Origin of the sequence: Flavobacterium odoriferum, from assembly GCF_025499515.1 — a bacterium.
Classification (GTDB): domain Bacteria; phylum Bacteroidota; class Bacteroidia; order Flavobacteriales; family Flavobacteriaceae; genus Flavobacterium; species Flavobacterium odoriferum.
In genome coordinates this window covers 1-57,671 of record NZ_JAMKFA010000001.1, presented here as the reverse complement: position 1 = coordinate 57,671, position 57,671 = coordinate 1, and the positions used below count along the sequence as shown (strand labels likewise).

Here is a 57,671-nt window from a genome sequence, read left to right as displayed (position 1 = left end):
ATGGCGTCTTTCATTATCTCTATCGTGGTAAACGTAGGTATGTGGTTTGAGCGTTTCGTAATTATCGTAACTTCATTACATAGAGATTATTTACCATCTTCATGGACAATGTTCCAACCAACATTTGTTGACGCTGGTATTTATATTGGTACAATTGGATTCTTTTTTGTATTATTCTTATTGTATTCTAGAAGTTTCCCTGTGATAGCACAAGCGGAAGTAAAAACAATCTTGAAGGGTTCTGGAGATAACTACAAGAGAGAAAGAGAACAACACGGACATAATCATTCAGATAATCATTAATATCATGAGTAATAAAGTAATACACGCTATATATAATGATGATGATGTTTTAATGGATGCTGTTAAACAAACAAGAGCAGCTCATCATCATATTGAAGAAATTTATACACCTTTTCCAGTTCATGGTTTGGACAAAGCTATGGGATTGGCTCCTACAAGAATTGCAATTTGTGCTTTTTTGTATGGTTTAGTTGGACTTTCTGTTGCTACATGGATGATGAATTTTATCATGATTCAAGATTGGCCACAAGATATTGGTGGTAAACCAAGTTTTAATTATATTGACAACATGCCAGCATTCGTGCCAATTATGTTCGAATTAACAGTATTTTTTGCAGCGCATTTAATGGTAATCACTTTTTATATGAGAAGTAAATTATGGCCATTCAAACAAGCAGAAAATCCTGATGTTAGAACTACTGATGATCATTTCTTGATGGAAGTTGGTATTCATGGTAATGAAGAAGAATTAATTTCTTTCTTTACTAGCACTGGAGCAGTTGAAGTAAAAGTAGTAGATAAGCATTAATAGATAGTTATGAAAAGTTTATATAAAATAGTAGCAGTAGTAGGTTTGTCTTTCATGGCAACTTCATGTTTCGATAAAGCAAAACCTAACTATCAGTTCTTCCCAAATATGTATGAAGCAGTTTCTTATGAAACTTATTCAGAACATAATGTATTTAAAGGTGGAGTAGAAGCTCAAGTTCCTGCAAAAGGATCTATTAAAAGAGGTTTTGTTCCTTACGAAATTCCTAATACACCAGAAGGTTATGCTTTAGCAAAAGCCTCATTAAAATCTCCTTTAGATTCATTAAGTTTAAATCCTGATAAAGCAAAAGAGTTGTACACTGTTTATTGTGCAATTTGCCACGGAGATAAAGGTGATGGAAAAGGAAATTTAGTAGTTAAAGAAAAATTTCTTGGCGTACCAAGTTATAAAGATAGAGAAATTACAGACGGAAGTATTTTTCACGTAGTAACTTATGGATTAAATTCTATGGGTTCTCACGCAAACCAATTGTCTCAAGAAGAAAGATGGCAAGTTGCGGATTACGTTTTAAAATTAAAAGCTGGATTATAATAATAAAACCTTTTGAAAATAATAGATATGTACACGTTTTCAAGTAAATTAAAAACATTTTCATTCGTCCTAATGATTTTAGGTGCAATTGGTATTGGAGTTGGTTTTTGGCAAGCTCCTAAAACTATTGAAGATGTTGAAAAAATATTAGCAGATAGTCACCATGGTCATGAAGCTGCTCATGTAGAAAAAGTTGCTCATGATACAGAAGCACATGCAGAGCCTGCTCATAGCGAAGTTGCTGTTGTAGATTCTACAAAAGCTATCGTTACAGATTCAGTTCATGCTACACATGAAGCTGTTGATTCTACTGCTGTTGCAGTTGCTCCAGTTGCTGATAATCACGATGCTCACAAAAAAGAAACAGTTGCTCACGAAGCAGATCACGATAAAGAACATGCTGAACACGTTTTACACCAATTACAAAATAAGCCTTGGGCTGCTTTGTATGTTGCATGTATTTTCTTTATGTTAATATCAGTTGGGGTTTTAGCTTTTTATGCGATTCAATATGCTGCTCAAGCAGGTTGGTCTCCAATTTTGTTTAGAGTTATGGAAGGTATAACTGCGTATTTATTACCAGGTTCTATTATTTTCTTTATCTTATTAGTTGCTGCTGGAATGCACTGGAATCATTTATTTGTATGGATGGATCCAAATATTGTTGATCCAACACATGCTAAATTTGACAAACTTATTTTCCTTAAAAAAGGATGGTTAAGTGTTGGAAGATTTTTAGCTACTGCTGCAATTATTTTAGTGGTATGGAATTGGGTACGTTTCAAATTCAGACAAAACTCAATTGCACAGGATACAGCTACTGACAACGCACCATACAAGAAAAACTTCAAATTAGCAGCTTTCTTTTTAGTGTTTTTCATCGTTTCTGAGTCTATTATGTCTTGGGACTGGATTATGTCTGTTGATCCACACTGGTACAGTACTTTATTTGGATGGTATGTATTTGCAAGTTTCTTCGTAAGTGGAATTACTGTTATTGCAATGATTACTTTATACTTAAAATCTAAAGGATATTTAGAGCATGTTAATACAAGTCACATTCACGATTTAGCTAAATTTATGTTTGGTATGAGTATTTTCTGGGCATATTTATGGTATTCTCAATTTATGTTGATTTGGTATTCAAATATCCCAGAAGAGGTTACTTACTTTGTAACGCGTATCGAATACTATAAATTGCCTTTCTTTGGTATGTTAGCTTTTAACTTAATTTTTCCATTTTTAATCTTAATCAATACAGATTTCAAACGTTTAACTTGGATTGTAGTTATGGCAGGTATCGTAATTTTATTTGGACATTATATTGATTTCTTCAATATGATTATGCCTGCAACAGTTGGTGACCAATGGTTTATTGGTATTCCAGAAATTGGATCTTTATTCTTCTTCTTAGGATTATTTATATTTGTTGTATTCAGTGCTCTAACAAAAGCACCAATTGAACCTAAAGGAAATCCTTTCATTGAAGAAAGTAAACATTTTCATTATTAATAGTTAAAAAGAAATATAAAATGACAAGTTTCTTGGTATTTACAGTTTTAGTTTTAATCGGAATTGCAGTTTGGCAATTGACTAAAATCTTTGATTTAACACAAGTTGGTGGTGTTTCTGAAAACTCAGAAATTGCTAACGATAAAGATAATAGTGTTAATGGTTATTTAATGTTTGCATTTGTGGGTTTCATTTATGTTTTCACAATCTATTCATTATATGCATGGAGCGATTTAGTTTTAGGAACACCAGCTTCTGAACATGGAAAAGACGTTGATAATTTGATGGCTATTTCTATGGCTTTAATTTTCTTTGTTCAAACAATTACACAATTTTTATTACATTACTTTGCTTTCAAATACAGAGGTAAAGAAGGTAAAAAAGCATTATATTTTGCTGATAACAATAAATTAGAAGCTATCTGGACTATTATTCCTGTTATTGTTTTAGCAGGTTTGATTATGTACGGTTTATTTACTTGGAACAACATTATGTTTGTTGATGAAGAGGATAAACAAGATGCTATTGTAATTGAATTATATGCAAAACAATTTGGTTGGGAAGCTCGTTACGCAGGTGATGATAAAACATTAGGAAAAGCCAACGTAAGATTAATTGAAGGTGTTAATACTTTAGGAGTTGATTTAGCTGACCCAGCTGCTCAAGATGACAAAGTTGTTACAGAATTACACTTACCAGTTGGTAAAAAAGTAATTTTTAAAATGCGTTCTCAAGATGTTTTACACTCAGCTTATATGCCTCATTTTAGAGCGCAAATGAACTGCGTTCCAGGTATGATTACTCAATTTTCATTTACTCCTACGGTTACAACTGCAGATATGAGAAATGATGAAGCAATTATTGCTAAAGTGGATAAAATCAATAAAATCAGAATTAAAAACAGTAAGAAAATTGTTGCTGATGGAGGAACTGCTTTAGATCCTTATACATTTGATTATTTGTTATTGTGTAATAAAATTTGTGGAGCATCTCACTATAACATGCAAATGAAAATTGTTGTAGATACGCCAGCAGATTTTAAAGCATGGTTAAAAGATAAACCAACTTTAGCTCAACAATGGAAAGATGCAAATGCACCTAAGCCTGTTGAAACAGCAGAAGCAGTTGCGGTTGACTCTACAAAAGTAATCGCTCAAGTTATTAAATAAGTTATTTTATATTAAATATAATAGAATTAGTATGTCACACGATCACGGTCATCATAAAGAAACTTTCATAACTAAATATATTTTTAGTTTGGATCACAAAATGATAGCGAAGCAATACCTTATTTCAGGTTTATTGATGGGTATTGTTGGAGTTGTTTTATCTTTATTCTTCCGTATGCAAATTGCATGGCCAGAAGAATCTTTCGAAATTTTCAAAGTATTCTTAGGTGATAATTTCGCACCAGATGGAGTAATGCGTAACGATATTTACCTAGCATTGGTAACTATTCACGGAACAATCATGGTATTCTTTGTACTTACCGCTGGTTTGAGTGGTACATTTAGTAACTTATTAATTCCATTGCAAATTGGAGCTCGTGATATGGCTTCAGGATTTATGAATATGTTGTCTTTCTGGATGTTCTTTATCTCTTGTGTTATCATGATTTGTTCTTTATTTGTTGAATCAGGGCCTGCATCTGCAGGTTGGACAATTTATCCTCCTTTAAGTGCATTGCCACAAGCAATTCCAGGTTCAGGTTTAGGAATGACTTTATGGTTATCTTCTATGGCTATTTTCATCGCTTCTTCTTTAATGGGGTCATTGAACTATGTTGTAACGGTAATCAACTTGAGAACAAAAGGGATGACAATGACAAGAATGCCATTAACTGTATGGGCTTTCTTTGTAACAGCAATTATTGGTATCGTTTCTTTTCCAGTATTATTCTCTGCGGCTTTATTATTAATTTTCGATAGAAGTTTTGGAACATCATTCTTCTTATCAGATATTTTCATTCAAGGTGAAGTTTTACATTACCAAGGAGGTTCTCCAGTATTATTTGAGCACTTATTCTGGTTCTTAGGCCACCCTGAAGTTTACATCGTATTATTACCAGCTTTAGGTATTACTTCTGAAATTATTGCTACAAACTCAAGAAAACCAATTTTTGGTTATCGTGCAATGATTGCTTCTATCTTAGCAATTGCATTCTTATCAACTATTGTTTGGGGTCACCACATGTTCGTATCAGGTATGAATCCTTTCTTAGGTTCTGTATTTACCTTTACAACATTATTAATTGCAATTCCTTCTGCTGTAAAAGCCTTTAACTACATTACAACACTTTGGAAGGGTAACTTACAATTAAATCCTGCAATGTTATTCTCAATTGGATTAGTATCTACTTTCATCACTGGAGGTTTAACAGGTATTATTCTTGGAGATTCAACTTTAGATATTAACGTTCACGATACGTATTTCGTAGTAGCTCACTTCCACTTAGTAATGGGTATCTCTGCACTTTACGGATTCTTTGCTGGTGTTTACCACTGGTTCCCTAAAATGTTTGGTAGAATGATGAACAAAAACTTAGGTTACGTTCACTTCTGGGTAACTGCTGTTTGTGCTTACGGAGTTTTCTTCCCAATGCACTTTATCGGAATGGCTGGTTTACCAAGACGTTACTACACAAACTCAGCTTTCCCATTATTTGACGAGTTAGCTGATGTGAATGTTTTAATTACGATTTTTGCTATCGTTGGAGCTGCATTCCAAATTGTTTTCTTCTGGAACTTCTTCTATAGTATTTTCTATGGTAAGAAAGCAACTCAAAACCCATGGAGATCTAATACTTTAGAATGGACTACACCAGTGGAACATATTCACGGAAACTGGCCTGGAGAAATTCCTGAAGTACACAGATGGCCTTATGATTACAGTAAACCAGGTCACGACGAAGACTTCGTTACGCAAATCACACCAATGAAAGAAGGAGAAGAAGTTTTACATCACTAAGATTTTTTCCACAATCATACAAACCTCTCCAATCGGAGAGGTTTTTGTTTTATAACTTTACTTATCTTTGCTTTTATGAACGATAATTTGAATCCAAATAAAGAATCTTATTCTCCACAAGATATTGATATCGAAAAGGCTTTACGCCCGCTCAGTTTTGATGATTTTGCTGGGCAAGACCAAGTATTAGAAAACTTAATTGTTTTTGTACAAGCAGCTAATTTGCGAAAAGAAGCTTTAGATCATACTTTGTTTCACGGACCTCCTGGTTTGGGGAAAACAACGTTGGCAAACATCTTGGCAAACGAGTTAGGAGTTGGAATTAAAATTACTTCTGGACCTGTTTTGGATAAACCCGGCGATTTAGCGGGATTATTGACAAATTTGGAAGAAAGGGATGTTTTATTTATTGATGAAATTCACCGTTTAAGTCCAATTGTTGAAGAATATTTATATTCTGCAATGGAAGATTTCAAGATTGATATCATGATTGAATCGGGTCCAAATGCAAGAACAGTTCAAATCAATTTGAATCCGTTCACTTTAGTTGGGGCTACAACTCGTTCAGGATTATTAACTGCACCAATGCGTGCTCGTTTCGGAATTCAAAGTAGATTACAATATTATAACACTGAATTATTAACCACAATTGTTCAACGTAGTTCTTCTATTTTAAAAATGCCAATTACGATTGAAGCTGCAATAGAAATCGCTGGCAGAAGTAGAGGAACACCTCGTATTGCTAATGCTTTATTGCGTCGTGTTAGAGATTTTGCTCAAATCAAAGGTAACGGTAAAATCGATATCGAAATCGCAAAATTCGCATTAAAAGCATTAAATGTAGATGCTCACGGATTAGACGAAATGGATAATAAAATTCTATCCACAATTATCGAAAAATTCAAAGGCGGACCTGTTGGTTTATCAACTTTGGCAACCGCAGTTTCCGAAAGCGGTGAAACAATTGAAGAAGTATACGAACCTTTCTTAATTCAAGAAGGCTTTATCATGCGAACTCCTCGCGGAAGAGAAGTGACCGAAAAAGCCTACAAACATTTAGGGAAAATTAAAAATAATATTCAAGGAGGACTTTTTTAAGAGCTGGAAGATGGAAGCTTGAAGTTGGAAGTTTTATTTCGTTTTAAAAGATATTTTTATGAGTTTTAAGTTTGAAAAATTAATTATTTGGCAAAATGCAATGAGTTTTGGTGAAGACATTTTCAAAATTTCTCAAAACTTTCCTAAAAGCGAAATATATAATTTGACTTCCCAAATCAATCGTGCGGTTGATTCGATAGCGTTAAATATTTCTGAAGGTTCAATTGAGCAAAGTAATCCTGAGTTTAGAAGGTTTTTAGGATATGCAATTCGCTCTTTAGCAGAAGTTGTGACTTGTTTGCACAAAGCAAAAAGGAGAGCATATATTAGTGAAGTAGATTTTGATAAATTTTATCAGGATTCATATAATTTGATGAATATGATGATTGCTTTTAGAAATAAATTATCGTAATATGTCTTCCAACTTCCGGCTTCCATCTTCCAACTATTCAAAGATTATAAAATCCGAATCCAAAAGACTCGGCTTTTTGTCTTGTGGTATCTCCAAAGCTGGTTTTCTTGAAGAAGAAGCGCCTCGTTTAGAAAATTGGTTAAACAATCAAATGAACGGCCAAATGAGTTACATGGAAAACCATTTTGACAAACGTTTGAATCCAACTTTATTGGTAGATGATGCTAAAAGTGTCATTTCTTTGTTGTTGAATTATTATCCTTCCGAAATTCAAAACCAGGATTCTTATAAAATCTCCAAATACGCTTACGGACAAGATTATCATCATGTCATAAAAGAGAAGTTAAAGGAATTATTACATTTCATTCAAACCGAAATTGGCGAAGTTTCAGGAAGAGCTTTTGTGGATTCGGCACCGGTTTTAGATAAAGCTTGGGCGGCAAAAAGCGGCTTGGGTTGGGTTGGAAAAAATAGCAATCTCATCACGCAAAAAGTGGGTTCGTTCTATTTTATTGCCGAATTAATTATCGATTTAGAATTAGATTATGATACGCCAACAACCGACCATTGTGGAAGTTGTACGGCTTGTTTAGATGCTTGTCCTACAGAAGCTATTGTGGCGCCTTATGTTGTGGATGGAAGCAAATGTATTTCGTATTTTACTATCGAATTGAAAGATAATTTGCCACAAGAAATGAAGGGTAAATTTGACGATTGGATGTTTGGTTGTGATGTGTGCCAAGATGTTTGCCCGTGGAATCGATTTTCAAAACCACACAATGAACCTCTTTTTCAAACGAATTCGGATATTTTAAATTTCTCAAAATCGGATTGGGAAGAGATCACAGTGGATACGTTTCAAAAAGTGTTTAAAAATTCTGCTGTGAAACGAACCAAATATGAAGGCTTACTTCGTAATATCAATTTTTTGAAGAAATAAAACTGTATAAAGCTTTTCAGACAAAAAATGTTTCTCATCAAAAAACTTTAATGTAGTTTTGAGGGTTATTAAAAAGATAAAATAAATTTAAAATAGAAAATATATGGCATCTGGATTTTTCGCAATATTAGACGATATCGCAGCATTGATGGACGATGTTGCAATGACAAGTAAATTAGCAACCAAAAAAACAGCAGGAATTTTAGGAGACGATTTGGCAGTGAATGCCGAAAAAGCAACTGGTTTTTTAGCTTCAAGAGAAATTCCGGTGTTGTGGGCGATTACAAAAGGTTCTTTTATCAATAAATTGATTATTCTGCCAGTAGTTTTTGTTTTGAATTGGTTGTATCCGCCAGCCATTAAAGCCGCTTTAATTATTGGAGGAGTTTACTTAGCCTACGAAGGTGTGGAGAAAATTATCGAATATCTTTTTCATCGTGCTAAAAAAGGTGAAGAAGTTATCAAAGAAAGTAAGCTTGAGGAAGATAACGAAAATTCTGAAAAAGCAAAAGTAAGTTCAGCGATTAAAACCGATTTTATTCTTTCGCTTGAAATTGTCATCATCGCTTTAGGAACGGCAATGGAAAAAGAACATCCGCTAATTACCCAAATTTTGAGTGTAACTTTTGTCGCAATTATTGCCACTATTGGAGTTTATGGAATTGTAGCTTTAATTGTAAGAATGGACGATGCAGGATTTTATTTAATGAAAAAAGGCAACGATAGAGGATTTTTGTCTTCTTTAGGTGGTGTTTTAATTAAAGCATTGCCGCTCGTTATTAAATTTCTTGCCGTGGTTGGAACTATAGCACTTATCCTAGTTTCAGGAGGAATTTTTATCCATAATATTGACTATATTCATCATTTAGTGCCACAAAATATTCCTTCAATTGTAGCAGAATTTGGTGTGGGAATCGCATTCGGATTGGTAGCTGTTTTGTTGATGACGGGATTTAAGAAGGTGAAGGGCTTGGTAAAAAAATAGATAAAAAAACCGCCACAACTGTGGCGGTTTAAAATTTTACAAAGTTGCTTTATGAGCGGTGACAGCATCAATAAACAAATTTACTTCATCTAATTGCTTGTTGACTCTTTCTAAGTCTAATTCTTTTTCTAAAAGCGCTACGGCACCATAGCTTTCTTTTCTGTTCTCTAATAAGAATTTTTTATACTCCAAGCGTACTTTTCGTTTTTCTTCTGAATCTTTAGTAGGTCCGTTTGGTAAAACAGTAAGTATTGAATCCACTGCCGCAATTTCTGCAATTACACCTTGTAAAACGGCATCAATTTCTACCGATGTTGTACTGTAATTAGTTACTAAACGTTCTTCGGAAAGTTTTTTGAACGCTAAATCTGCTTTTTCTTTGTTTGCCATAGTTAACAACACATCGCAATCTGCAATAGTTGTAAGATTTGTTACTGAATACATAATAAAATATTTTTATAGTTAATAATTACATGTAACCAATATAAGTGCCATAAAATGCTTTTAATCAATATTTTAAAGCAACTTTAACTAAGTTAGTTAAACTTAAATTAAAAATGTAATAAGTGTATTTTTCCTACGTTTTCTTTGTTTTTATTTTTTAATTAGAATCTTTTTTTTAGGACTGTACTTAATGAGCGATTTGTTAATTTTCTGATTGTAATTTTTTTTGCAATAACTTCTCCTCAAATGCTAAAACTTCTTTTTTGATTTCAAGTTGTAGTAAAATAACAGCATTGTTTTGGGCTACCTTATTTTGTGTTTTTGTTTCTATGGTTTTTAAAACAATTATTTCGTTTTTTTTAATTTTGGGTGTTTCATTTAGCAAATAGCTAATCACTTTTTTTGCAGAATTAGTTGCGTTTTGTTTTTTTATGAGGGCGCTTATTTTATTATCAACAATGAGTTGTTGGTGTTTGTTTCTTTGCAATTGGTTTTTTAAAAACTGTATGTTTAAATTTGAATTCATATCTTTTGAGATAGTGTCTAAGGTTTTATTTTGTATAACAGATAACATTGTAGATAATTTTTCCAAAGCATCAACAGGTAAGCTTCGTTTACCAACTTCATACATTGCTATTTGACTTCTGCTTACTTGTAGAATTAGTGCCAAGTTTTCTTGGCTCATTCCTAATAGTGCACTTATATTTTGTTTCTTTTTCATTTTGTGACAAATTTTTCAGATATAATTTTTTATCACAAATAGTGTGACATTTTTTTTAGTTCAAATATTTTGCCACACTTATTGTAACAAATTATTTTTTTAGAAAATAATGTCACGTATTAATTTAAATTTTATTAAAATCTAAATTAATTTATTAATATTGTACAAAATCCCCTCATATAAATTAGTATTCACAAAAAAATAGAATCTTGAACATTTTAATCGCAGATGACCACCAATTAACAATTGATGCATATAAAACAATACTTCCGTTTTCACTTCAATTAGGGGATAACATAAATTTTATAGAAGCTAATTCATGTGAAGAAGCACATCTAAAAATAAACCAGTGTCTTGATAACAATCTGATGATTGATTTAGCAATACTTGATTATTCAATGCCAGTCTACTCTGAAAAAAACATCTTAAATGGAGCTGATGTTTGTATTTACCTTCAAAAACAAATGCCAAATTGCATAAACATGATTTTAACATCAATAATGGAAAACATTATTTTGTTTGAAATTATTTTAAATGTTAAACCACATGGTATTGTAACTAAATCTGACATTGATGGAAATAAGTTTATAGAAATTATAGAGATTTTGCTCTCAGGCAAAAAATATAGAAGTGATTTTGTTGCAAAACAAATTGAAGAGATATGGGAAAACAAAGCTTTTGTAAATGAGTTAAATAGAAAATTCTTCAATACTTAGCTAAAGGTTATAAACTAAAAGAAATTGCTCAAGAATTAGATGTTTCTGAAATAACCATAAAAAAACGTATTTCAAAAATAAGAGAATCCTTAAATCTTAATGAGGATGATAATATTTTAAAAGAAGCCAAATCTCGGGGCTACCTTTAACATTTAACATAAGGTATACCTGAGGTATACCTTATGTTAAATGTTAAAATTTGTTTTGTAAATAGTTTGATTTATAAGAATTTCGCTAAGTATTTTAATCGATTAATTCTATTTTTTATGAAACTAATTTCATTGAGTTCTTTTATTTTATTGATATCATTAAACTCTTTTGCTCAAGATAAAATAATATTTGAATATGATTCTGCAGGTAATCAAATCGTAAGAAGGTATTGTCCTACTTGTTCAGAATCTAAAAATTCTCAAAATAACATTGAAGATGAGTTATTAAAATTCTTTCCCGAAGATATTATTTCCTATTATCCTAATCCTGTTAGAGATGAACTATTTTTAAAATGGGACTTAATTAATAATAATTATGTTAATGAGATTCAAATGTTTGATATTAATGCTAAATTAATTTCAACAATCTCTGATTTAAAAAATACTGATAGAACGACTATTCAATTTTCTTCTTTACCTAAAAACCTCTATTTGATAATATTAGTGTTTAATAATGGTGAATCAAAATCAATCAAAATTACTAAAGAATAATTTTTATGAAAAATATATTTATTTTTTTTGCACTTTTTGTTTTTAAGTTAGTTTTTTCTCAGAGTTATCATGATACTCAAGGTAAATTAGATATTACAAATTCTGGACAAGCAGTTTATACTGTTCCAATTGCCTTGCCTCCAAGTTTGCAAAATATTGGGCCAACAATAAATTTAGTTTATGCAAGTGGTCAATTTGGAGGTGTTATAGGTCAAGGATGGAATATTAATTCAATTTCTATGATTAGTAGAATGGCTTCAAGTATTCAGGTTGATGGGTACGTTGATGGAGTTGATTTTGATGATAATGATAAACTTGCACTCGATGGTCAACGATTAATAATAAAGTCTGGTAATTATTGGGAGAGTGGTTCGATTTATCAAACTGAAATTCAATCGAATAATAAAATTGAACAGGTTGGCACGGGTGATAATATTTATTTTATTGTTACGAATACTGATGGTTCACGGTCATGGTATGGAAACTATGATGGAGTAAATGCAACTGATTTAACTGCATTTTATATAACTCGTTTTGAAGATAGTCACGGTAATTATATATTATACGATTACTTTAAACCTTTTGGTAAAAGTTTGTGTTTGAAAAACATAAAATTTAGCGCCAATATTGCTGGAATATTGCCTTTAAATGAATTAATCTTCAATTATAAACAAGCAAAGCGAATTGAGACAGCATACATAAAAGGGAATAAGCATGAAAAAGATGCTTTATTATCTAGTGTTGAAGTAAAAACTAATAATCAATTATTTAGAAAATACGAAATTATTCATGAAGAAGATAGTCAACTGGGTTATGAAAAAGTAACTCAAATTAAAGAGTTCAATGGTAATGAAGAAGCCGCAAATCCAATTAATTTTGATTATTTTCCAGTAGAAACAGGTAATACAGAAGTGCAAACAACTTATGATGGTTTTTTACAACCACAATCAGGATTTGTTCCAGGGGATTTTGATGGCGATGGATATTTAGATTTTTACAATGAAGGCAAAATTTACACAAAATTATTTCAAGGTGGCACTGCAAATGCAATAAATGCTCAAAGCTTATTTGGAATTTATCCTATTCAAACATTGTCTTTAGATAATAAACTAAATCAGCATCAGTCATTTACGTCATTAAATCCACAATTAAGCCAAATTACGGTAAAAATTAATGAAATAAATCAGATAAATAACAATGTGATTTCTCCATTTTCAAAAACTATTAGTTTTCCAAATTCTGCATCTATCTACTCTAATTGCCCGGACTTTAATCCTCCATCAAATTATATAAAAACTGGAAATAAATACATTGAAGGTGATTATAACGGAGATGGAATTTCAGAATTGTTAATTTTGAGTTTTCCAGAGCAAAAAGTATATCAATATGATCCAAATTATGTTGGACCTAATATTAACAGCAGAACAGTAGACCCAAGTTATGGGTGTATTGAAACAATTACTATAGGAACTTCACCTAATGTAATGCGTATTTTGGATTTAAACCCAAACAGTTCTACAACATTAGGTACAAAAGGTTATCTCAATATTGATACAACAGGTTTTACAGGTTCATTAGATGGAAAATATTTTGCAGGTGATTTTAATGGGGACGGGAAAACTGATGTTTTTGTACTTAGAGATGATAAATCATATACCATATTTTCGTTTAAGCAATTATTAGTATCTCCTTGGACTCAAATTGAATTAATAGGGAATGGTATATTAACGGACTATCATAAAGATAAGATTTTATTGTTTGGAGATTTCAATGGAGATTCTAAAACAGATATTATTATACCTGTTGAAAAAAATAGTGATAATTGGGCAATTTATTTTTCAAATCCTAAACTAAATTTACAAGAGGTTTTTGAAAAGGAAATACATCAAATTACAACATATAAACCAGATACAGGAACACCCGGCACTGTTGGTGCTGAGTATACAACTCAACAACATTTTAAAAATTACTATGTGTTGGATGTAAATAAAGATGGTAAATCTGATTTAGTTATGTATTGGGTTGCATATGCAAAAAAAGAATGGTGGCAGTACCATAATTTTGATACTAAATGGAAAGTTTCAACGTATATAAATAATTTAGGTAACACAAATGCCTCTTTACCTAGATTTTATAATGACTATACTTCTGCATCTGAACATAATAGCGGCTCTCCAGAAATTCCTGTGCCTTTAGTAAGTTCTTTTCGAGTAAATGGTGCAAATAAAGATTTTGTTGTTTTAAGAAAAAATGATGCAAATGCAATATATGTACAATTTGCTAGAAATTATGCAAATGAGATTTTGTTGAAAGAAGTTTCTTCAAGTCAAGGTGCTATAATTGATAAAATTGAATATAAAGAAATTGAATCATTAAACAATAATGGATTAGGATATTTAAATGATACATATTCCTCAACAAACTCCGAATATTATCCGAATTTTGAATTTAAACGTTTAAGAGGAAGTAAAATAGTTGACAAGTTAACAAGTACTATTGATGGAAAAGTTAAATATCAAAGTTACAAATATCATGGCTTAACTGCAAATTTGAGTGGTTTAGGTTTAATTGGTTATAAAAAAACAGCAAGAAGTAGTTGGTATTTAAGTCCGAATGATAATAACATAATTTGGAGTGTTTTTGAAAATGATGTTCAAAAAAGAGGAGCAAATAGTAGAAGTTATACTCAATTAAAATCTATAAATGATTTTACTTTTAATTTAGGAGCCCCTACTAATTATATTTCTAAAACCGAAAATAATTATGTTTTAGCAAATCCTTCACATCCATATGCTTTATTGTTGAGTAGTACTAGTTCTCATGATTCATTTACAAATGTAAAAACCGAAGTAGTTAACCAATATTCAACAGACGGTTTTTACATACCACATATTATTGTGAAAAATAATTTTTTAGGAACTGATTTACAAGGGACTTATACTACTACTACCTCATATGAGAACAATGAATTTGGTTCAGGTAATGACTATTATATTGGAAGACCAACCTCTGTAGTTTCTCTTGCAGATGCTTATGGTGACACATTTGAAACAACTGAAAAATACAATTACACAGGTAATTTATTAACTAGGTTAGAGAAGAAAGGTAATTCAACTGAAGAAAATTACATAATTGAAGATTATGAGCATGATGATTATTCAAATATTACAAAAAAAACGGTAAGTGTAACATCTGGAGTTACTCCTTACATAGCGCCAAGAACCATTGAGCAAACTTATGACGCTACTGGAAGATTTGTAATTTCTTCAAAAGATATTGAAGAGTTAATAACTACTTATTCATATAACTCAATATATGGACTTGTAGAAACTACTACAAACCCCTTTTCACAAGTAACTACTAATTATTATGATAATTGGGGAAAATTAATTAAAGTTAAAGATTATTTAAATAAAAACTTAAATATATCTTATTCTAGAAACGGAAATTTAATTACTACAAGTTCAGTCTCAGATGATGGAAGTGAAAAAGTTGCTATAAATGATATTTTAGGACGAAACATAAAATCTGGTGTTAAGAACATCGATAATACTTGGTCTTACAAATCTATAGTATATGATTATTTAGGAAGAAAATTTAAAGAAAGTGAGCCATATAAAGGGAATAATCCACTATTATGGAATACTACAATTTTTGATGAATATAGCCGTACAACAAGTATAAATTATGCTTCTGGACTTATTTTAAATGTGACTTACGATGGTTTAAAAACAACAGCTAATGATGGTACTAAGCAAACTAGTTCAACAAAAAATGCTAATGGACATGTTGTTCAATCAACAGATCCTGGAGGTGAAATTAATTTTACTTTTTATGCAAATGGTAATCAAAAAACAGCTACATATGAAGATAATGAAGTTTATATGGAGTATAACAATTTTGGTTTGAAAACAAAATTAATTGACCCATCTGCAGGGACATATATATACAATTATAATTTCTTAGGTCAAATAATTCACGAAGGAACACCAAAAGGAAATACATACTATGATTATAACCCGAGTACAGGCAAACTTACTCAAAAAAGAGTTATAGGAGCAACTAGTGCCGAAAAAACAAGTATTATTACTGATTATAATTACAATCCTGTAAACAAATTACCATCATCATTAGTAGTAACCGATATTTACAATGGTAATTCAAGTTATCTCTATGAATATGATAGTCACAATAGACTTAAAAAAACGATTGAAGAATTGCCATTTGCAAAATTTGAAAATGAAGTTATTTACGACTCCTTTGGAAGAGAACAAAAAGTAAAATATGAAGCAAAAGAATTAGCCACAAATAAAATTTCATCTAAATGGATAAGAAATGTTTATTATAATGGATATCACAAGCAAATTTTTGATGATGGTGCAAATACTCTTTTGTGGTCAAGTAATACTGTAAATGAACGAGGACAATTAACAAGTGGAACTTTTGGAAATGAATTAATCCAAACCAATACATATGATAATTTAGGATTTCCTACAATTCTTAATACATCCAAAATTATTTCTTCTGGAAGAATGTCAAATCCAAGTGTTGTAGATAGAGTTGATGAAAACCCATTTGATCTAGGTGACCCAATTGAAATTGACCCAATTGATCCTGAAAACACAGAATCAATTATCAATTTAACCTATAGCTTTAATACTACGAGAGCTTTATTGAATTCAAGACAAACTAATTTATTTAATTTATTTGAACTTTTTGAATATGATAATTTAGAACGATTAACCGTTTGGAAATCACCTGATGAAACTTTGCACAATTTAACTTTTTCCAGTTACGCTAGTACAGAAGGTTTTGTTGCAACTTCAGGTGCAACAATTTCATCGTCGGCTGGTAGATTAAGAATCAATACAACCCCATCAGCTTCAGGAGGGCAAAAATTAATTTTATCAGGTGCCGCTTTAGGAACAAAGCTTAATATATCTGCAACGATAACTAAAAATAATATTAACAAGCTTAGAGTAGTAGTAATAGAAAAAGACCCAATTACAAACACAACTATTCAAACTGTTTTAGGCGAACCTGCTGATGGCATTTTTGTTGCTGATTATGTGGTTTCAGCACACAAAGACATTTATTTAAAATTTGATAAATCACCATCAAGTACTGATGTTGGTGTTTTAAAAACGTTTTATATAGATAATGTAGTTGTTAAAAAAATAAACCGAAATGAACAACAATATGATAATAGAGGTAGAATTACCCAAAATAATTTAGGAAATTATGGTTATAATATTGGTGGCAAAGCGTATCAAAACAGTAGTGTAGAGTTAACACCTGCTGGTAAAGAACATTATTCAAATTATTTACGTCAAGATATTTCATATAATGCTTTTAAAAGTCCAATACAAATTCATGAACAAGGAAAAGATAAAATAGATTTTTCTTACAATACATTTCAAAACAGAAGTGCCATGTATTATGGGAACTTAAATACAGATAAACTTTTAAGAACCTACCACAAATTTTATTCAGGTGATGGGACTATAGAAATTAAGAAAAACATAAACACTGGTGAAGTAGAATTTTTAACATATATAGGAGGAGATGGGTACACGGCTCCTGTAGTGTTAAAAAGTAATGGTACAACCGAAAATTATTTATATTTGCATAGAGACTTGCAAGGGAGTATAATTGCAATAACCAATCAGTCTGGTGAAATTGTTGAGAAAAGACATTTTGATGCTTGGGGAAATATTGCAAAAGTACAAGATGGAGCTGGTAATAATTTGACAGGTTTAACCGTTATAGATAGGGGATATACTGGGCATGAACATTTACAAGGGGTAAAGTTAATTCATATGAATGGTCGTTTATACGACCCATTGTTGCATCGTTTTTTACAGCCCGATAATTTTATTCAAGACCCGAATAATACCCAAAACTATAACCGTTATGGATACGTTCTTAATAATCCTTTAAAATATACAGACCCTAGTGGAGAATATGGGTTAGCAACTGTAGCCATAGGAGTTGGTGTTGCAATAGCGGCCTATATGTTGAATGCAATTTCTGTAGAAGCACCAATTACTTTTCAAGGAGTGTTAAAAACCAGTATTATATCTTTATGGTCTTCTTTTGCCACCATGGGAATAAGTGGCGGATTTACTTCTATTTGTGGTTTTGATACATCAGCAGCTGGGTTTTGGAATGGTGCATTAATGGGAGGGTCAACAGGTTTTGTTACTGGTGTATTTAGTCCCTCTTTTGACGTTATGCTCAATGGTGGTAGTTTAAAATTAAATCAAATTTTGAAAAGTACTTTAATTAGTACAACATTAGGTGGTGTTATAGGAGGTTTAGTAGGCGGGATTACTGCGGTGAAAGATGATTCTAATTTTTGGACTGGACAAAGTAATTGGCGAGATGTTGTTGGAGTAAATAGTTTTAAAAACTCAATTACTGGTAAATATGATTTTAGTGATACAAATTGGAACTTAGAAGCAGAAATGGATTTAGGATTTAGTGAACAAATTAAGAAATTAACTTGTACTTATCATTGTAAAAGAGTTGTCGATTGGTATTATTTTGGTGGTGACGAGCAACAAGGTATCAATAGTAGTTGGTTTTTAAGAGCTGATAAAGGGGGTATAAACAGTGGAAATTTAAGATTAAATTATCAAGTTTCAGGTTATTCGGTTGAGGATTTTAATTTGAATAATACAGAATCAAATTTTGCAAATTGGGCAATAAATCAAATGAAATCCAATAGGATTGTTCAAATAAGTTGGCAACCAGATTCTTCTCAAAATATTCATCACGCTAGTTTAATTTCTAAGATTGAAAAACACATTAAGAAAGGCACATTTCGATTTACACTTATGGATCCTGATAATTGGGGTAATTTTAGTTTTGATAAGTTTAAATATGCGTTTAGTGTCTGGAGATCAACATATAACTAAATAAAATAAAAATGAAATATTTATTAATAATAATTATGTTAACTTGTAAGTATTCTTTTTCACAAACTGATGATGAAGTAATAAATAATATTTTAAACTTAAATTTAGAAACATTTAATTCAAATGCTAAAACACTTTTAAAGAAACGGTATGAGTATACAAAGGAAAATGAAAATTTTTTAATTGGAAAATTGAACATAGACCAAAATTTATTAGTTACAAAATTTGATTTTGATTCTATAAGTATAAAAACAATTCCAGTTTTTAAATTTAATCTAAGTGAAGGATCTAAAAATTATTTAAGCTGTATTGATATCACTCTTAATGACACATTACAGGAATATGTATTATTTAGTGGAAATCAAATTATTTATGACGGATATTATTCAACCTTGAATAAGCAATCAAATGATTTTGAAAAGTTAAATTTTTGTCTAATAGGGGACAATTATTACTCCCCTTATAGATATGGTTCTAAACTTGGATTCTTATATAAAGAATTTCCTGTAAAAAAATATTTTGTTTTCAAACTTGATGGTTTAGTTAATTATATTTTTATAATTAAAAATAATTTAGTTTATGCTGTATTTATTGATAAAAATGAAAAGATTAAAATTATAGAGTTTAACAAGTTTTTTTGTAATTATTTTAAAAAAATGTGTAAATGATAACCCGACCGCTCGGATATATAACAGTAGATAGCGCAGAATTGTATTCCGTGCCCACAAAGTAAAAATTAAAAAATATAACAACCATGAAAAAAACAATTTTAATTTTACTAACACTAATATTATTTAGTGCTTGTAGCAAAGACGATGAAAAATCAGACACAGTAGAGGTAAAACATGAAAATCTATGGGGTACATGGTATTTTAGCAAAGTAATACAACCCGATGGAACTATTGTTCCTTACACTAACCTATGTAGTACCCAGCGTGATTATATTACGGTAACCACATTAAATAAAATAATTTTATCTACAAATAATGCAGCATGTACAAATCATACAGATTATGACTGTAGTTCGTTTGGGTTAACAGGAAATGAGCTTCATGGTTGCAATGATAAATTTGATGGGTTTGTGAGCCTCACAACATCAACTTTTAGGATTGATTATTCTACGGTTAAAAATTTAGGGTATCCTGATAATAATTTAGGACAGGCAAAAGGTATAATTTTTACAAAAAATTAATAAATTAAAAAGGCAATAAATGAAAAATTTAGTAATACTAATCACAGTCTTATTTTTAACCATTGGTTGTAGCAAAGAAGACGAAGGTGCTTCTGATTTAGAAATAACAAAAAATAATTTAAAAGGAAAATGGTATTACAGCGAAATTATTTTAGAAGATGGTAGTAAAATTTCTTATTCTGAAGCTTGTAGTTCTAATCGTGATTATATTGAAATTGAAGAATCGGGTACAATTGATTCTAGTGTTTTTTATGCTAATTGTTCCATTTATGCGCAACAAGCATGTTCAGATTTTTTATTAAATGGAAGTCAAATTTCAAATTGTGATGCAAAATATAATGGTGTAGTAAGTGTTCTTACAACTAACAGTTTAAGAATAGATTTTGAAACAGCACAAAATGTTTGGTACTCTCCAAATAATTATGGCAATTTTAAAGGTGTTATTTTAACTAGAAATTAATCAGTTTCTAAATCCTGTAAAATGAGTAAAGTAGCCAGCTTACTTTTATTGTTTTTTTTGTTTACAACAACAACTGTTAAATCTCAAGGCGAGGCCAATATTTGGTATTTTGGAGATAAAGCGGGTTTAGATTTTAACAGTGGTGTGCCTGTACCACTTATAGATAGCGAAATGGATGCTTTTGAAGGTTGTGCTTCATTAGCTAATGCGGCAGGTCAATTGCTTTTTTACACCAATGGTATAAAAGTATGGAATAGAAATCATCAAGTAATGTTAAATGGTGATGGTTTACTTGGTCATGATTCCTCTACTCAATCAGGAACAATAATTCCTATGCCAGGTTCTACAAACTTATTTTATTTATTTACATTAGATTTTCAGGCTTTTCCAAACGGGGTTCGTTATTCAATAATTGATTTGAATTTAGATGGTGGTTTAGGTGGCGTAACCAGTACAAAAAATGTTTTGTTATACTCGCCGTCATGTGAAAAAATATCAGTTGTTAAACATGCAAATGAAACAGATTTTTGGATAGTAACCAGAGCATACAATAACAATATTATTTATTCTCATTTATTGAATTCGAGTGGATTAAGCACAACACCAGTAATAAGTAATTCATCAATCACTGCAGATCATTATTTGGATACAATAGGAAATATGAAAATATCTCCAAATGGTTCTAAATTAGCTATTTGTTATGGGAATACTTCAAATTCAAGAGTTGAGTTATTAGATTTTAATAATGTAACAGGTCAAGCATCAAATTCACAAATTATTGATACTGGTTCGGGTTCATTTTATGGAGTAGAATTTTCACCAAATGGTTCATTGTTGTATGTAACTGAAGGCAATAACTTTAATTTATATCAATATGATTTAAATGCTGTACCTATTGTTTCTTCCCGAGTGCATTTATTTGATTCTGAACCAATGTTAACTCGAATTACTAGGTCATTGCAATTAGGACCAGATGGAAAAATTTATGTAGCAATGGCATCTTCTCCGGCAATTAGTGTTATTAATAAGCCAAATATTTATGGTTTTGGATGTGAATTTGTTGTTGATGCAATACCATTAGCTGGAAAAATAAGTGGTTCTGGATTGCCAGTCTTTAATCAATCATTTTTTTTTACTGCAATACAGTTACAAAATAGTTGTGTGGGAGAAGTTACTTCATTTGAATTAGGAGATACTTCAGTTAGCACTGCTAGTTGGAATTTTGGTGATGGTAACACATCTAATATTATTTCTCCAACACATATATACAATAATGAAGGAACATATACCGTATCAGTAACTACTAATGGAGTAAATGGAATTTCGACAGCAACAAGAAATATTATTGTATATGCAACTCCAACCGCCACACAACCTATAAGTAGTTTAATTTGTGATGATAACAATGATGGCTTCTATAATTTTGATTTAACCGCTAAAACATCAGCCATTTTAAACGGTCAGTCACCAACACAATATGGCGTTCGTTACTATGCTAATGCAGTGGACTATGCAAATACTATTGCCATAACTTCTCCAACTAATTTTCCAAATACTTCTGCTTACCAATTACAAACCATTATTGCAGAAGTTTATAATTTAGATAATTCAGATTGTAAAGCAATCACTACTTTTGATATTCAAGTTTTTGAAAGTCCATTGCCAAGTACTTCTGTTTCATCTATTCAACTTTGCGATAATACCAGTTTTGGAACTGATGTTGATGGTAAGGTAGTATTCAACTTAACAAGTAAACAAACAACAATTTTAAATGGTCAATCAGCTACTAATTTTACGCTTTCATATTATAAAGATGCTGCATTAACCGATTTAATCAGTAATCCTACAACCTATGTAAATACAAATGTGGTAGAAACTATTTATGTGAAAATGACTAACAACCAAAATGTAAATTGTTTTGCCACAACTTCGTTTCAGATTGAAGTATTTATGTTACCATCAATTACTTCTCCAATACCTTTAAAACAATGTGATGACAACAACGATGGTTTTAGTGCTTTCAACTTAACAGAAGCAAACGAATTTGTTGTTACTTCAACCACTGGTTTGTCTTTTTCTTATTTTGAAACACTTACCGAAGCTGAAAATAATACCAATCCTATATCAAATTTCACAACTTATACCAATCAAACCGTAAGTACTGACCAAGTTTTTATTAGAGTTCAAAATGCAAATGGTTGTTTCCGAGTAGCAACTTTAAATTTAATTGTTTCAACCACACTAGTCCCAGCAACTTTTCAAAGAACTTTTACAGTTTGCGATGATGCCGTTTCAGGTTCAAACTCAGATGGTATTGCTACGTTTGATTTTAGTAGTGCAACAGCAGCTATTCAAGCGTTATACCCTGTAGGACAAGTTTTAGATATTACTTATTATCAAACTATAACTGATGCTTTAGCCGAACAAAACGCAATTACAAACACTTCGAATTTTACCAATACAAGTTCACCAACAACACAAAATATTTTTGTTCGTGTAGATAGCCAGTTAGATAATGAATGTTTGGGTTTAGGACATCATATTACATTAAATGTAGAGCCTTTGCCTATTATTTCACCCTTAACTTACACCCATTGCGATGACGACCAAGATGGAAGTTTTGGTTTTGATACTTCAACATTAGAAACTACTTTGTTAAACGGATTAACAAATGTTACTTTGGCATATTGGGATGAGAATAATAATCCGTTGCCAAGCCCGTTGCCAAATCCATTTAATACTATCACTCAAATTGTAAAAGTTAGAGCAACAAACAATACAACAAATGCTTGTTATTTTGAAACAAACATCACATTTACAGTTGATGATTTACCCGAAGCTTATGCAATTCCAACCAACTTAACAACAGTTTGCGATGATGAATTTGATCCAACGGATCAAGATGGTTTATTTGCATTTGACACTTCAAGTTTTCAAAGTACTATTTTAGGAACTCAAACAGGAATGCTGGTTAATTATTTTGATGAGACAGGAAATTCGTTACCGAGTCCGTTGCCCAATCCATTGGTTAGTGGCACACAAAATATAACAGTTGAAGTTATAAATCCTGTAAACACAATTTGTAAAGCAACTATGATTATTCCATTGATTGTAAATCCTTTGCCTGAAATTGAATTATATGGTGATGAATTAATTTGTAGCAATAATCCATTGTTTACAAAAGTAATCAATGCGGGTTTATTAGATGAAACCACTGTTTCAAATTTTACGTATCAATGGTTTTTAGATGGTTCCATAATTTTTACTGCTACAAACTACGATTTAACAGTAAACACAGAAGGTGTTTACACTGTAGAAGTTACTAATTCAAATGGTTGCGTGAGAACTCGAACCATAACGGTTACCGCATCAGACATTGCAACTATTAATGATATAGAAATTGTTGATTTATCCGATGATAATTCAGTTACCGTTATAGTTACTGGTTTAGGAAATTATGAATATAGTTTGGATAATATAGATTATCAATCATCAAATATTTTCCAAAATATTGCATCAGGAATTTACACAGTTTATGTACGAGATTTGAATGGCTGTGGAGTTGTAACTGAAGAAATTAGTGTGCTTGGAATTCCAAATTATTTCACACCAAATGGTGATGGAATTAATGATTATTGGAATATTAAAGGTGTGAATTCAAAATTTAATTTAGAAACCACGATTCATATATTTGATAGATATGGCAAACTATTAAAACAAATCAGCCCCTTAAGTCAAGGATGGGATGGTACTTTTAATGGAGTCCAAATGCCGTCATCGGATTATTGGTATTCAATTCAGTTAGAAGACGGACGTGTTTTGAAAGGACATTTTAGTTTGAAGAGGTAAGTTCATAACTTTATTGTTTTCAAATCAAAACTAAACATTGATATTTTTTCAAAAGAATGCCAAAATAATTTCTCATTTTATACGTATACCCTTATATTTGTAAGTTAGTAAAATAAAAAACCATGCATAAAGATAGTAAACGTAGAGAAGCCTTATTATATCACGCAAAACCTACACCTGGTAAAATTCAGGTAGTTCCCACAAAAAAATATGCAACACAAAGAGATTTAGCTTTGGCTTATTCTCCAGGAGTAGCAGAGCCTTGTTTAGAAATTGAAAAAGACGTTAACAACGTTTATAAATATACCGCAAAAGGAAATTTAGTAGCCGTAATAACAAACGGAACCGCAGTTTTAGGTTTAGGAGATATTGGTCCAGAAGCTTCAAAACCTGTAATGGAAGGTAAAGGTTTATTGTTCAAAATCTTCGCCGATATTGATGTATTCGATATCGAAGTAGGAACAAAAGACATTGAAGAATTCATTGCAACGGTAAAAAATATTTCCCCAACTTTCGGAGGAATTAACCTAGAAGACATCAAAGCACCAGAATCTTTCGAAATTGAAAGACGTTTGGTAGAGGAATTGAATATTCCAGTAATGCACGATGACCAACATGGAACCGCTATTATTTCATCAGCCGCTTTATTGAACGCAGTAGAGTTAGCAGGTAAGAAAATGGAAGAAGTGAAAATGGTCATTTCTGGAGCAGGTTCTGCTGCCATTGCTTGTGCTAATTTATATGTTTCTTTTGGTGTGAAACCTGAAAACGTGGTAATGTTCAACAGTAAAGGTGCTTTACGAAAAGACGATCCAAAAATTTCCGACATGCAACGTGTGTATGCTACAGATAAACATTATGACGATTTAGCACACGCTATGAAAGGTGCCGATGTATTTATCGGATTGTCATCAGGAGATATCGTTACACCTGAAATGTTGTTAGGAATGGCGGACAATCCTATCGTTTTTGCGATGGCGAATCCTACTCCAGAAATCAATTATAATTTAGCTATCGATACCCGTAAAGATATCATTATGGCAACAGGTCGTTCTGATCATCCTAATCAGGTAAATAATGTGTTAGGTTTTCCATTTATTTTTAGAGGTGCTCTAGATGTTAGAGCGACTAAAATTAATGAGGAAATGAAGAAAGCTGCAGTAGTTGCCTTAGCTAATTTGGCAAAAGCATCAGTTCCTGAACAAGTAAATATTGCCTATGGCGAAACCAAATTAACGTTTGGCCGCGATTATATTATTCCAAAACCATTTGACCCAAGATTAATTGCCGAAGTACCACCAGCAGTTGCAAAAGCAGCAATGGATTCAGGTGTGGCAACCGCTCCAATTACGGATTGGGAAAAATATAAAGACGAACTGTTAGAACGAATGGGTTCTGATAACAAAATGATTCGTTTGTTAACTAATAGAGCAAGAACGAATCCAAAACGTATCATTTTCGCAGAAGCAGATCAAATTGATGTGTTAAAAGCGGCGCAAATTGTACATGAAGAAGGTATTGGTTTCCCAATTTTATTAGGAAATAAAGAAATAATTTTAGAATTAAAAGAGGAGATCGGTTTTGATATCGATGTGCCGATTTTTGATCCAAAAACAAAAGAGTCTGAAGCAAAACGCTTAGAGTATGCCAACCATTTTTGGGAAACCAGAAAACGCAAAGGTGTTACGTTATATGAAGCTGAAAAATGGATGCGTGAACGTAACTATTTTGGTTTAATGATGGTAAATACTGGTGAAGCGGATGCAATGGTTACGGGTCATTCAAGAAGTTATCCTTCAACTATTAAACCGGTAATGCAATTAATAGATAAAGCACCTGGTGTTTCTAAAATTGCAACAACCAATATGATGATGACGGCAAGAGGTCCAATTTTCTTGTCAGATACAGCGATTAATCCTAATCCTTCAGCTGATGATTTAGCAAGAATTGCTTTAATGACTGCTAAAACAGTTAGAATGTTTGGTATGGAACCGGTTATTGCAATGATTTCGTATTCAAATTTTGGTTCTTCTAATAATGAAGGTCCAAATAAAGTAAGACAAGCGGTAGCCTATTTGCATGAGAATTTTCCTGATTTAATTGTTGATGGCGAAATTCAAACCGACTTTGCACTGAATCCAGATATGCTAAAAAGTAAGTTTCCATTTTCTAAATTGGTAAATAAAAAAGTAAATACACTTATTTTTCCTAATTTAGACGCAGCAAATATTACTTATAAATTATTAAAAGAATTAAATAAGTCGGAATCTATCGGGCCAATAATTCTTGGTTTGGATAAACCAGTTCACGTGTTTCAATTGGGAGCAAGTGTCGAAGAAATGGTAAACATGGCGGCGGTAGCAGTAGTTGATGCGCAAGAAAAAGGAAAAAAATTACTAAAATAATAAGATAAAATGATAGCGCACATTCAAGGGAGATTAGTTGAAAAAACACCTACCGAAGTAATCATCGATTGCAATGGTGTGGGCTATCATATTAATATTTCGTTACATACTTTTTCATTATTGCCAGATTCGGAAAGTTTAAAATTATTTACTTTTTTGCAAATTAGAGAAGATGCGCATACCTTGTATGGATTTGTAGAAAAACAAGAACGTGAATTGTTTAAATTACTACTTTCGGTTTCTGGAGTAGGTGCTAATACAGCAAGAACTATGTTGTCTTCACTGGCGCCAAGTCAAATTATTCAAGCAATTGCTTCAAATGATGTGGGAACGATGCAATCTATGAAAGGAATTGGATTAAAAACCGCACAGCGTATCATTCTTGACTTGAAAGAAAAAGTGTTAAAAGTGTACAATTTAGATGAAGTTTCTGTCATTGAAAGCAATACAAACAAAGATGAAGCGTTATCTGCTTTAGAAGTTTTAGGTTTTGCCAGAAAAGCAGCCGAAAAAGCAATAGATAAAATTATTAGAGAAACCCCAAATGCCTCTGTAGAAAACTTAATAAAACAAGCTTTAAAAAATTTATAAAACTTGGAAAAAACGGCAATAAAAGCAATAGGTAGTATAAAATATAGTCTTGCATTCATCGTAATGTTATTTTCTTTTTCACTACAAGCTCAAGTAGATGAAGAGGAACAAGATACACTACAAACAGGTGTTGATTTAGGTAAAATTGAAATGCCTAATCCAAAAAGTATTGCTGAATTATATACATACAATTCGGCTACTGATAGATATATTTACACTAACACAGTTGGAGATTTTAATATTAAATATCCATTGATTTTAACTCCTGATCAATATCAAGAATTAATACTTCGTGAAGAAATGCGTAAGTATTATCAAGAAAAATCAGCTGCAATGGATGGGCAAAAAGCTGGTTCAGAAGAAGCAAAGAAAAATTTATTGCCAAGATATTATGTAAATTCTAAATTTTTTGAAAGCATTTTTGGAAGTAATACAATTGATGTAAAACCAACAGGAACAGTTGAATTAGACTTAGGAGTACGTTTCACAAAACAAGATAATCCAGCATTTTCACCAAGAAACAGAAAAACGACAAGTTTTGATTTTGACCAAAGAATCAGTGTAGGATTACAAGGTAAGGTAGGAACACGATTGAATGTTAATATCAATTATGACACACAATCAACTTTTGCTTTTCAAAATTTAATAAAATTAGAATACGCACCAACTGAAGACGATATCATTCAAAAAATTGAAGTAGGTAATGTGAGTTTTCCACTTTCAAATTCGTTAGTTCGTGGCGCACAAAGTTTGTTTGGTGTTAAAGCACAATTGCAATTTGGAAAAACGACATTTACAGGAGTTTTTTCGGAACAAAAATCACAAACAAAATCAGTAACTTCTCAAGGAGGTGGAACACTCCAAGACTTTGAAATGTTTGCTTTAGATTATGATTCGGATCGTCACTATTTCTTATCACAATATTTTAGAAATAAATATGATAAAGCATTAGAGACGTATCCTTATATAAATTCGCGTGTACAAATTACCCGAATCGAGGTTTGGATTACTAATAAACAAAATAGAGTAAGTACAACCGAAAACAACTTAAGAAACATTGTTGCTCTTCAAGATTTAGGAGAAGCACAACTTTTTGGTTTACCAGATAGTGAAGTTGTGGGTGTACCCGATGCTGGTTTTTTTAATGTTTCGCCAGATACACCTTCAGATAATGGGAACAATAAATTTGATCCAAATAATATTGGTGATAACTTCTTAAAAGATAATATTCGAGATGTTTCTACAGCATCAAGTCCTTTTAATATTTTAGGAATGGCCGAAGGAATTGATTTTGCTAAACTTGAAAATGCTCGAAAATTATCTGCTTCAGAATATACTTTTCATCCACAATTAGGATACATTTCGTTAAATCAAAAATTAACAAACGATGAAGTTTTAGCTGTTGCTTATCAATATTCTGTCGGAGGAGATGTGTATCAAGTGGGAGAATTTGGTACTGATGGTGTTGATGCAACTAATGTTGATTCAGGAGGAATCCCTTCATCGCAAGCATTAGTGCTTAAAATGTTAAAATCTAACTTAGTCGTAGTAACAGAGCCAGCTTGGGATTTGATGATGAAAAATATTTATCAAATTCAAGGTGGCTATCAGTTGCAACAAGAAGATTTTAAATTCAATATTTTATACACTGATCCATCACCTTTAAATTATATTACAGAGGCAGGAGTTGATCCTTTACCAGCAGATGTTGAAGAAACACCTTTATTGAAAGTGTTTAACGTTGATAAATTAAATTACACTAATGACCCACAAGAAGGTGGGGATGGTTTTTTTGATTTTATTCCAGGGTTAACTGTTGATACCCAAAAAGGTAGAATTATTTTTACAACTGTTGAACCTTTTGGGAAACATTTATTTGAAAAGTTAAGATTGAATCCAACGGAAGACTATGATGGAACAATTTATAATTCAAATCAAACAAAATACGTTTTTAGAAATTTATATAAAAGCACACAAGCTGCTGCATTACAAGAAAGTGCAAAAAATAAATTCCAGTTAAAGGGGCGTTTTAAATCGATGGGTGGCGACGGAATTTCAATTGGTGCTTTCAATGTGCCACAAGGTTCAGTTGTAGTTACAGCAGGTGGAAGAGTTTTAATTGAAGGTGTAGATTATACCGTAAACTATCAGTTAGGAAAAGTGCAAATCATTGATCCTTCGCTTCAAGCTTCAAATACACCAATTGAGGTTTCTGTTGAAAACAACTCTGTTTTTGGACAACAAACCAGAAGATTTTGGGGAATCAATGTAGAACACAAATTCAACGATAAATTTTTAGTTGGTGCTACATTTTTAAATATGTCTGAGCGACCATTTACTACAAAATCGAATTACGGACAAGAATCGGTGAACAATTCAATTTTTGGAATAAACACAAACTTTTCTACTGAAGTTCCTTTCTTAACACGATTAGTAAATAAATTACCAAATATTGATACTGATGTACCTTCTAATCTTTCTTTTAGAGGCGAATTTGCATATTTAAAACCAGGTTCGTCAAAAACAGATCAATTTAATGGAGAAGCTACAACTTACATTGATGATTTTGAAGGTTCTCAATCTACAATTGATATGCGTTCACCACTATCTTGGAGTTTAGCAAGTGTTCCATTAGAAGATAATTATGATGGTGATCCAACTTCAAATGAACCTCCAGTAGATGATTTATCTATAGGAGATAAAAGAGCAAAAATGTCTTGGTATTCGATAGATCCTATTTTTTATACACAACCACCAGGAGGAGTATCTGATGATGACTTGTCTTTAAATAAAACCAGAAGAGTTTTTAGTAGAGAATTATATCCAGTTACAGATATAGCACAGGGGCAAACGAATGTTGTTAGTACTTTAGATTTAACATACTTTCCAAAAGATAGAGGACCTTATAATTTTAATACCTCTTTAGCATCTACAAACCAATTTACCGATGCAGATGCGCCAAACAATTGGGCGGGTATTATGCGTTCAATAAACTCAACTAATTTTGAACAATCAAATGTTGAGTATATTCAGTTTTGGGTTATGGACCCGTATTATGGAAACCCTGGAGATATTGCAGATCCTACAAATACAGGAAAAATAGTTTTTAATCTTGGAGAAATTTCTGAAGATGTTTTAAGAGATGGTAAAAAACTATATGAAAATGGACTTCCAGAAGCTGGAGCAGCTACTCCAACAGTTTCAACAGCTTGGGGACAAGTTCCAGCATCACAATCATTAATTTATGCATTTGATACTTCTGATGCTAATAGAAATGTTCAAGATGCTGGTTTTGACGGATTGTTAGACGCAGATGAAGCTATAAAATATCCTGCTTTTGCAGGTCAACCAGACCCAGCTGCAGACAATTATAATTTTTATTTGAATACTGGTGGAAGTATCGTTGACCGATATAGAGATTATAATGGGAATCAGGGTAATTCACCTGTAAATGTTACCGATACAAATAGAGGTAACACAACTTATCCTGATGTAGAAGACGTTAATCGTGACAACACTATGAACACGATTAACGCCTATTTTAAATTTGAAGTGCCAATTCAATATTATCCAGATGGTGCTGTCCCAGTAGGTCAAAATTATATTGCTGATTTTAGAGAAGATAATAATGTGGATCTGCCAAATGGTGAAACGGGAAGAGCGAGATGGATTTTATATAAAATTCCAATTTTAGAATTTACCGATGCTAATAAAGTTGGCCCAATTTCAGATTTTCGCTCAATACGATTTATGCGTATGTACATGGCAGGATTTAAAGAAGAAGTTACTTTAAGATTTGGAGCCTTAGATTTGGTTAGAGGTGAATGGAGAAGATTTACAAGTTCTTTAGACATCAATGACACCGATATTGATGATGACAACACAGGTTTTGATGTTGTAGCACTAAACATTCAAGAAAACGGAAGTAGAAGTCCAATAAATTATGTTACTCCACCAGGTGTGGTTCGTGAACAATTGTACAACAACAATACAGTAATTAATCAAAATGAACAGTCACTTTCTTTAAGAGTATATAAAAAAGATCCAGCTATTGCAGGATTAGGAGGTTTAGAGATTGAAGATTCTAGAGCCGTTTTCAAAAATGTAAATGTAGACATGCGTCAGTTTAAAAAACTAAGAATGTTTTTACATGCAGAAGCTTTAGAACCAAATACAGATGGAGATAGATTACAAGATGATGAAATGGTAGCATTTATTCGTTTTGGAAACGACTTTACTGAAAACTTTTACCAAGTAGAGATGCCTTTGAAAGTAACACCTCATGGAGCAACTTCAGCAGAAGATATTTGGCCAGAGGAAAACGAAATAACATTACCATTAGAATACTTAACGGCTTTAAAAATATTAAAACTTCAAAACAATCCTAACGTTGTAGTTGATGCAAATGGAATTGGTTTTATTGAAGAAGAAAATCCTGAAATTGGCTCATCAAATAATAGATTAACTCTTGGTATTAAAGGAAATCCTAACTTTGGTTTAGTTAGAACTTTAATGATTGGAGTTAAAAATAAATCTGGTGAAGTTCAGCGTGGTGAAGTTTGGTTTAATGAATTGCGCATGTCTGATATGGACAACAAAGGTGGTTATGCAGCTGTTGCTAATTTGGATACCAATTTAGCAGATTTTGCAAATATTTCAGCAACTACAAGAGTGAGTACTATTGGTTTTGGTTCATTAGAACAAGGGCCAAATGAAAGAAGTAGAGAAGATGTTTTTCAATATGATATTGTTACCAATGTTAATTTAGGAAAATTATTGCCTAAAAAATGGGGAATTACATTGCCGTTCAATTATGCGGTAGGTGAAGAAACAATTACACCAAAATTTGACCCTTTCTATCAAGATATTGAATTAGATCAATTGTTGGATATTACTGATGACGCTACTGAAAGAGCTAATATTGAAAATAGAGCAATTGATTATACAAAACGCACGAGTATCAATTTCATTGGTGTTAGAAAAGAGAAAAATCCTGAGAAAAAATCTCATTTTTATGATGTAGAAAACTTAACGCTTTCCTACTCAATGAATGAAATGGAACACCATGATTATGAAATTGAAAGTTTAGAAGATAAGCAAAATAGAACATCGGTAGATTATGCGTATTCGTTTAAACCACTTACAGTTGAGCCTTTCAAAAACTCTAAAACCTTAAAGAAAAGCGGATATTATAAAATGTTGAGCGATTTTAATTTTAATTTCTTACCAACTAATATTAACTTTAGTTCAACTATTTTAAGACAATTTAATAGACAACGTTTCAGATTAGTAGACGTCCAAGGAATAGGTTTAGGGGATTTATATAGACGTAATTATTTCTTCAACTATCAATATGGGTTTAATTATAATATCACAAAATCATTGCGTGTAAATTATACTGCGGCTTCAAATAATATTGTTAGAAATTATTTAGATGAAAATAATTTACCAATGGACGGTCTCGATATTTGGGATGGTTATTGGGATGTTGGTGAATCAAATCAGCACAATCAACAATTGGTTGTAAATTATGATTTACCAATTAATAAAATACCAGCATTGGCTTTCGTGAAATCGACTTATATTTATACAGGAGATTACAACTGGCAACGTGCATCAGATGCTTTTTCTACCATAGAAGCAGAAGATGGAACAATTTATCCATTAGGGAACACTATTCAAAACGCGAGTTCTCACAAATTGAATACTACTTTAACAATGGATATGTTGTATAAATATATTGGTTTGACCAAAAATAAATCAAATAAATCAAAAGCTAAAGAAACCAAAGAAAAAGCAACAGCGCCAAAACCTGGACAAAAATTGGTAGCCGCAAACAAAAACATAAATACTGAAAGGAGTATTTTTATGAGTGGATTAATAGGTGTTGCAACAAGTGTAAAAACCATACAAGCAAACTTTACACAAAACGAAGGAACTGTTCTTCCAGGATATCTTCCAGGTTTAGGATTTTTTGGTTCTTCAAAACCAACACTTGGATTTGTTTTTGGTAGCCAAGCCGATGTCAGATACGAAGCTGCAAGAAATGGATGGTTAACTTCTTTCCCAGAATTTAATCAAAATTATACACAAGTAAAAAACAAACAATTTAATTTTACAGCAGAGCTAGAGCCATTTCCAGATTTAAAAATTACTTTGTCTGGAGATAGAACTTATGCTTACAATTATTCAGAACAATATGATGTGACTTCAGGGCAATATAATTCGCGTTCACCTTATGATTTTGGTAATTTTAATATTTCAACTATTTTAATTAAAACCGCTTTTTCACAAAGTGATGTTGATTTCTCAGAAGCTTTTCAAGATTTTAGAGATAATCGATTAAAGGTTGCTGATAGATTAGCTGCCAGTTATTATGGAGGAGGTTCAATTCCAAGAGATGCAGAAGGTTATCCAATTGGTTATGGTAAAAACAGCCAACAAGTATTGTTACCATCGTTTGTTGCTGCATATTCAGGAAAAGACGCAAGTAAGATCTCAACAGGTGTGTTTAGAGATATACCATTACCAAACTGGAATGTAAAATATACGGGTTTAATGCGTTACAAGTGGTTTAAAGATAAATTTAAAACCTTCTCAATTCAACATGGATATAGAGCAAGTTATAACATTAATGCATTCCGTTCAAACTTGAATACAACACCAACAGATGCTAATGGAAATTTCTATGCAAGTAAATTAATTTCGAATGTTAATTTAGCCGAGCAATTTAATCCGTTAGTCAAAGTAGATATGACATTGAAAAATTCATTTAAAATTTTAGCCGAAATTAAAAAAGATAGAACTTTAAACATGAGTTTTGATAATAATCTTTTAACTGAAGTAACTGGAAACGAATACATCATTGGAATAGGATATAGAATTAAAGATGTAACTTTTAACTCTAAATTAGCAGATAATGTTTCAGGAGTAATTAAAAGTGATATCAATATAAAAGCAGATTTCTCTCTTCGTAAAAACAATACAATTGTTCGTTATTTAGATTACGATAACAATCAACTAGGTGGAGGTCAAGATATGTGGTCTGTTAAATTAACTGCAGATTACTCGTTTAGTAAAAATTTAACAGCAAGATTCTTTTATGATCATCAGTTTTCTCAAGCGGTTATTTCAACATCTTTCCCAATAACTAATATTAGATCTGGTTTTACACTGATTTATAACTTCGGAAATTAATAAAATTTAAAACCTGTATTTTTAATGCAGGTTTTTTTAATTGCAAGTAAAAAATAACAAAAAACATATTTTACAATTCAATAATTACAATTACATTTGTCCAACAATAAAATCAAACCAAATAATGAATATACCAACTAATTTAAAATACACAAAAGACCACGAGTGGGTTTTAGTTGACGGAGATGTTGCTACAGTAGGAATTACCGATTTTGCTCAAAAAGAATTGGGTGACATCGTTTATGTAGAAGTTGAAACTTTAGATCAAACTTTAGATAAAGATGAAGTTTTTGGAACAGTTGAAGCAGTAAAAACTGTTTCAGATTTATTTTTACCACTTTCTGGAGAAATCATTGAATTCAACGATTCATTAGAATCTGATCCTGAAAAAGTAAACACTGATCCTTATGGAGATGGTTGGATGGTAAAAGTTAAAATTTCAGATGCTTCAGAAATAGATGCGCTTTTATCAAGTGAAGATTACAAAGCACTTATCGGAGCGTAATTTATTTATTCTTGCATTATTTTGGACAATTGCTATAACAATTGCAAGTTTAGTTAGTCTAAGTAATATGCCAAGGGTAAATGTTCTAGGGAAAGATAAAACAGTACATTTTTTATTTTACTTTGTTTTAACACTTACCTGGAATTTTGCATTACAAAAAAAATATAAAAACTGGGCGTTAAAATATATAATAGTTTTTGTCGTAATTGGTTATGGCATAGTTATTGAGGTTTTACAAGAAGTTTTAACAAAAACTAGGCAAGCAGATCTATATGATGTAATCGCTAATTCAGCAGGAGCATTAGTAGCTTTGATTGTTATTTTTTGGTTAAAAAATAAAACTTTTGAAAAAAAATTTTAAAACATTTCTATTATTAACTATATTAGCACCTCAAAATTAAAATCATGGAAGTAAAGAAAAATCCTAACGTAGATCCAAAAAGAAATAGCACGCTATATTTCCAAATTGGATTAGCCGCAGTTTTGTTATTAACATATGTTGGAATCGAACTAAAATCGGAAGATCCAAGAGCTGAAAAAGTAGAGCTTGTTATTGAGGATAATTTCGTAGAGGATGATGTAGCTATTTTAACTATGCCACCTGCTCAAAAATTACCACCACCACCACCACCTGCACCAGTTGAAATTCAGGTTGTGGATAACAAAGTGGAAATCAAAGAGACTAAGATTGAAAAAACGGAAACAAACGAGAATACACAACAACAAGAAACTAAAACTGCAGATTCATACGGTGATGAAGGTAGCTCTGGTGAAGATATTCCTGATGAATTACCATTTAGTGTAATTGAACAAGTTCCAATCTTTCCTGGATGTGAAAATGAGCCAAAGGCAAAGCAATTTGATTGCTACCAGCAACAGATGGCAAAATTTATTCAGAAAAATGTTAATTATAATGATAGGATTACTGAAGCTGGTGTTCAAGGAAGAGTTCAAGTTGAATATGTTATTGGATTAGATGGTAAAGTTACAGTTACTAGAGTTAAAGGTCCAAATGGAGGTGAGCACATTGAAAAAGAAGCAAAAAGAATCATCGAAAAGCTTCCTAAATTATCTCCAGGAAAACAAAGAAATAAGCCAGTAAAAGTTAGACACGTAGTGCCAATCACTTTTAGATTTGAATAATATTAAAATCCCAACTTTATGTTGGGATTTTTTTTGGCATATATATTGTATAGATTATTTAACAAGTTGTTAACTATTAATCTGTATATATTATGAAACCAAATGTGGATTTTCCGAAAAAAGCCAAAAATAGCTTTATTTTTTTTCAGATAGGGCTTATTGCAACTATGTTAGTAGTATTGTTTGTGTTGGAATTCAATTTTGAATTGAAATCAAAAAAAGCAGTTGTGCCAGAAACTATACCTACAATAGATATTTCTGTGCCAACAAATTTTAAAATTATTCCAAAGATGAACCCAATCGCTGAAAATAAACCAAATGCTCAGCCAAAGTTTACTAATCAATTCAAAGAGACAACTAAAGAAGTTCCTAAAGATAAAGTAAAACCAGTTGACAACACTCCAAAAGATTTGGATACAAATACACCTAAAGAGCCTGTTAGTGAGAATCCTATTAAAGAAGTCCCTTCTACAAAGCCAGAAACGCCAACAGTTTTAAATGTAGAAGAATTACCAATGTTTCCTGCTTGTAGAGGGTTAAGTAGAAATGAACAGTTGAAATGCTTTGAAGAGCAAATGAGTAAAGCTGTGGCAAAAAATGCAGAATATCCTGAGATTGATCGCGAAAACGGAAAACAAGGAAGAGCATTAATTTCTTTTATTATTGATGAAAATGGTAAAATCATTGATGTAAAAGCATTAGATAATAAAAATGCAACACCAGAAATGAAAATTGCAGCCGAAAAAGCAGTTCGTAAAGTATCAAAACTTACACCAGCAAAACAAGGTGGAAAGCCGGTTAGAATTAAATACGTCATTCCAGTTTCATTTCGATTATAATAATTAAAATAAACCTATAAAATCATCCCACATCAGTGGGATTTTTTTATTTTTACCACTTATTACAAATACTACAGGCATGGACATTAAGCAATATTTAGATTCTACTTATTTGAAAACAGCTCAACAAGCTAATTTATCTGAAGAAGAAAACACTCAAGTAGTTAAAAATTGTATTCAAGAAGCAATCGATAACAATTTTAAATTGATTATGATTCGACCTGATAAAGTAGTTTTGGCCAAAGAAATGATTCAAAATGCAAAATCAAAAGTTACCATCGGAACAGTAATTGATTTTCCTGAAGGCGATGGTGCTTTGGCAGATAAATTAGCAGAAGCTACTCAGGCTATTTATGATGGAGCAGATGATTTAGATTTTGTAGTAGATTATAAAGCCTTTAAAAATGATGAGATTGATAAAGTGAAAACGCAAGTTTTAGAAGGAACTAAATTAGGACTTAAACACAATAAGATTGTGAAATGGATTATCGAAGTAGCCGCTTTAAATAATCATCAAATTGTACAATTGTCTGCTTTGATAAAAAATGTGGTTATTGCAAACTGTAACGAAAAAGAGTATGAAAAAGTATTTGTAAAATCGTCTACAGGATTTTATAAAACGCCCGAAGGTATGCCAAACGGAGCAACTGTTCCTACCATAAAATTAATGCTCGAAAACTCATTTCCATTGCCTGTAAAAGCTGCTGGTGGAGTTAGAACCTATGAAGAAGCAGTTGAGATGATTCGGTTAGGTGTAAAAAGAATTGGAACTTCAGCAGCTAAAACAATAGCAAACGGAGAAGTTTCTAATAGCGATTATTAAAAAAATAAGTATCTACTCATGAAAAATAGTTATATTTTATTGTTGTTGGTTTTCGGATTTACAACTTTTGCACAAACAAGTTCAAGAGAACAATTTCCACTTTTTTCGGAATGTGAAGCATCCGTTTTAGATCAACAGGAAGCTTGTTTTTACAACACAATTCAGAATTTTGTGTACACCAATTATAAAGTAGCAGATGATGTTAAATCGGCTAATTTTAAAGGAAATGTAATTGCACTTTTTGAAGTAGATACAACCGGAACGTTTAAAATTCTATATATCGATGCGCCTTACGAATCTTTAAAAACAGAAACAAAACGTGTTTTTGAGCTATTGCCAAAAGTAAAACCCGCAACTTATTCTGGACGAAAAACATATTCAAAATTTACTTTAAAAATTGCAATTCCGTTAGAGAAACCAAATGTGTTCTCGTCTAAAACCGAAGTTGTTCAAGATAAAACCAATACAACTTTGATTGATAATACAAAAGAATTGTCAGAGTATGATGACATTGTATATAAACCTTTCGAAAATCCGCAATTCAAAAGCAAAGGGAATATTATGTTCTCGCATCAAAATTATGGTGTTTTTGATGCCTTGCTCAATCAAGTTGGAAGTAATAATCATACTGCTTCAAAGCCTTTTTCGTATGATGAAGTAGCAAAATATTATGATTTTGAAACCGTAAACCAATCAGCTTTAAAACAAAAAGAATCATGGTGGGGAAGAAAATTTTGGAACGAAAACTTAGTTGCTATTCAAGGTGAAGGATATTGGTTTGCATTAAATCCTATTTTAGATTTAAGAATTGGAAAAGATACCGAAAGTGAAGCGTCAAACACTTTTGTAAACACAAGAGGAGTTAAAATTGATGGTGGTTTAGGAGAACAATTAACGTTTTCTACTTCTATTTTTGAAAGCCAAGGCCGATTTGCTGATTATTATAATGGTTTTGCGGAAAGTATTAGACCATCAGGTGGAAATCCTGCAATTATTCCTGGAATTGGAATAGCAAAACGCTTTAAAGAAGATGCTTATGATTTTCCAATGGCAGAAGCAAATATTAAGTATACTCCAAGTCAATTTATTAATTTACAATTGGGTTACGGGAGAAATTTTTTAGGCGACGGATATCGTTCTCTTTTGCAAGGGGATGGCACAAGTCCGTATCCGTTTTTTAAAATCAATACTACTTTTTGGAAAATTAAGTACACTAACACCTACATGTGGTTAAAAGATGTTCGTGATTTAGCAACAGTTGACGGAACCTATGCAACAAAATACATGGCAAGTCATTATTTGAGTTGGAATGCAACGAAAAGATTAAATATTGGTTTTTTTGAAAATGTAGTTTGGACCAATACGAACGAAAGAGGTTTTGATTTCAACTTTGTAAATCCATTGATATTTTACAGAGCAGTAGAATTTGGATCTTCTTCAAAAACTGGAAATGCGGTATTAGGACTTTCCTCAAAATACAAGTGGAACAATCAGATTAACTTTTACGGACAATTTTTAATCGACGAATTTGCGATTGGCGATGTGCAAGAAAGTAATCAAAGTTGGAGAAATAAATTTGGTTATCAAGTAGGAGTAAAGTATTATGATGCGTTTAAAGTTAAAAACTTATTGTTGCAATTAGAATATAATCAAGTTCGACCTTATGTGTATTCACACAGTAATCCTTTGACAAATTACGGGCACAATAACCAAAGTATGGGACACAATTGGGGTGCAAATTTCAGAGAATTAGTAGCCATTGCGCGTTATTATAAAGGAAGATATTTTGCTGATGCGAAATTAATTTACGGACAACGTGGTTTTGATTTCAATAACGGAACCGATAATTTCAACTACGGAGGAAATATCTATTTAGATTACGATGAAAATCGTCCTTACGACACAGGAGTTTCAATAGCACAAGGAAATAAAACTACTGTTATGATTGCCGATTTACAAGTAGGATATTTAGTAAATCCAGCTTCAAATTTAAAAGTTTTTGGAAATATTTTATTTAGAAATTTTGACCCAACAGCTGAAACTGCTGCAACGGTTAAATCAAATACTACTTGGTTTTCAATTGGATTAAGAAGCGATTTATTTAACTGGTATTTTGATTATTAGTAGTAGAAATTAATTTTCTTAAAATAGACATGAAAAGACTAATAGTAATATTTTTTTTAACGAATTCTTTATCATTCAGTCAAGAAAAGACAATAAGAGAATTTGTTTCTGAATTGAACTTAACAAAGTTGGTAATAAAAGATAACTTCATATTTTCTGGTAATATATTAGATTCAAAATTAGAATGTAAAAATTATTATTATTGAAAAAAGAAAAGGATTCTACTTATTTGTTTAGCCTCAAAGAAGACTCTAATTTTATTGCTTTTTTACCTGTTGGAAATTATTACATTGATGAAAATTTTAAAAACATCTCCCAAAACCCTAATGGTTACTATGGTTCAATCGCTCCTTCAGATTTATTGATTTATAATAAAAAAGCAGATGAGTTTTATTACATTAAATGTTTAGCTTCTGGAAGTTCAAAATATTCTAAAGAAGGAATTGAATATGACTTATATTTTGAAATTTATCCTCCAATAATGCTTTTAGATAACAAATTAAATCCTAAATATTATTTTTTTGATACGGAGGAAGATGGCGACATAAACTTAGCTTATTATGAAATTTTATTTTTTGAAAATTATTTTCAAATTAATTCATTTGCTCAAAAGGAAAGAAAAAAAATAAACATTCAGGATTTAAAGTTTGATGATTTAGAAGAAGTTTGTACGAAGGAAACAGTTTTAATAAAAAAAGAATATTTTAAATACAATAAAATCGATATCTTTAATATTTATAATCAAAAAATGAATAAGCAGTTGTTGCCTCATTTTCCTCGAGTAGAAAATTAATCATCAATGTTGAGTTTTAGTTTGAAAAAAATAGCCTTCATAACAATTTTTTCTATTTTCCTTTTTGCATGTAGAGAAGCAAATTTTAAAGAGTATTCTATCGAGAAGATTGTATTTTCAAGTGATTTTTATTCGGATTCAGTTCATGAAGTCTCCATTAAAAACAAAGAGGAAGTTGATTATTATGTAAGCCAAGTAAGTAATCTTAAAAATGGAAGTGATGTATATTTTAAGCCTTTTGAAGGAGCTTTAGATATTTACTTTTATGTAAAAACGAAAAATGGAGAAAATAAAATAATCCCATCACTTCATACAAGTATTATCATTAAAAAAGATAATGTTTATATATTCAAAAATTACAATGGAGAATTTAAAAATGATTCTCTTGCTAACGAGATAATAAAAAGATATAAAAAAGGAATTAATAATAAAGATTTTGAATGATTTTTTGTGGTAATTATCCTTTTCTATTATTATAAACTCAATAATTCCCAATTTTTAACGAATTTTCTAAATTCTAAATTCCAAATTCTAAATTTCATATCGTATCTTTGCACGCAATTTAGCGCAAAATAAAAAGCATTGGAAACCATTACGCAACCCCAAAACAAAAAATCACTTTACAAAGACTTTGTGGCGATTACTAAGGCACGATTGTCAATTAGTGTTGTGGTCTCAACGCTTGCAGGTTATTTATTAGGATTCAATGACGAACAACCATTTCAATGGTCTGTTTTACTATTGTTAGTAGTTGGTGGTTATTGCATGGTGGGTGCTTCTAATGTTTTCAATCAAATTATTGAAAAAGATTTAGATACTTTAATGGACCGAACTAAAAACCGTCCGTTACCATCAGGTAGTATGTCTAAGCAATTTGCGTTCATTTTAGGAACTATTCTTACCATTTTAGGATTAATTATATTGTACAACGTAAATCCAAAAACGGCCATGTTTGGTGCGATTTCGATTTTTATGTATGTTAGTTTATACACACCTTTAAAAACAGTTACACCTTTGTCGGTTTTTGTAGGTGCGTTCCCTGGAGCCATTCCGTTTATGTTGGGTTGGGTAGCAGCAACAGGCCATTTCGGAATTGAAGCAGGAACGTTGTTTATCATTCAATTCTTTTGGCAATTTCCACACTTTTGGGCAATCGGTTGGTTTTTATACGACGATTACAAAAAAGCAGGTTTCTTTATGTTGCCAACAGGTAAAAAAGATAAAAAAACAGCTTTACAAACCATATTATATACCATTTGGATGATTTTAGCTTCGATAATTCCAGCTTTCGGATTCACCGGAAACTTGATTTTATCAAAAACTGCAGCGGTAATTGTGTTTTTGTTAGGATTATGGATGTTGTTTTACGCAGTACAATTACACAAACAAATGGATGCAAAAGCAGCAAGAAAACTTATGATTGTGAGTGTGTCTTATATTTCTTTGTTGCAAATAATATATGTTATAGATAAATTTTTACGATAGTTATGGAAAATAGAATGACTTTTGAAGAAGAACAAGCTCGCAAAGGTAAAACCTACAAATTATTGTTGTGGTTTGGAATGATTAGCATTTGTATGATTTTCGCTGGATTAACAAGTGCTTACGTAGTAAGTAAGTCAAGACCTGATTGGTTAAAAGATTTTGTATTACCTTCTGCTTTTGTAATCAGTACGGTAGCTATGTTAGTAAGTAGTTTTACTTTTTATTTAGCATTACAAGCTACAAAAAAAGATAACAGAAGTATGGCTACAACCTTTTTATTGCTTACTTTAGCGCTTGGAATTGCGTTTATAGTATTACAATTTAAAGGATTTGGACAAGTAATCGAAAACGGCTATTTCTTTACAGGAAGCGAAAGTAATGTAACAACTTCATTCTTGTATATTGCGGTTTTAGTTCACATTGCACACCTTTTAGGAGGTATTATTTCGCTTTTAGTAGTAATTTATAATCATTATAAACAAAAATACAATTCGGCTCAAACCCTTGGTATAGAGCTAAGTGCGATGTATTGGCACTTTATGGATTTTATTTGGGTTTATTTGTTTTTGTTTTTCTATTTTTTCAAATAGAAAAAAAATAATAAATTTGGGAACTTTTTAACAATTAAAAAATTTATGGGAGCGACAGTTATTTCAAACGAACACGCTTTAGACGGAGGTCCAGGACCATTAGGAGCAACCTATGGTAAAATGATGATGTGGTTTTTCATCTTATCAGATGCATTAACCTTTTCAGGATTCTTAGCTGCGTACGGTTTTTCAAGATTCAAATTCATCGAAACTTGGCCTATTGCAGACGAAGTTTTTAACCACTTTCCTTTTGCACATGGTGTAGATGCACCAATGTATTATGTGGCTTTAATGACTTTTATCTTAATCTTCTCATCTGTAACTATGGTATTAGCTGTAGATGCAGGTCACCACATGAAAAAAAATAAAGTTGCTGTTTACATGGCACTTACTATTGTGGGAGGTTTTATCTTCTTAGGTTCGCAAGCTTGGGAATGGAAAAACTTCATCAAAGGTGAGTTTGGTGCAGTAGAAACTTCAGGAGGTTCAATCTTACAATTTGTTAAAAAAGGTGAAGATGGAAACTATGAAAGAGTTAAATTAGCCGATTTTGCCGCTGTTTTACCTGAGGATAGAACACAACACTCAAGAAATAATGGAGTTTGGTTTATGGATGAAGCTACAATTCCAAGTCATTCTGCTAATGAAATTATTCAAGGTTTTAAAGCACATGAAAATATTTTAGTTAGAGTTGAAACAATTGACCCAACTACTAAAAAGAAAGTTGTTTTATCAAGAGAAGAATCTATCAAAAGATTAGCAGATACTAAATATGTAGTAGAAGGTGCTAACTTGGTTAGAAATGAATATGGTAGTAAATTATTCGCAAACTTTTTCTTCTTTATTACTGGTTTCCACGGTTTCCACGTATTTACAGGGGTATTAATTAATATCATCATTTTCTTTAATGTGTTATTAGGTACATACGAGAAAAGAAAAAGTTACGAAATGGTTGAAAAAGTTGGATTATACTGGCACTTTGTCGATTTAGTATGGGTGTTTGTATTTACTTTCTTCTACTTAGTATAATATTTTAATAAAAATATATCATGGCACACGCACACGAATCAAATACAAAAAGAATATGGATAGTGTTTGGAATACTTTCTGTAATTACTATCGTTGAAGTATTATTTGGTATTTATAAACCTAAATCTTTATACTTTAATAATTTCTTAAGTATGAATCTACTTAACTGGTTATTCATTATCTTAACTGTTGTTAAAGCATACTACATTACTTGGGCATTCATGCACATGGAAGGTGAGAAAAAATGGTTCAGAAGATCTATTGTTTGGACAGTAGTTTTCTTAATCTTATACCTTTGCTTTATAATTCTAATCGAAGGAGGTTATGTATTCGATGTTTATAAAACAGGTTTTATTAAATGGAATTTTTAACATTTGTTTTCTATATCTAAATCCCGATTTACATCGGGATTTTTTTTACTTTTGTATGAACTAAATATGGTTAACAAATGAAAAATAAAATTGTCCTCATTTCACTATTTGCTTTGCCAATTGTGATTTACCTTATATTTTCGACCGCTTCTCATAATTCACTTTTTTTACCAACGCTTTCTAAAAACAACTCCGAAATTCCTCAAAATTGGACTAGTTTAGATACTTCTAAAATTGCATTAAAAGGGAAAATCACGGTTTTAGGTTTTGTCGGGAATAATGTAATTGAGAACAGAGGAAATTTTTTCAACCTGAATCAAAAAATTTACAACAAATACAAAGGTTTTACCGATTTTCAAATGGTAATGGTTACCCCAAAAGGAAACGAAGCTAAAGCCAAACAAATTATTGATGAGTTGGCACCAATTACAGGTGAAATGACTGGATGGAAATTCGTTTTTGCCTCACCAAATGAAATTCAATCGTTTTATGATAGTTACAAATTAACAGGAAAATTAGATGAAAATTTAGGAACTCCAGCTGTAATTATTGTTGATAAGGAGTTAAACCATAGAGGTAGAAAAGGTAAAAATAAAAAAGGTGTGGATGAATATAAGGAAAGCTACAATACCATTTCGGCAGCAGATTTACACAACGAAATGACCGATGATATTAAAATTATACTTCGCGAATATCGTTTAGCTTTAAAAAAGAATAAAAACAAACGTAAAGACGCTTTTAGGGATAAAATCGAAGAAAACGTTTCAAAAGCAAATAAAAATAGTAATGAAAAATAAATCATACATCGGAATTTCATTCATTATTCTGATTTTCGGAATTTGGGCAATCCCAAAGATAATAGCTAAGTTTCAAAAATCTGATTTAGTAGAAATTGGACCTGTTCCAACATTCGAATTGACGGATCAAAACAATAAGAAAATTTCAGACAAAGATTATTTAGGAAAAGTATATGTGGTGGAATTCTTTTTTTCAACTTGCCCAACAATTTGTCCAAAAATGAATCAAAGCATGTTGCAATTACAAGATGAATTCTATGGAAATCCAAGTTTTGGTTTGGCATCTATCACAATCGATCCAGAACATGATACAACTAAAGTTTTAAAAGAACATGCCGATTTATTAGGTGTAAAACATTATAATTGGCATTTTTTAACCGGCGATAAAAAATATATTTATGATTTAGCTAATAAAGGATTTAATTTATTTGCAGGAGAAAATTATAAAGCAGCTGGCGGATTTGAACATTCTGGATTATTTGCTTTAGTAGATAAAGAAGGTAAAATTAGATGTAGAAAAGACGTACAAGGTAATCCAATTTTATATTATGATGGATTAGAAGCAGAAGGAGTGCAAGCCATCAAAGAAGATATTAAAAAATTATTAGAAGAATAATATGGAAACGAATAAAGAAACAAAATACAACAAACTAATTGTGGTATTATCAATTGCTATTCCAGCTGTTGTAGCACTACTTTTTGGGGTGAATCTAAGAAAAATGGGTTTTGATGTACAACCATTGTCGTTTTTACCGCCAATTTATGCAACAATTAATGGTATAACAGCTTTTGTTTTAATTGGTGCTGTGGTTGCAATTAAAAACGGAAATAGAAAATTACACGAAAACTTAATGAAAACAGCAATAGCTTGTTCGGTTGCTTTTTTAGGAATGTATGTTGCCTATCATATGACATCTGATTCAACAAAATTTGGAGGAGAAGGTATTGTGAAATATTTTTATTATTTCATTTTGATTACGCACATTGTATTATCAGTTATCATTATTCCATTAGTGCTAACTACCTATGTAAAAGCTTTGTCAGAACAATTTGATAAGCATAAACGTATTGCAAAAATCACGTTCCCAATTTGGTTATATGTTGCGGTTACTGGCGTTGTTGTTTATTTAATGATTTCTCCGTATTATGTGCACTAAAGATAAAAAGGGAAAAGGGAAAAGCAAAAAGGGAAAAAGCTTACAAATAGTTGTTTTTACTATTGCCTATTGCCTATTACCTATTGCCTCAAAAGCTCAGTGCGCCATGTGTCGAGCTGCTCTGGAAAGCGAAGAAGGAGGAGTAAAAGCAGAAGCCGTTAACGACGGAATTGTGTATTTAATGGCAATTCCATATATATTAGTTGGTGTCTTAGGTTACGCCATTTACCGATTGAAGTACGGAAAGAAGAAAGAACTTTAAATAAAAAAGGCGTTTCAATTGAAACGCCTTTTTTTATTCCATTCCATCAATACTTATACTCATTTTTCCAGAAGTGGTTATGAATGCAATTATTGCCTTATCCGTTAATTCTACTTTTTCAAATTCGAAATCGTTTAAAGTTCCATTTACAAAAACACCTTTCATAGGTGAATAATTTGATAAATACGGATTCATGCTTTTCTTACCTTCTTCTAAATTTCCTTTTATCGAGTAGCGACAGTTTTCTTGAATTTTTCTTAAAATAGTTCCTTGTAAAAGCCAATTTGCCGATTTTGTTAAAATCCCTTTTGTGTTTAACACATAATCCATTTGGTCAAAGTAAATTTCTTTAGAAATAGGATTATAATTCGGAATTCCCGACAAATAAATGGTGCCGTTAATACTTCCTAAAATATCTAAAGCAATAATCATTTTGCCGTCTTTTTGCCATAAATCAACCTTTTGTACCGTGATTTTTCTACTTCCTGATGCAAATTCTTGACCTTGGAAATTTTTAGTTACAATTTTACTTGCACTTTCATAGGTAGAAACTGCCACCACAGAAGCCGTCGTGTTTTCCGGAATTGAAGCTACAGGTTTTAATACAATTTTGGTAGCATCAAAACTATTTTTAGGCTCTTGTCCCACCATAGTTTGCATGTTACATTTTAAACCCATGTTCAAAGTGATTTTTGATTTTGATAGTTTGGCTTCGGTTACATACAATTCCATCGGAACCATTTTAAACCACGTTTCATATTGCTCGCTGGTTAAAAAAGGAGTGCTTAACTTTTCTAAAACCGATAATACTTGAGGTTTAAAATCGCAAGTTTCGTCAATGGCTTTATCAATTTTTTTTGCAATTTTCGATTTAAAAATACTTAGTGTTGGATTGATAATGTAAGTAATAGGAACATTTTTTCCTGCAACTAAAATACTTGGACTTTCGCTCCATTCAAAATCTTCTAATTTAGAAACTGTAGTAAGTTTCCAATTGGTTAAATGCGTTTTGCTATTTAACGTGATGGTTCCGTTTAAATTCACCTCTCTAGTATCATTCAAACCCATAAAATCGGTTCCGTATTTGAATTTTGCCCAAATTTTCATTGGAATAACCGAAACAATATTTCCGTCTTTTTCAGTTAATTTGATAGGAGCTGTTTTCCAAATTTTCATTTCGGTTTTATCGTCGCTCAGAATCGAATCGTTATAAATTAGTCCAGTTAAATTTTTGTTCAACTGGCTTTCAATTTCTTTTAATGTAACTTCAACAGGCATAGCCACAAACGAAGTTTTGTTTTTATAAACTACAGGAGCATTGTTTGACGGTGCAGGTTTTAGCGCTTCTATTTTGCTAGTGGTTCCGCAAGAAATCACTGCAAAAAACAAGCAAAAAACAAGAGTAAAAGCAATAATTGTTTTCATTATAACAAAATATAAGTTCGATTTTTTTCGATGTAAAAGTAAAATTTTAATCGATATGCTGTAACAAAATAATGAAAAAGAGGTCTTATAGGAAATGAGAATTAAAGCACATAAAATGATAACAAAAAAAATAGTTCTTTTTCTATTGTTGATTGGTTTTCAACTATCGGCACAGGATAAGAAATGGACTTTAGAAGAGTGCGTAGATTATGCTATTAAAAATAATATTTCTGTTCAGCAGTCAGAGTTAGATTTAAAAAACGCAAGTATTAATAAAAAAGATGCTGTTGGTGCATTTTTGCCAAACATCAATGGTAATGCTTCCCACTCATGGAATATTGGTTTGAATCAAAATATAACTACGGGTTTATTAGAAAATCAAACCACTCAGTTTACTTCTGCGGGATTAAATGTTGGTGTTGACATCTATAATGGTTTAAGAAATCAATTACAACTTCGAAAATCAAACTTACAAATTATTGCTTCTCAATATCAACTAACAAAAATGCAAGAAGATATTGCTTTGAATGTAGCGAATGCTTATTTGCAAATTTTGTTTAACAAGGAAAATTTAAAAGTTCAATTACAACAGAAACAATACAATTTACAACAGTTGGAAAGAACCAAAGAGTTAGTTGAAGCAGGAGTTGTTCCAAACGGAGATTTATTAGATATTAAAGCAACGGTTGCATCGGATACACAAAGAGTAATTGCCGCTCAAAATGCTTTATTAATTTCTAAATTAAGTTTAGCACAATTGCTACGATTAGAAGATTTCGAAAATTTTGATATTGATGAAAATCAGATTCCAGCTTTAAATTCGGAAATCTTATTGCAATCGTCTCAAGATATTATGCAAAAAGCAAAAGAAACAAGAACTGAGTTGAAAATAGCACAATCAAATGTAGAGTTAGCAGAAAAAGATGTTGCAATTGCAAGAGGAGCTTATCAACCAACAATTTCAGGTTTTTATAGTTTTAGTACCAGAGCAGCTTATAGTGATAGAGTTGTAGGAATTCAACCAGATGCTGATAATCCAACATCTGTTATTGGTTATGTTGATGGAACGGGACAGTCTGTACTTCAACCAAATTTTTCGCCAATTTTAGGAAAACCAGAACCAGTTTTTGATCAGTTTAGTAATAATAAAGGGCAAAATTTTGGTTTGCAAATATCGATTCCTATTTTTAATGGATTTGCAACAAGAAACAATGTTCAAAGAAGTAAAGTAGCATTAGAAAGAGCTAAATTAAATTTTGGACAGCAAGAATTAGATATTGAACGAACTGTTTTTACTGCTTATACAGATGCAAATTCAGCTAAAGAAAGTTATGAAGCAGCAGAAACAACTTTAGAAGCACGAAAATTATCGTTTGAATATGCAAAAGCAAGATACGAAGTTGGATTAATCAATGTTTTTGATTTTAATCAGGCTCAAACATTGTATGTAAACGCACAATCAGAAGTTTTAAGAACCAAATACGATTATATTTTCAGAACCAAAATATTAGAATTCTATTTCGGAATTCCATTAATCAAAAAACAATAATAAAACATAAATACCTAGTCATGTCAAAGAAAACCATATTCATTTTATTAGGAAGTGCAATCGGATTAATCTTATTATTAGTTGGACTAAAAAAAGGTGGCGTTATCGGAAATAATGATGATTCAAAGATTGTTGAATTGTCAAAAGTTGCACAAACAACAATTATTGAAACCGTTTCTGCAACCGGAAAAATTCAACCAGAAATTGAAGTTAAAATTTCATCTGAAGTTTCGGGAGAAGTTATTGCATTGCCTGTAAAAGAAGGACAACAAGTAAAAAAAGGCGATTTATTAGTGCGAATTAATCCAGATTTATACGAGTCAGGAGTAAATCGTTCAGTCGCTTCTATGTCAACTACTAAAGCTGGTTTAACTCAAGCCGATGCACAAGTAAAAGAAGCAAAAGCAAGTTACGATAGAAGTAAAAAATTATTCGAAAAAGGTATTATTTCAAGAGCAGAATGGGACAAAGCGGTTTCTGCTTATGAAGTTGCAGTTGCTAATAAACAATCGGCTTATTATCAAGTGCAAAGTGCTTCGGCAACCGTTACAGAAGCAAAAGACAACTTAGGTAGAACTACAATTTATGCTCCAGCAGATGGAACTATATCGTTATTAAATATCGAATTAGGTGAACGTGTTTTAGGAACGCAACAAATGACAGGAACTGAAATTCTTAGAATTGCAAACTTAAACAACATGGAAGTTGAAGTAGATGTCAACGAAAATGATATTGTGAAAATAAACATTGGCGATTCCGCAAATATTGAAGTAGATGCGTATTTAAAAAGAGAATTCAAAGGAATTGTTACCAGTATTTCTAATTCGGCAAGTACAGCTTTAACAGCTGATCAGGTAACGAATTTTAAAGTAAAAGTTAGAATTTTAAAAGAATCGTACCAAGATTTATTAGAAGGAAAACCAGAAAACTATTCGCCATTTAGACCAGGAATGACCGCTACGGTTGATATTATTACTGAAAGAAAAGAAAAAATTATTGCAGTGCCAATTAGTGCTGTTGTAATTAAAGACGATACTACTTCTGTGAAAAAAGATATTGTTGCAGAATTAGAAAAAGAAGAGCAAGAGAAAAAAGGAACTGCTCCAAAAAGTGATAAAAAATACGAATGTGTTTTTGTTAAGGTTGGCGATAAAGCGAAACTTCGTGTAGTAAAAACAGGTATTCAAGACGATTCAAATATTGAAATTATTTCTGGACTAAAACCAGGAGAGGAAATTATCATTGGTCCATACACCACGGTTTCTAAAGATTTAGTTTCCAATGATAAGATAAAAGTAGAGTCTGAAAAAGATAAAAAGGAAAGTAAGAAATAGATTTCTTATTAGTTAATTTGGGTAAAATAAGACGTTAGAAATAACGTCTTATTTTTTTTAGAAAAGATTCCGTAGTAACTTTGCGATTCAAAAATTAATCATGTCGTTTATTTTAAATTTAGAAACCGCCACAAAAAATTGTTCAGTAGCTTTAGCTAAAGATGGAAAAACCATTACTTGCAAAGAAATAGCAGCACAAAATTTTTCGCATGCCGAAAAGTTACATGTTTTTATAGAAGAAATTTTATGTGAAAACAATATTCAATTTTCAGATTTAAATGCGATTGCCGTAAGTCAAGGTCCAGGTTCTTATACAGGATTGCGAATTGGTGTTTCTTCGGCAAAAGGATTCTGTTATGCATTAAATATTCCGATGATTGCTATTGATACATTGCAACTTTTAGCAAAACAGATTCAAATTGAAGATGGTATCATCATTCCTATGATTGATGCCCGCAGAATGGAAGTTTTTTCAGCTTTTTACGATAAAAATCACAACCAAATCAGAGCAACTCAAGCCGAAATTATTGATGAAACTTCATATAAAGAAATTACGGAGAAAATTCATTTGATTGGAGATGGAACAGAAAAATTCATAAACACATTAACTGACGATAAATTTATATTTCATTCTAATGTAGTTTTTCCATCAGCCAATGAAATGAGTCAGTTGTCGTTTGAAAAATATAAAATAAGCGACTTTGTAGATGTCGCTTATTTTGAACCTTATTATTTGAAAGATTTTATTTTATCTAAATAGTTAAAGCGATATTTCACTTTTACTAAATTCTAAAATATCAGAAGTTACTTTTGTATAATCGTTATTGTTTGTCCAAACTTTTACTGTGAAAATAATTGTGGTTTCAGATAAATCAGTAACTAAAATTTCTGCTTTTGGATCTTGTAAAACTAAGTCGTGAGAAGAAGCAAAATTTAAAATACTAGTTTTAATTTGAGAAAAATTAGAATCATAGTTTGTTTTTAAAACCAAATCCGCTCTTCTAATTCCTAATTGCGAATAGTTTTTGATTTTTCCGTTCGATAAAATTCCGTTTGGAATATAAATTACTTGATTCGTTGCGGTAATTAATCTTGTAGAAAAAATCAAAATTTCATCTACTTTTCCCGTTTCTCCGAGTGCTTCAATAGTGTCTCCTAATCTAAAAGGTTTGAATAAAATAATTAAAATTCCACCAGCAAAATTAGAAAGCGAACCTTGTAACGATAAACCAATAGCTAAACCTGCAGCGCCTAAAATGGTAACAAATGCTGATGTTTCAATTCCTAATTTTGAAATTACGGTTACAAAAAGCAAAACACGTAATGTCCAAAAAATCAAATTTCCAATAAAATTAGAAAGTGTTAATTCAACATTACGTTTTATCATTACTTTTTTGGCTGTTTTAGTGATAAAACTGGTTGCCCATAATCCAACAATTAGAATAATGATTGCTACTACAAATTTTGGAGAATATTCTAAGACCAATTTTTTTATGGTTTCAAAATAATTTTGAATTTCTATTGCTGTCATGCTTAATTTTTTTGCAAAGATATTCAGAGAATTCAGTTTGAGTTATAAAAAAAACATAAAAAAAGCGCTCTTTTAAAGAACGCTTTTAATAAAATTACCTGTTTTTTTGAATTATTCTATTTCAAAAGTTAGTTTTAGATTTACTCTAAATTCGGTTACTTCATTGTCTTTTACCGAAGCACTTTGATCTTGTACATAAACAGAACGAATGTTCTTTAATGATTTTGCTGCTTGAGCTACTGCTTTTCTTGTCGCGTCTTCCCAACTTACAGTTGAGCTCGACAAAACTTCAATTACTTTTAATACTGCCATAAGAATAGATTTAATTTTAAATTAAAGTTAATCTTTTTTATTCTAAAAATATCTTTTTTCTTAAAATTGATAACATTAAGTTAACATAAAAATAGATTTCTTGAAAGACTTTTGCATAAAATTAATTCATATAGAATGGAACAGATTTATATTATAATGTTAATTGCCTTAGCTATACTTGCTATCACTGATTTAATGGTGGGAGTTAGTAATGATGCAGTTAATTTTTTAAACTCTGCAATTGGTTCAAAAGCGGTTTCGTTTAAGACAATTATGATTGTTGCGAGTTTAGGTGTTGCAGTTGGAGCTTTATATTCAAACGGGATGATGGAAATTGCCAGAAACGGTATTTTCACGCCAAGTATGTTTAGTTTCAACGATGTTATTATCATCTTTTTAGCGGTAATGATTACCGATGTGTTGTTACTTGATGTCTTTAATACTTTAGGATTGCCAACATCAACAACAGTTTCAGTAATTTTCTCTTTATTAGGAGCTTCTGTTGCATTAGCTGTTTATAAAGTTTATGTAAGTGGTGATAGTTTTAGTACATTAGGGAATTATATAAACACTGAGAAAGCTTCAGAAATTGTTTATAGTATTTTACTTTCTGTGGCATTATCTTTTGCTTTAGGTTCGTTAGTGCAATATGTGTCAAGGCTAATTTTTACGTTCCATATCGAAAAAAGATATAAATATGTTGCGGCACTTTTTGGTGGAGTTGCCATGACAGCTATTACTTTTTTCATTTTGGTAAAAGGATTAAAATCTATAACATTTGTGCCGTCAGAAGTAAAAGATTTCATTAAAGAAAGTCCACTTACGATTATTGCTTATTCATTAATTTTATGGACAATTGTTTGTCAATTATTGATAAGTGTTTTTAAATATAGTGTTTTCAAATTTATTATTATAGTTGGTACTTTTGGATTAGCACTTGCTTTTGCTGGAAATGATTTAGTGAATTTTATTGGTGTGCCAATTGCGGCTTATCAAGCTTTTGAAATTTGGGCTGCGCCTGGACAAACCGTTGGAGCAACTGAATTTATGATGTCTGGTTTAGAAAAGGAAAATTTACCAGCGCCTTTCATCTTTTTAGCATTAGCTGGATTAGTAATGGTTTATACATTATGGACATCTAAAAAAGCTAAATCTGTAATTGAAACAGAGCAAAATTTATCAAGACAAGGTGAAGGAAATGAGAAATATAACGCCAATACACTTTCAAGAAATTTAGTTAGAGCAATGATGTATCTAGGTAATATCATCAGTTTTATTTTACCAAAATCCTTGCAAAGAAAATTAGATGCACAGTTTGTTCAGCCAGAATATACTGGAAAAAGAGATGAACAACCAATGTTTGATATGGTTAGAGCTTCAGTTAACTTAATTGTGGCTTCAATCTTGATATCTGTAGGAACTTCAATGAAATTACCTTTGTCAACAACATATGTAACTTTTATGGTGGCAATGGGTTCGTCTTTTGCTGATAGAGCTTGGGATAGAGAAAGTGCTGTATATAGAGTTGCAGGTGTTTTTAATGTAATTGGAGGTTGGTTTGTAACTGCTTTAGCAGCATTCTTGTCATCTGCTATTATAGCCTATACTTTATTTATAGGAGAAGTATTTGCTTTCTTTGCATTTATGATTGTGGTAGCTATTTTCTTTTACAGAAGTAATCAATTACATAAAAAGAAAGTAAAAGAACAAGAAGAAATTAAAAGTTTAAGAAAAGAAGATATTCTTACAATCAAAGAAATGATTACCGAGAGTTCTTCACAAATTTCAAAGGTATTACACAAAACAAGTACTTTATATACAAATGTGATTGATAATTTAGGTTTACAAGATTTAGCCAAATTAAAAGAAAACAAAAAATCACATAAAAAATTAGAAAAAGAAATTGATGAATTAAAAAGTAATGTTTTCTATTTTATTAAAAATTTAGATGAAACTTCGGTTGAAGCAAGTAGATTTTATATTTTAATTTTAGGCTATTTACAAGATATGGTTCAGTCTATTGATTTTATTACAAATAGTAGTCATTCGCATGTAAATAACAATCATAAGAAATTAAAATTTAATCAAATACGCGACTTAAAGACAATCGATGCGCAATTGCAAACGCTTTTAAGTAAGTTAGAAGAAAGTTTCAAAACAGAAGATTTTACTAAATTGGATGAAATTTTAAAAGAAAAAAATACGTTTTTAGATACAATCGAAAATTTAATTACAAAACAAATTGTTAGAATTAGAACTACAGAAACAAGTCCTAAAAACAGCAAATTATATTTTGCATTACTTTTAGAAACAAATGATTTGATAAAATCGATTATGAGTTTATTAGAATTGTTTAAAGAATTTAATCTGCAAAACAATAAGAAATAAAAAAAAGAGCCAAAAGGCTCTTTTTTGTTTAATATACTTTAGAAATTATCCGTTAATAGCTTCTACTTTAATAGCTTCATCTTTTAACATGTCTTTCAACATATTTTCAATTCCGTTTTTCAAAGTAAAAGTAGACGATGGACATCCGCTACAAGCACCTTGTAAAACTACCTTAACTCTTTTTTCTATTGGGTCAAAAGATTCAAACATAATGTTTCCGCCATCGCTTTGAACAGCTGGCTTTACATATTCTTCAATAATGTTGATGATTTGTTGTGAAGTTACGTCAAGCGTATCAAAATAAGCTTCTTGTTGTTTTTGGTGGTTTTCTGTTTTAACGATGGCAGTTTCGTCAATTACAATATTTCCGTTTTCAATGTATTCTTTAATAAAAGTTCTTAATTCTAAAGTGATTTCATCCCATTCTGTAATGGCAAATTTGGTAACCGAAATATAATTTTCGTCAATAAAAATTTCTTTCACAAAAGGGAACTTAAATAATTCTTTCGCTAAAGGTGAAGCACTTGTTTCATCAATGTTTTTACATTCTAAAGCCGTTTTTGTTAAAAGTTTATTGCAAACAAATTTCAAAACCGATGGGTTAGGAGTAGTTTCTGCATAAACAGTTACAGGTTGTTTCTTGTGTTGAGTTTCATCAATTAGAAGAATTTCACCACCATTTGCAATAAATTCATTGATTTGATTAGCTACATCTTCCTGTACATCTTCCCATTCTACAATCGAAAATTTTTCAATAGCAATGAAATTTCCTGAAATGTAAACTGTTTTTACAAAAGGGAGAAAAAATAATTGTTTTGCTAAAGGAGATTGTTTGGTTTCGTCAATGTTTTTAAACTCAAAATTTTCTGTTTTAACAATGAACTCGTCAAGTTCAAATTTAACAATTGAAGGGTTATTTGTTATTTTTATCGAAATTACTCGCATTTTATCTTAGTTTTCGCAAAGATAAGAACAAAATATTTTCAAATGTTTATATTTGTGTTTTTAATCTAAATTTAACTTTAGGTTAAGAAACAACAAACTACAACAACCATGAAAAAAATTTACTTTTATTTACTTTTCATATCGACTTTTTTGGGGTTTTCCCAAACTATTTCGGTGAATACTACAACTTATACTGTACCTCAGTTGGTACAAGATGTTTTAATTGATTCTCCTTGTGCCTTGGTGTCTAACTTTTCTTCATCTCCAACTTGTGGAATTGGATATTTTCAATATACAGGTTCAAATTTTGATTTTTCTTCTGGAGTAATTTTAAGAAATGGAAACGTTGCTAATTCTGCAGGAAATTACACAGATACTAATTTGACCTCAACTTGTTCATTAACTGGTGATGCTCAACTTCAAGCTATCTCGGATGCTAACGGTGGTACACAGTCAATCAACGATGTTAGCTTTATTCAATTTGATTTCACACCGTTAACAGATAGATTTAGCTTTAATTATGTTTTTGCATCTAATGAATATGGTACTTTTCAGTGTAATTTCTCTGACGTATTTGCGTTTATTCTAACGGATTTAACTACCGGAATTAGTACGAATTTAGCTGTTGTTCCAACAACAACAACGCCTGTTTCGGTAACAACAATTAGAGAAGATGATTATAATAGTTTGTGTGCATCCTCTAATCCAAGTTTATTTGACACATATAATGTTGGAAATCCTGCTGCTGTTATGAATATGCGTGGTTACACTGTGCCTTTGACTGCTTTCGCTGATGTAATTCCAAACAGAAATTATAGAATTAAATTAGTAATTGGTGACTATCAAGATACACAATATGATTCTGCTGTTTTTATTGAAGCTGGGAGTTTTAATGTCGGTTTAGCCCAAATTGAATATCCTTATGGTGTTGGAATTGTAACTGATGATATGACAGAAGTTAATGGTTTTGCACTTTGTCCGGGTGAAACCAAAGTGATCGATTCTGGATTAGATCCTGCAGATTATAATTTTGTATGGACTTTAAATACAGGTGTTTTAGTTGGTGAAACTGGAGCAACATTAGTTGTAGATCAGCCAGGTACCTACTGTGTTCAAGCAAGTAATATTTCTGGTCCATCGTGTACTCAGACAGATTGTATAATTGTTGAGTATTTACCTGGAATAACTTTAAATCCAAATCCTAATGATTTGTATAGTTGTGATTATGTTTTTAATCTAAACGATAATATATCTTCAATATTAGGAGCATTATCTCCTTCAGATTATGATGTTTCATTTTATGCTACTCAAGCAGATGCAGAGGCAGGTACTCCACAGCTTCCGTCTCCTGCTCCTACGGCTTTTGTAGCTACAAATATAGTGACTCCAATTTATGTTAGGGTAGAAAACTTCACTACTCCATGTCCAGCCTTTACGCAGTTTGATGCAATTGTAAATACAGTTTTACCAACAGCCTCAATATCTGGAACAACTACAATCCCCGCTGGATCAACAGCAGTAATAACTTTTACTGGAACCCCTAATGCTACAGTAACTTACAATATAAATGGAGGTCCTAACCAAACAATTGTATTAAATGCTTCAGGAATTGCAACTTTGACAACACCTGCTTTAACTGTTACAACAACCTATAATATACTTAGTGTTTTTGATGGTTCTTGTACTGCAAGTTTAACAGGAAGTGCAGTTGTTACAGTAACAAACGATCCAACGTCAACCATTTCAGCCAATACAATTTGTTCAGGACAAAC

The 57,671-nt window shown here is 31.3% G+C and carries 48 protein-coding genes (1 of these 48 running past the window's edge); 42 read left to right on the top strand and 6 right to left on the bottom strand.

Going from position 1 to position 57,671, the window contains the following annotated elements:
• From nrfD to M9Q43_RS00190, 10 genes are all read left to right on the top strand, one after another.
• Positions 1-303, top strand: the 3' end of a protein-coding gene (gene nrfD, locus M9Q43_RS00235; protein WP_262316988.1) for an NrfD/PsrC family molybdoenzyme membrane anchor subunit. It extends 1,107 nt beyond the left edge of the window; the window shows 303 of its 1,410 coding nt (coding positions 1,108-1,410); its start codon lies beyond the left edge, outside the window; the stop codon is at positions 301-303.
• Positions 304-307: 4 nt separating this feature from the next.
• Positions 308-832, top strand: a complete 525-nt coding sequence (locus M9Q43_RS00230; protein WP_262316987.1) for a DUF3341 domain-containing protein — start codon at positions 308-310, stop codon at positions 830-832.
• 9 nt (positions 833-841) lie between these two features.
• On the top strand, positions 842-1,387 hold the full coding sequence (locus M9Q43_RS00225) for a c-type cytochrome (protein ID WP_262316986.1): 546 nt from the start codon (positions 842-844) through the stop codon (positions 1,385-1,387).
• A gap of 27 nt (positions 1,388-1,414) precedes the next feature.
• Positions 1,415-2,899, top strand: coding sequence for a quinol:cytochrome C oxidoreductase (locus M9Q43_RS00220; protein ID WP_262316985.1), 1,485 nt, complete (start codon positions 1,415-1,417; stop codon positions 2,897-2,899).
• A 20-nt stretch (positions 2,900-2,919) separates the two neighbouring features.
• Entirely contained in the window at positions 2,920-4,068 is a 1,149-nt protein-coding gene (locus M9Q43_RS00215) for a cytochrome c oxidase subunit II (protein ID WP_262316984.1), read from the top strand.
• A gap of 31 nt (positions 4,069-4,099) precedes the next feature.
• Positions 4,100-5,866 carry a cytochrome c oxidase subunit I gene (locus M9Q43_RS00210; RefSeq protein WP_262316983.1) on the top strand — a complete coding sequence of 589 codons (1,767 nt, stop codon included), beginning with the start codon at positions 4,100-4,102 and terminating at the stop codon, positions 5,864-5,866.
• 75 nt (positions 5,867-5,941) lie between these two features.
• Positions 5,942-6,964: a Holliday junction branch migration DNA helicase RuvB gene (gene ruvB / locus M9Q43_RS00205; RefSeq protein WP_262316982.1), complete on the top strand. Its 1,023-nt coding sequence runs from the start codon at positions 5,942-5,944 to the stop codon at positions 6,962-6,964.
• Between the two features lie 58 nt (positions 6,965-7,022).
• Complete coding sequence (locus M9Q43_RS00200; RefSeq protein WP_153207430.1) at positions 7,023-7,376, top strand: four helix bundle protein; 354 nt, start codon at positions 7,023-7,025, stop codon at positions 7,374-7,376.
• Position 7,377: 1 nt separating this feature from the next.
• Entirely contained in the window at positions 7,378-8,316 is a 939-nt protein-coding gene (gene queG, locus M9Q43_RS00195) for a tRNA epoxyqueuosine(34) reductase QueG (RefSeq protein WP_262316981.1), read from the top strand.
• A 103-nt stretch (positions 8,317-8,419) separates the two neighbouring features.
• The gene (locus M9Q43_RS00190; RefSeq protein WP_262316980.1) at positions 8,420-9,301 is read left to right on the top strand and encodes a DUF808 domain-containing protein; all 882 of its coding nucleotides are present in this window, start codon (positions 8,420-8,422) and stop codon (positions 9,299-9,301) included.
• Between the two features lie 36 nt (positions 9,302-9,337).
• On the opposite strand, the gene M9Q43_RS00185 is transcribed toward M9Q43_RS00190, so the two are convergent.
• The gene (locus M9Q43_RS00185) at positions 9,338-9,745 is read right to left on the bottom strand and encodes a hypothetical protein (RefSeq protein ID WP_262316979.1); all 408 of its coding nucleotides are present in this window, start codon (positions 9,743-9,745) and stop codon (positions 9,338-9,340) included.
• A 202-nt stretch (positions 9,746-9,947) separates the two neighbouring features.
• Positions 9,948-10,466, bottom strand: coding sequence for a helix-turn-helix domain-containing protein (locus M9Q43_RS00180; protein WP_262316978.1), 519 nt, complete (start codon positions 10,464-10,466; stop codon positions 9,948-9,950).
• 209 nt (positions 10,467-10,675) lie between these two features.
• Here M9Q43_RS00180 and M9Q43_RS00175 point away from each other — a divergent pair, with 209 nt between their 5' ends.
• The 27 genes from M9Q43_RS00175 (at position 10,676) to M9Q43_RS14175 (ending at position 46,415) form a co-directional block, all read left to right on the top strand.
• Positions 10,676-11,182 carry a response regulator gene (locus M9Q43_RS00175; RefSeq protein ID WP_262316977.1) on the top strand — a complete coding sequence of 169 codons (507 nt, stop codon included), beginning with the start codon at positions 10,676-10,678 and terminating at the stop codon, positions 11,180-11,182.
• Entirely contained in the window at positions 11,167-11,331 is a 165-nt protein-coding gene (locus M9Q43_RS14195) for a LuxR C-terminal-related transcriptional regulator (protein ID WP_408611237.1), read from the top strand. Before M9Q43_RS00175 ends, M9Q43_RS14195 begins: the two co-directional genes overlap by 16 nt.
• A gap of 117 nt (positions 11,332-11,448) precedes the next feature.
• The gene (locus M9Q43_RS00170) at positions 11,449-11,883 is read left to right on the top strand and encodes a T9SS type A sorting domain-containing protein (RefSeq protein ID WP_262316976.1); all 435 of its coding nucleotides are present in this window, start codon (positions 11,449-11,451) and stop codon (positions 11,881-11,883) included.
• Positions 11,884-11,888: 5 nt separating this feature from the next.
• Positions 11,889-18,803, top strand: coding sequence for an RHS repeat-associated core domain-containing protein (locus M9Q43_RS00165; protein WP_262316975.1), 6,915 nt, complete (start codon positions 11,889-11,891; stop codon positions 18,801-18,803).
• Positions 18,804-18,814: 11 nt separating this feature from the next.
• Entirely contained in the window at positions 18,815-19,471 is a 657-nt protein-coding gene (locus tag M9Q43_RS00160; protein ID WP_262316974.1) for a hypothetical protein, read from the top strand.
• An 86-nt stretch (positions 19,472-19,557) separates the two neighbouring features.
• Positions 19,558-19,995, top strand: coding sequence for a hypothetical protein (locus M9Q43_RS00155; protein WP_262316973.1), 438 nt, complete (start codon positions 19,558-19,560; stop codon positions 19,993-19,995).
• A 19-nt stretch (positions 19,996-20,014) separates the two neighbouring features.
• Positions 20,015-20,455, top strand: coding sequence for a hypothetical protein (locus tag M9Q43_RS00150; RefSeq protein ID WP_262316972.1), 441 nt, complete (start codon positions 20,015-20,017; stop codon positions 20,453-20,455).
• Between the two features lie 21 nt (positions 20,456-20,476).
• Positions 20,477-24,304 carry a T9SS type B sorting domain-containing protein gene (locus tag M9Q43_RS00145; protein WP_262316971.1) on the top strand — a complete coding sequence of 1,276 codons (3,828 nt, stop codon included), beginning with the start codon at positions 20,477-20,479 and terminating at the stop codon, positions 24,302-24,304.
• 122 nt (positions 24,305-24,426) lie between these two features.
• Positions 24,427-26,709, top strand: coding sequence for an NADP-dependent malic enzyme (locus tag M9Q43_RS00140; protein WP_262316970.1), 2,283 nt, complete (start codon positions 24,427-24,429; stop codon positions 26,707-26,709).
• 9 nt (positions 26,710-26,718) lie between these two features.
• Positions 26,719-27,300 (top strand): Holliday junction branch migration protein RuvA, encoded by a 582-nt coding sequence (gene ruvA / locus M9Q43_RS00135; RefSeq protein WP_262316969.1) that lies wholly within the window; start codon positions 26,719-26,721, stop codon positions 27,298-27,300.
• Positions 27,301-27,363: 63 nt separating this feature from the next.
• Positions 27,364-34,497: a T9SS outer membrane translocon Sov/SprA gene (gene sov / locus M9Q43_RS00130; RefSeq protein ID WP_262317420.1), complete on the top strand. Its 7,134-nt coding sequence runs from the start codon at positions 27,364-27,366 to the stop codon at positions 34,495-34,497.
• Between the two features lie 124 nt (positions 34,498-34,621).
• Positions 34,622-35,002: a glycine cleavage system protein GcvH gene (gene gcvH / locus M9Q43_RS00125; protein WP_262316968.1), complete on the top strand. Its 381-nt coding sequence runs from the start codon at positions 34,622-34,624 to the stop codon at positions 35,000-35,002.
• Positions 34,971-35,363, top strand: coding sequence for a VanZ family protein (locus M9Q43_RS00120; RefSeq protein WP_262316967.1), 393 nt, complete (start codon positions 34,971-34,973; stop codon positions 35,361-35,363). Before gcvH ends, M9Q43_RS00120 begins: the two co-directional genes overlap by 32 nt.
• A 44-nt stretch (positions 35,364-35,407) precedes the next feature.
• The gene (locus M9Q43_RS00115; RefSeq protein WP_262316966.1) at positions 35,408-36,145 is read left to right on the top strand and encodes an energy transducer TonB; all 738 of its coding nucleotides are present in this window, start codon (positions 35,408-35,410) and stop codon (positions 36,143-36,145) included.
• Between the two features lie 167 nt (positions 36,146-36,312).
• Positions 36,313-36,984, top strand: a complete 672-nt coding sequence (locus M9Q43_RS00110; RefSeq protein WP_262316965.1) for an energy transducer TonB — start codon at positions 36,313-36,315, stop codon at positions 36,982-36,984.
• A gap of 79 nt (positions 36,985-37,063) precedes the next feature.
• Positions 37,064-37,807 carry a deoxyribose-phosphate aldolase gene (deoC, locus tag M9Q43_RS00105; RefSeq protein ID WP_262316964.1) on the top strand — a complete coding sequence of 248 codons (744 nt, stop codon included), beginning with the start codon at positions 37,064-37,066 and terminating at the stop codon, positions 37,805-37,807.
• Between the two features lie 18 nt (positions 37,808-37,825).
• Entirely contained in the window at positions 37,826-39,931 is a 2,106-nt protein-coding gene (locus M9Q43_RS00100; RefSeq protein WP_262316963.1) for a capsule assembly Wzi family protein, read from the top strand.
• A 202-nt stretch (positions 39,932-40,133) separates the two neighbouring features.
• Positions 40,134-40,724 (top strand): hypothetical protein, encoded by a 591-nt coding sequence (locus M9Q43_RS00095; RefSeq protein ID WP_262316962.1) that lies wholly within the window; start codon positions 40,134-40,136, stop codon positions 40,722-40,724.
• 21 nt (positions 40,725-40,745) lie between these two features.
• A complete protein-coding gene (locus M9Q43_RS00090) occupies positions 40,746-41,168 on the top strand; it encodes a hypothetical protein (RefSeq protein ID WP_262316961.1) in 423 nt (140 codons plus the stop codon).
• A 138-nt stretch (positions 41,169-41,306) separates the two neighbouring features.
• Positions 41,307-42,209, top strand: coding sequence for a heme o synthase (gene cyoE / locus M9Q43_RS00085; RefSeq protein ID WP_262316960.1), 903 nt, complete (start codon positions 41,307-41,309; stop codon positions 42,207-42,209).
• A gap of 2 nt (positions 42,210-42,211) precedes the next feature.
• Positions 42,212-42,799 carry a cytochrome c oxidase subunit 3 gene (locus M9Q43_RS00080; RefSeq protein ID WP_262316959.1) on the top strand — a complete coding sequence of 196 codons (588 nt, stop codon included), beginning with the start codon at positions 42,212-42,214 and terminating at the stop codon, positions 42,797-42,799.
• Positions 42,800-42,844: 45 nt separating this feature from the next.
• On the top strand, positions 42,845-43,828 hold the full coding sequence (locus tag M9Q43_RS00075) for a cytochrome c oxidase subunit 3 (protein ID WP_262316958.1): 984 nt from the start codon (positions 42,845-42,847) through the stop codon (positions 43,826-43,828).
• A gap of 20 nt (positions 43,829-43,848) precedes the next feature.
• The gene (locus M9Q43_RS00070; RefSeq protein WP_262316957.1) at positions 43,849-44,199 is read left to right on the top strand and encodes a cytochrome C oxidase subunit IV family protein; all 351 of its coding nucleotides are present in this window, start codon (positions 43,849-43,851) and stop codon (positions 44,197-44,199) included.
• A gap of 77 nt (positions 44,200-44,276) precedes the next feature.
• On the top strand, positions 44,277-44,996 hold the full coding sequence (locus M9Q43_RS00065) for a hypothetical protein (protein WP_262316956.1): 720 nt from the start codon (positions 44,277-44,279) through the stop codon (positions 44,994-44,996).
• Positions 44,986-45,612 carry an SCO family protein gene (locus tag M9Q43_RS00060; protein ID WP_262316955.1) on the top strand — a complete coding sequence of 209 codons (627 nt, stop codon included), beginning with the start codon at positions 44,986-44,988 and terminating at the stop codon, positions 45,610-45,612. Before M9Q43_RS00065 ends, M9Q43_RS00060 begins: the two co-directional genes overlap by 11 nt.
• A 1-nt stretch (position 45,613) precedes the next feature.
• Entirely contained in the window at positions 45,614-46,153 is a 540-nt protein-coding gene (locus M9Q43_RS00055; protein WP_262316954.1) for a DUF420 domain-containing protein, read from the top strand.
• Between the two features lie 106 nt (positions 46,154-46,259).
• Positions 46,260-46,415: a hypothetical protein gene (locus tag M9Q43_RS14175; RefSeq protein ID WP_316044618.1), complete on the top strand. Its 156-nt coding sequence runs from the start codon at positions 46,260-46,262 to the stop codon at positions 46,413-46,415.
• Between the two features lie 33 nt (positions 46,416-46,448).
• On the opposite strand, the gene M9Q43_RS00045 is transcribed toward M9Q43_RS14175, so the two are convergent.
• Positions 46,449-47,840, bottom strand: a complete 1,392-nt coding sequence (locus M9Q43_RS00045) for a DUF4403 family protein (RefSeq protein WP_262316952.1) — start codon at positions 47,838-47,840, stop codon at positions 46,449-46,451.
• A 115-nt stretch (positions 47,841-47,955) separates the two neighbouring features.
• Between M9Q43_RS00045 and M9Q43_RS00040 the strand changes: the two genes are divergently transcribed.
• The 3 genes from M9Q43_RS00040 to tsaB all read left to right on the top strand — a co-directional run bounded on the left by M9Q43_RS00040 (position 47,956) and on the right by tsaB (position 51,483).
• Positions 47,956-49,389, top strand: a complete 1,434-nt coding sequence (locus M9Q43_RS00040; protein ID WP_262316951.1) for a TolC family protein — start codon at positions 47,956-47,958, stop codon at positions 49,387-49,389.
• Between the two features lie 20 nt (positions 49,390-49,409).
• Positions 49,410-50,723, top strand: coding sequence for an efflux RND transporter periplasmic adaptor subunit (locus tag M9Q43_RS00035; protein ID WP_262316950.1), 1,314 nt, complete (start codon positions 49,410-49,412; stop codon positions 50,721-50,723).
• 100 nt (positions 50,724-50,823) lie between these two features.
• The gene (gene tsaB, locus M9Q43_RS00030; RefSeq protein WP_262316949.1) at positions 50,824-51,483 is read left to right on the top strand and encodes a tRNA (adenosine(37)-N6)-threonylcarbamoyltransferase complex dimerization subunit type 1 TsaB; all 660 of its coding nucleotides are present in this window, start codon (positions 50,824-50,826) and stop codon (positions 51,481-51,483) included.
• Here tsaB and M9Q43_RS00025 read toward each other — a convergent pair whose 3' ends face one another.
• Both M9Q43_RS00025 and M9Q43_RS00020 read right to left on the bottom strand, forming a co-directional pair.
• Entirely contained in the window at positions 51,484-52,254 is a 771-nt protein-coding gene (locus M9Q43_RS00025) for a mechanosensitive ion channel family protein (protein ID WP_262316948.1), read from the bottom strand.
• Between the two features lie 111 nt (positions 52,255-52,365).
• Positions 52,366-52,566, bottom strand: coding sequence for a dodecin family protein (locus tag M9Q43_RS00020; protein ID WP_262316947.1), 201 nt, complete (start codon positions 52,564-52,566; stop codon positions 52,366-52,368).
• Positions 52,567-52,701: 135 nt separating this feature from the next.
• Here M9Q43_RS00020 and M9Q43_RS00015 point away from each other — a divergent pair, with 135 nt between their 5' ends.
• A complete protein-coding gene (locus M9Q43_RS00015) occupies positions 52,702-54,954 on the top strand; it encodes an inorganic phosphate transporter (protein WP_262316946.1) in 2,253 nt (750 codons plus the stop codon).
• Between the two features lie 45 nt (positions 54,955-54,999).
• Here M9Q43_RS00015 and M9Q43_RS00010 read toward each other — a convergent pair whose 3' ends face one another.
• The gene (locus M9Q43_RS00010) at positions 55,000-55,899 is read right to left on the bottom strand and encodes a NifU family protein (protein WP_262316945.1); all 900 of its coding nucleotides are present in this window, start codon (positions 55,897-55,899) and stop codon (positions 55,000-55,002) included.
• Between the two features lie 108 nt (positions 55,900-56,007).
• On the opposite strand from M9Q43_RS00010, the gene M9Q43_RS00005 reads away from it, so the two are divergent.
• A partial coding sequence (locus M9Q43_RS00005; RefSeq protein ID WP_262316944.1) for a choice-of-anchor L domain-containing protein occupies positions 56,008-57,671 on the top strand: 1,664 nt, incomplete at its 3' end.

What these genes read in the sequence shown, in the direction of transcription:
- M9Q43_RS00230 (WP_262316987.1), top strand. Translation starts at nt 308, where the DNA reads ATGAGTAATAAAGTAATACACGCTATATATAATGATGATGATGTTTTA.
- M9Q43_RS00225 (WP_262316986.1), top strand. Translation starts at nt 842, where the DNA reads ATGAAAAGTTTATATAAAATAGTAGCAGTAGTAGGTTTGTCTTTCATG.
- M9Q43_RS00220 (WP_262316985.1), top strand. Translation starts at nt 1,415, where the DNA reads ATGTACACGTTTTCAAGTAAATTAAAAACATTTTCATTCGTCCTAATG.
- M9Q43_RS00215 (WP_262316984.1), top strand. Translation starts at nt 2,920, where the DNA reads ATGACAAGTTTCTTGGTATTTACAGTTTTAGTTTTAATCGGAATTGCA.
- M9Q43_RS00210 (WP_262316983.1), top strand. Translation starts at nt 4,100, where the DNA reads ATGTCACACGATCACGGTCATCATAAAGAAACTTTCATAACTAAATAT.
- ruvB (WP_262316982.1), top strand. Translation starts at nt 5,942, where the DNA reads ATGAACGATAATTTGAATCCAAATAAAGAATCTTATTCTCCACAAGAT.
- M9Q43_RS00200 (WP_153207430.1), top strand. Translation starts at nt 7,023, where the DNA reads ATGAGTTTTAAGTTTGAAAAATTAATTATTTGGCAAAATGCAATGAGT.
- queG (WP_262316981.1), top strand. Translation starts at nt 7,378, where the DNA reads ATGTCTTCCAACTTCCGGCTTCCATCTTCCAACTATTCAAAGATTATA.
- M9Q43_RS00190 (WP_262316980.1), top strand. Translation starts at nt 8,420, where the DNA reads ATGGCATCTGGATTTTTCGCAATATTAGACGATATCGCAGCATTGATG.
- M9Q43_RS00185 (WP_262316979.1), bottom strand. Translation starts at nt 9,745, where the DNA reads ATGTATTCAGTAACAAATCTTACAACTATTGCAGATTGCGATGTGTTG.
- M9Q43_RS00180 (WP_262316978.1), bottom strand. Translation starts at nt 10,466, where the DNA reads ATGAAAAAGAAACAAAATATAAGTGCACTATTAGGAATGAGCCAAGAA.
- M9Q43_RS00170 (WP_262316976.1), top strand. Translation starts at nt 11,449, where the DNA reads ATGAAACTAATTTCATTGAGTTCTTTTATTTTATTGATATCATTAAAC.
- M9Q43_RS00165 (WP_262316975.1), top strand. Translation starts at nt 11,889, where the DNA reads ATGAAAAATATATTTATTTTTTTTGCACTTTTTGTTTTTAAGTTAGTT.
- M9Q43_RS00160 (WP_262316974.1), top strand. Translation starts at nt 18,815, where the DNA reads ATGAAATATTTATTAATAATAATTATGTTAACTTGTAAGTATTCTTTT.
- M9Q43_RS00155 (WP_262316973.1), top strand. Translation starts at nt 19,558, where the DNA reads ATGAAAAAAACAATTTTAATTTTACTAACACTAATATTATTTAGTGCT.
- M9Q43_RS00150 (WP_262316972.1), top strand. Translation starts at nt 20,015, where the DNA reads ATGAAAAATTTAGTAATACTAATCACAGTCTTATTTTTAACCATTGGT.
- M9Q43_RS00145 (WP_262316971.1), top strand. Translation starts at nt 20,477, where the DNA reads ATGAGTAAAGTAGCCAGCTTACTTTTATTGTTTTTTTTGTTTACAACA.
- M9Q43_RS00140 (WP_262316970.1), top strand. Translation starts at nt 24,427, where the DNA reads ATGCATAAAGATAGTAAACGTAGAGAAGCCTTATTATATCACGCAAAA.
- ruvA (WP_262316969.1), top strand. Translation starts at nt 26,719, where the DNA reads ATGATAGCGCACATTCAAGGGAGATTAGTTGAAAAAACACCTACCGAA.
- sov (WP_262317420.1), top strand. Translation starts at nt 27,364, where the DNA reads ATGTTATTTTCTTTTTCACTACAAGCTCAAGTAGATGAAGAGGAACAA.
- gcvH (WP_262316968.1), top strand. Translation starts at nt 34,622, where the DNA reads ATGAATATACCAACTAATTTAAAATACACAAAAGACCACGAGTGGGTT.
- M9Q43_RS00115 (WP_262316966.1), top strand. Translation starts at nt 35,408, where the DNA reads ATGGAAGTAAAGAAAAATCCTAACGTAGATCCAAAAAGAAATAGCACG.
- M9Q43_RS00110 (WP_262316965.1), top strand. Translation starts at nt 36,313, where the DNA reads ATGTTAGTAGTATTGTTTGTGTTGGAATTCAATTTTGAATTGAAATCA.
- deoC (WP_262316964.1), top strand. Translation starts at nt 37,064, where the DNA reads ATGGACATTAAGCAATATTTAGATTCTACTTATTTGAAAACAGCTCAA.
- M9Q43_RS00100 (WP_262316963.1), top strand. Translation starts at nt 37,826, where the DNA reads ATGAAAAATAGTTATATTTTATTGTTGTTGGTTTTCGGATTTACAACT.
- M9Q43_RS00080 (WP_262316959.1), top strand. Translation starts at nt 42,212, where the DNA reads ATGGAAAATAGAATGACTTTTGAAGAAGAACAAGCTCGCAAAGGTAAA.
- M9Q43_RS00075 (WP_262316958.1), top strand. Translation starts at nt 42,845, where the DNA reads ATGGGAGCGACAGTTATTTCAAACGAACACGCTTTAGACGGAGGTCCA.
- M9Q43_RS00070 (WP_262316957.1), top strand. Translation starts at nt 43,849, where the DNA reads ATGGCACACGCACACGAATCAAATACAAAAAGAATATGGATAGTGTTT.
- M9Q43_RS00065 (WP_262316956.1), top strand. Translation starts at nt 44,277, where the DNA reads ATGAAAAATAAAATTGTCCTCATTTCACTATTTGCTTTGCCAATTGTG.
- M9Q43_RS00060 (WP_262316955.1), top strand. Translation starts at nt 44,986, where the DNA reads ATGAAAAATAAATCATACATCGGAATTTCATTCATTATTCTGATTTTC.
- M9Q43_RS00055 (WP_262316954.1), top strand. Translation starts at nt 45,614, where the DNA reads ATGGAAACGAATAAAGAAACAAAATACAACAAACTAATTGTGGTATTA.
- M9Q43_RS14175 (WP_316044618.1), top strand. Translation starts at nt 46,260, where the DNA reads ATGTGTCGAGCTGCTCTGGAAAGCGAAGAAGGAGGAGTAAAAGCAGAA.
- M9Q43_RS00045 (WP_262316952.1), bottom strand. Translation starts at nt 47,840, where the DNA reads ATGAAAACAATTATTGCTTTTACTCTTGTTTTTTGCTTGTTTTTTGCA.
- M9Q43_RS00040 (WP_262316951.1), top strand. Translation starts at nt 47,956, where the DNA reads ATGATAACAAAAAAAATAGTTCTTTTTCTATTGTTGATTGGTTTTCAA.
- M9Q43_RS00035 (WP_262316950.1), top strand. Translation starts at nt 49,410, where the DNA reads ATGTCAAAGAAAACCATATTCATTTTATTAGGAAGTGCAATCGGATTA.
- tsaB (WP_262316949.1), top strand. Translation starts at nt 50,824, where the DNA reads ATGTCGTTTATTTTAAATTTAGAAACCGCCACAAAAAATTGTTCAGTA.
- M9Q43_RS00025 (WP_262316948.1), bottom strand. Translation starts at nt 52,254, where the DNA reads ATGACAGCAATAGAAATTCAAAATTATTTTGAAACCATAAAAAAATTG.
- M9Q43_RS00020 (WP_262316947.1), bottom strand. Translation starts at nt 52,566, where the DNA reads ATGGCAGTATTAAAAGTAATTGAAGTTTTGTCGAGCTCAACTGTAAGT.
- M9Q43_RS00015 (WP_262316946.1), top strand. Translation starts at nt 52,702, where the DNA reads ATGGAACAGATTTATATTATAATGTTAATTGCCTTAGCTATACTTGCT.
- M9Q43_RS00010 (WP_262316945.1), bottom strand. Translation starts at nt 55,899, where the DNA reads ATGCGAGTAATTTCGATAAAAATAACAAATAACCCTTCAATTGTTAAA.